The following is a 57,287-nucleotide window of genomic DNA, read 5'->3' as shown; positions in this document are numbered from 1 at the left end:
GGCGTTGAATCCCTGTTGCTTATAATCACCTTTATGATAATAGTAAACGTTTCCATTTTCTTTTTTATAAAAAGATTCATTTCCGTTCTTCAGCATGTCGTCTATCCACTCGGGAACGGTTTCTCCTTCTTCCTTCATCCGTTCCACGGACTTTTGTACCCCGATGGCATCCCACATCTCAAACGGACCGAGGTCCCAGCCGAATCCCCAGCGCATCGCTTCATCGATGGAGACGATATCATCCGCAATTTCTCCTGTAAGTTCTGCGGAGTAGAGGAGGACGGGTTTTACGATAGACCAGACAAAATCTCCCGCCTGATCTCCTTTAGCTTTGACGAGAGAGGCCAGTTTCCGTTTCGGTCCCTTTTCCTGTCCCGCAGCTTCGACAGCTTTCGTTTTCAGCTTCCCGCGTTTTTCATACTCCATCGTCTCCGGGTTCAGCTGAAGGATTTCGGAGCCTTCTTCACTCTTCTTCTTCAGAAAGAATCCCTGGCCGGCTTTTTGACCGATCCATCCCTTTTCATTCATGTCCTGCATAAATTCCGGTACTTTGAAAACCTCTTTCTCCTGACCCTTGACCTGATCGTGGACGTTATTTGCCACGTGGATGAATGTATCGAGCCCTACAACGTCAAGCGTCCGGAATGTAGCGCTTTTCGGCCGCCCGATCATCGGTCCGGTCACGGAATCCACTTCTCCGACGCTCAGGTTCTGCTCCAGCATCTCTCTTACCGTCACTAACAGGCCGTATGTTCCGATGCGGTTGGCGATAAAATTCGGAGTATCTTTCGCCTCTACGACCCCTTTTCCTAGTGTATCCTCCCCGAACTTCTTCATGAATTCAAGGACGTCCTTATCCGTGCTCGAAGTCGGAATCACCTCGAGCAGTTTCAGATAGCGGGGCGGATTGAAAAAGTGAGTGCCGAGGAAGTGTTTCTTCATATCCTCGCTGCAGTCTTCGGACATAGCTTCAATGGAGATTCCGGACGTATTGGAACTTACGATGGAACCTGCTTTTCTGTATTTATCCACTTCCCGGAATACGGATTTCTTTATATCGAGGTTCTCAACAACCACTTCGATGATCCAGTCCACTTCCGAGAGTTTGTCCATATCATCCGTCATGTTACCTGCTTCTATAAGGTGGAGATTCTCTTTTGATGTTAGTGGTGCGGGCTTCTGCTTTTTGAGCCCTTCCTTCCCGGACATCGCTACCCGGTTTCTTACCTGTCTGTCTTCCATAGTAAGACCCTGTTTCTTTTCTTTATCCGTTACATCTTTCGGTGCGATATCGAGCATAAGCACCGGTATACCGACGTTAGCCAAATGTGCGGCTATTCCCGCTCCCATCACTCCGGAACCGAGAACTGCGGCACGCCTGATTTTTCGAGTCATTACAAATCCCCCTTGCGTTCTTTGAATGAATACTCATTCATTTTTAGTTCAAAAAAATAGGATACGTTTTCTTCTTTTACTATAAATTACTTTCAGACTTTTCGCAATCATTATTTATCAATTTCCACAATTATCCGATTCCGTAGAGAAAAAGCAAAAGAAGAGCGGTTACGTCTCCTTCTGCTTATCTTTTTCTGCTTCCCGGCGGGATCTCTTATAGGAAATCACCTGTTCCAGTGACTGCCTGAACCGGACGCCTTCCGGGAGGGACCATTTGAAAATATTCGGCACGTGTCCGGGTTTAAGCCCGATGACGAAAAGTTCGACCCCCATATGACTGAGGGCTTTTAATACGGAAGCCAGGTAATTGAAACCTTCTCTTTCGATATTGCCGACTGCCGTGAAATCAAACAGAAGTTCCTCCGCTTCACTTTCACGCACGGCCTCGAGAAGATTATGTTCGACGCTCATTATTTTATCGTAACTCAAATCGCCGAATAACGGCACGAGAGCTGTTTCCTTATTTAATGAAATGAAGGGGGCTGAAAGTTTATTGTTCTGTTCAATCACCTGCTCCGCCCGCTCCTTTTCTTCAATCAGTTCTGTTTTCGTCTTTAACAGCTCACTCTGCAGCGTTTTGAGACTCGCAGCCACTTTGTCCACCTGCGAATCTTTCGGTATCAGAAGAAGTTCTGCTTTCTCTTCGTCCGTCCACGTAATATAAACATCCGCTAAAATTACGTCGCTGTTCTCTTTGATGACGTTCATTTCAATAACCGTTTTCCTGCGATGAAAATTAACCCACTCCCGTGCCTTATCATACGTTCCTTCATCGACTATTTTGGTGAGATTATCCGGCAGACCGAACAGCCCTTCCGCTTCCTGTGAATAAGCGATTATATTCCAGGCTGCGTCTATCTCATAATAAGGGAGCGGGAAAGTAGCTTCCACCCGTTTCATTGCCTGCGTCCCTCCTTCCCGTTCTGCAGCCATTCTCTTACGGCGGTCAGGGAACTCATTGTGTGCACGCGTTTCACATTCCATTCACTCATACCGTGATTCTTAACAATACGGCCACCGATAAGTATGACGGAATCGGGCATGCGCTTTTTCAGAATATCGATTATGTTGTGCATCTCGGGCACTCTATAGGAAAGAGCGGCAGAAATGCATATGACATCCGGGCGGAATTTTTCTATCTGCTGCAGAACGTGATCGTCAGGTACACCTGTCCCGAGGAACCTGGACTCCCAGCCTTCTTCGCGGAAGATGTCCGCTGCCATTTTCAGACCCAGATGGTGCTCTTCTTCTTCCACGTTGAAAAAAATAGCCTTCTTTCCGTTCGAGGCGCCTTTCCGCGGCGATATCAATGTCATAATGTAATCACAGGTCGCCGTGGCCAGATGCTCATCCGCTACCGAAATACGGTTCGTCTGCCACAGTTCTCCTACGTAGTACATCGCCGGTGTTATGATCTCCTCATGCACTTCCAGTAAAGAACGTTCGTCCACCCACTTCCGTACCAGCTGCAGTGCTTCCTGTTCTTCGCCTTCCAGCAGGTAGCCGGTCAATTGTTTGTAAACCTCTTCCATTCGTTATTCACCCCGTGTCCGTTATACGTTTCAAATGTGCTATCGACGATTCCAGCAGGCGGATGTAATAATCACGTTCGTCCCCGTACATTTCCACTTCCTGAAGATACTGCTCTATCATTTCATAATTCTCGATAATAAGCTTCGTACCGACACCCCGGGAGACGAGTACGTCATTGAGCCAGACGGTGTAATCGCTGAAAAATGACTCATCTTTCCTTTCATAGGCAAGCTCCAGGTGGTTCAGATGATGATCATTATCCTCTCTCGTGTGCTTCCTGCCTTTCTCTCCGTACTTCTCCTCGAGCCAGGGGTATCTGTTGTAAAATTCCTCGGTCACTTTATCCGTAATGTACTGTTTCGCTTTCTTTTTCATGTGGCAACAACCTCATATTTATAAACTTTCGGAACGTAGCCCTGAAGCTCCTGATCCGGATAGTTCTTTTCAAGTTCGTGGATCTTCCGGAACTGTTCACTGCGGGCCCAGGTCAGATACGACTGTTTATTTTCCCATTCCATATGTACTGTAAGCTCTCCAGGTCGATGTTCGTTCTGCAGAAGTTGAAACGAAAGAAATCCCGGTTGCTCATCGACCAGCCGGGAACGGGTCCGATAGATGGAAATCAGGTCGTCCGCCTTGTGATCAGGAACCGTCACTTTAGAATCGACAACATACATTCTTCCACTCTCCTCTATCATTACATTGCCCCTTATTTCACCACATACTCCTGCAAATTTCTTTCTCAAAACCTGCCGGGTGTCCACATAAAAAACCTGTGATCTTACGAAAAGATCACAGGATGACTTGTATTATTCTATTCTTCGTATACTACCTGGTCGATCACTTTCATCTCTTCATGATCTAGCAGATTCTTGTTCACAATCTTATCTACTTCTTTGTTCATGTTATCACGCAGGTCATCGACTTCTTCTTTGTCGCCTACCATGATGATCTGCTCCCAGCCGTGCTCTTTCGCCTGTTTGTCCAGTTTAGGAGCGATACTCTTATACCAGCGGTAACGGTTGGCTTCGAACCGTTCGTTGTACTGATCGGACTTGGACTGCTTCGCCCCGCCGCTTCCTGTGGAAGCACCGGCTGCGTGACCGCCCTGGTGAAGTCTCCAGTCTTCCGTATTCAGATCAAGCTCATAAACTTTCGTGTCTTTCAGCTGAGCAAGCTCTGCATCGATCAGTTTAATGTTTTCTTTCTGTGTAAGGATAATACCTGTTTTCGGGAATTGCTTGTACATTTCCTTCAGCTGATCAACGACCGGCTGTTCTTCCCAGTAAAACGCTGTTTCTACAGGCATCTGGAATCGCTCTGCGAACCACACTGTTTCATCGGCGGAAGCGATGATTACAACGCTTTTACCGAAGTACTGCTCGTTTTCATCGATATAGTTCTGAACTTTTTCTTTCACTGCCCAGTAGTTACGCTTCTCATCAGAATCTCCGTCTTCCTGAAGATAATGTTCGAAGTTATTCAGACCGTTTTTCAGGTGAATCTTCCATTCGCCGCCCTGCTGATCCGGGTCGGACGGGTCTGTATTTAAATACATAGTAAATACCTTCTCAGGTTTCATTAAATGTACGTTTTCCAGTTTATTTATTTCTTTTTTCAAATCCAAAGCACTTCACTCCTTAATTACTTGTTTAATTGCTATGTTTCCTAAATAAAAGAGCGTTAAACATATTATATAAAAAAGTGAAAACTTCTCTCCGGATGCGCTCAAATCGGGCTCAGGAAGGCAATGAATGAGAGGAAGCACTGCGTTCCCCCGCTTTTCCTTCCTTTCACGCACTGAATTTCAAGGTGAAAGTAACGATTATGCCTTAATCATTACCTTCATAGCTCCTGTTTCCTCCCTATGGTCAGGAAAACGGTTCTCTCGTTACCTTCAGCAGAGTCCCCGATCTCTGAAGGTAACGAAAACGGAATCATCGGGGCCGGAAAGCATAAAAACCGGACCTCAGGGGTCCGGTTTTCGGCGTGTGGCATTCAGTTATTCTCCGGAATCAGCCGGTTCATTCATCAGGATCGTCTGTAACTGCTCCTTTGGAAGCGGAAGACACGAGCCTCGAATATTTGGCGAGCACCCCGCGCCTGAATTTCGGCTCCGGACGCTTCCAGCGGCTCTTCCGTTTTTCCTGTTCCTCATCGCTGACTTTCATGTTGATTTCCTGCGTATCACTGTCAATATTCACAATGTCCCCGTTTTCGAGAAGACCGATGGGACCGCCGACGTAGGCTTCAGGAGAAATGTGCCCGATAACGAATCCGTGACTACCTCCTGAGAAACGGCCATCGGTGAGCAGTGCCACTTTACCGCCGAGCCCCTGGCCGACGAGCATTGCTGTAATGGAAAGCATTTCGGGCATGCCCGGTCCGCCTTTAGGACCGACATTTCTTATAACGACAACGTCCCCTTCCTTCACGTCCCCTCCGGAAATCGCTGATGTCGCTTCCGCTTCACTGTCATACACTTTGGCAGTGCCTTCGAAGTTCGTGACCTTCAGCCCTGACATCTTCGCCACCGCTCCGTCCGGGGCAAGATTTCCTTTCATCAGTACGAGGGAACCTTCGGCTTTGATCGGATTGTCGAGAGGACGGATCACCTTCTGCCCGTCCTTAAGAGGATCGACATTTTCCAGATTCTCGGCCAGTGTCTGTCCCGTAACCGTCAGACAGTCCCCGTGCAGGTAGCCGTTATCATGGAGAAGCTTCATTACGGCCGGAACCCCGCCGGCTTCGTAAAGGTCCTGCATTACGTAAGTACCGCTCGGCTTCATGTCAGCAAGAAAAGGTACGTTGCGGCGGATCCGTTCGAAATCATCAAGAGAGATGTCGACCTCCGCTGCGTGGGCCATCGCTGTCAGATGAAGGAACGCGTTGGTCGAACCGCCGAGTGCCATGACTACAGTTATCGCGTTCTCGAACGCCTTTTTCGTCATGATATCTTTAGGGTAAATGTCTTTTTTAAGCAGCTCTACGACGAGTTCCCCTGCCTGACGGCATTCTTCCTCTTTATAATCATTGATCGCAGGAGTGGAGGAAGAGCCCGGAATGCTCATACCGAGAGCTTCCACGGCTGCCGCCATCGTATTAGCCGTATACATGCCTCCGCACGCTCCTGCTCCCGGGCAGGCGTTACATTCCACGCGGTGCAGTTCCTCGGAATCGATTTCTCCACTCTGATATTTACCGACCGCTTCGAACGAAGAAACGAGATCGATGTCTTTCCCGTCAAGTTTCCCGGGCTGTATCGTGCCTCCGTATATGTAGACCGACGGAAGATTGAGGCGGCTGAGAGCAATCAGGCATCCGGGTGTCGTCTTGTCACACCCGCCGATGGCCACTACGCCGTCCAGACGCTCAGCGTTCGTCACCGTTTCAATGGAATCCGCGATAATTTCACGGCTCGGCAGGGAATAATGCATTCCCTCGTGTCCCATGGAGATACCGTCCGATACGGTGATCGTGTTGAAAATCATCGGCGCGCCTCCGTTACCGCCGGCGCCACTTTTCGCTTTCCGGGCCAGTTCATCGATATGTACGTTACACGGCGTGACTTCACTCCACGTACTGGCGATCCCGATCATCGGTTTTTTGAAATCTTCGTCTTCGAACCCTACGGCCCGAAGCATCGCCCGGTTTGCCACTCTATTCTCATCATCACTGATTACTTTACTTCTTATCCGCAAATCTTTGCTTTCATCCATCGTCCAGCACCCTTTCAGAAATAAGTTTATTATGATGATACTAGCAAACAGGTATTTTAGCAATGAATATTCTGAATAGAGGAAACTTTCCCATATACCTCTGGTTATCCCGTTCGACAAAATAAGGACTTTCTCTCTTTCCATAAAAGGCAGATTGTTATACACTTGCTTAAGACCAGACTATCGATGAGGAAGTGTACTTGTATGGAAAAGAACGAAATCTACAACGGACTGATAAATATCGTTAAATCCGAATATGTAAAAATGGACGAATCATTGAAAAATCACCTGTATACCCAGCTTGGCGGAAAGGCGGATTACCTCGTAATGCCGACGACCTTCGAAGAGGTTCAGAAAGTCGTCAGGTTCACTAATCGCGCCGGCATCAAACACACGCTGCTCGGAAACGGATCGAACCTGATCATCAAAGACGGCGGAATCCGCGGCTTAGTGATGAATCTGAAGTATCTGAACGATATCAGCAGTGAAGGAGAGACCGTCGTAGCCCAGAGCGGAGCAAGAATCATCGACGTCTCCCGTCACGCTCTGAACGAGAGCCTGTCGGGTCTCGAGTTCGCCTGCGGCATCCCGGGGACGGTCGGAGGTGCCCTGTATATGAACGCAGGTGCCTACGGCGGGGAAATCAAGGATGTGCTCGATTACGCCTACGTCGTGGATAAACACGGGGAACTGGTGAAACGGAATGCCAAAGAGCTCGGTTTCGACTACCGTACGAGCAATATTCCCGAGAACGGGGACATCGTTGTGGAAGCCACTTTCGATTTGACCCCGGCAAAATACGAAGATGTGAAAGCTACCGTGGATGACCTCACTTACAGGCGGGAATCCAAACAGCCGCTCGAATACCCGTCCTGCGGCAGCGTATTCAAACGTCCGCCGGGACATTTCGCCGGAAAACTCATCCAGGACAGCAAGCTTCAGGGTACGAACATCGGCGGTGCAGAAGTGTCCACGAAGCATGCCGGCTTCATCGTCAATAAAGACAATGCGACGACAGCCGATTATATCGCCGTGATCGAACACGTGCAGAAGACCGTCAAGGAGAATTTCGGCGTGGATCTCGAGCGGGAAGTAAGAGTCATCGGAGAAGATAAATAATAGTAATAAAGTAAAAGCCTGGAGGTTCCTTCCTCCAGGCTTTTTCGTATTCAGGGACGGGTGAGTATCTGGGAGTGATTCATTCCGATTCCCGCTTCTGTTGCCGATGTCCCGCATTTAAGTTTACATAATTATATTTCGGGTAACAAATAATATTTTTGCAATAAAAAACCACCAATAATATGTATTGGTGGAGACGGCGGGAGTCGAACCCGCGTCCGGAGATATCGGCACTCGGGCATCTACAAGCTTAGTCGATATATTCTGATTCGCGAACTGCTCAGCCTATCGACCGGCTTATCGCAGACGCTAATCTGATTAGTCTCTTCGTTTCTCCTCAGATGGTGGAGAAACGCGTAGCCTGCTTCAGTTTGAGACCCTTGCACCGGCACACAGGCGATGCCGGGAAGGATCGCTCAAGCCAGCTTACGCTGCTAGAGCTAGGTTGTCTTCAGATTCGCCAGTTATATTTAGGCAAATGACGTTGTCGAGTCGTCGCCTCGACCTGCAGCCCGAGTTCGAACTATCCCCGTCGAATCCGTAACGTCCCCGTTACAGTAATTGCTGCATTTACTTAAATTATTATACCATATTTCACTACTTTTGCAAACTGTCCTTGATCGCCCGGTCCATTTCCCGTTTCACCTGTTTCTGTTTCAGCGCTTCCCGCTTGTCGTACTTTTTCTTACCGCGGGCGAGACCGATGAGAACTTTGGCTACCCCGTTTTTAATGTAGACTTTCAAAGGTACAATCGAATACCCTTTCTGCTGTGTCTGCCCGATCAGTTTGTCGATCTCTTTCCGGTGCAGCAGCAGTTTACGTGCCCGTGTGGGGTCATGATTGTAAATATTTCCTTGTTCATAGGGAGAAATATGCATGTTGTGGATATACATTTCTCCGTGTCTGTTCACGCGGGCGAAGCTGTCTTTCAGGTTGATCCGGCCGTTACGGATCGATTTGATTTCCGTCCCCTGCAGGACGATGCCCGCTTCGAACGTTTCCTCTATAAAATAATCGTGCCTTGCTTTTTTGTTCTGGGCAATCGCCCGTCCATCTCCTCTTGGCATCCTGACCACTCCTTCTTTCTCTGGTATTCATTCTATCAAATTCCCTGTGCTAATGAAAAAGATATTTGATTAGACAGCACAAATAAGCATGTGAGATAGTATTAACTGATAAGGAGGAAGAGACAATGACTTCAACCCTGAAACTGCTGACCCAAAGCGATAAATCGATGTTTATGTCCATGGATAACGGAATAAAGGATGATTACATAGCCCGTATTTTTGACCGTCTCGTCACCTCTGATTCTCACACTTTATACGGTCTTTTCTATCAGGGAAAGCTCGTCTCGACGGCGGGCTATAGCCTGTTCGCGGAAGGGACTTATGCAATGCTCGGGCGTTTCCGCAGCGACCGGAGGTACCGGGACCGCGGGTTCGTAACCGAAATTCTCCATCACGTCGTCGCCGAACTTGAAAATAATCCGGCTATCCGCTGGATCGGAGCGAACACGGAAACGAAGAACCTGCGCGCCCGGCGCGTCCTTGAAAAAATAGGGATGACCCCTTCCGAACCCCTACAATATAACGTAGTGCCGAGAGCGGAACTGGAGAAGCTTCCAGAAGCCGCACACGGATGGTCGGAAATCAGCCCGGTTTCCGAAAAAATGCGGTGGGTCCGCGCTCTCCACCCATCCGACCGTTTATTTCCGTTTGAATGTTACTACCCTTTTCCGCTTTCCGGAAATCTGCTTCGGGAATTCCCGCTGCAGAAAGCCCGTATGTTTCTGTCACCCGATGAGCAGCGGTTTCTTCTTATGAAGGAGGATGTAAAAGGAGAAACATACACCAACGTTATATACCCCTTTGCTGATGCCGGAAGCGACCGGGGTGTGCTGAATCTCGTAAAGAAGGAGATACAGAACAATCCCGGACACTACGGTGCCTGGTTCAATCAGCAGTACAGCGACACTCCTCTCCCTTATCCCGTCGAATCAAAAGGTGAATGGGTGCTGTACAGAAAGTAGTCAGATACTCTTTTTGGCAATGCAGAAGAAAAACACGACGGTTCCTGCGGAAACAGCACGAGCCGGGGGGCCAATTGACCAGACCCCCGCCAGACCGTGCCCGCGGAAAACGGCGTGTTTTTTTCATGTGCCTACTTTTTCTTTTTAGGAACTCCTTTATTTCTGTAAAATGGCTTGTTCCCTTTTTGTTTCTTTTTCTTCTTGGCGCTGGCCTTGATCTGTTTCGGCTGTTCCCGGCGCTGCTTCTTATCACTTTTCGGCTTCATACCTACGATTTCGAAGTCGATGACTTTTTCATCGAGATTGACGTTGACGACTTTCACTTTCACTTCGTCCCCGATCCGGTACATATTCGCCGTACGTTCACCGATGAGGGCATACTGTTTCTCCATGAAGTTGTAGTAGTCATCCGTCAGCGTACTGACGTGTACCAGTCCTTCCACCGTATTAGGCAGTTCCACGAACATACCGAAGCTCGTGACGGAACTGATGATTCCTTCATACTCTTCATCGATTTTATCCTGCATATACTCCGCTTTCTTCAGATCATCCGTTTCACGTTCCGCGTCGACGGATGCACGTTCTTTCTCCGAAGAATGACGGGCAATCTCAGGCATGTGATCTTTCCAGTACTTCGTCGTTTCCTGGCTCAGATCTTTCTGAATGATATACGTACGAATCAGACGGTGCACGATCAGGTCCGGGTACCGGCGGATCGGTGATGTGAAGTGTGTGTAAAAGTTCGTCGCCAGCCCGAAGTGCCCGACGTTCGAAGGATCATACTTCGCCTGCTGCATCGAACGGAGCATCAGTTTCGAAATGATGAGGTCTTCCTGGGTCCCTTTCACTTCTTCAAGCACTTTCTGAAGCGCCTGCGGGTGTACATCATCGGACGTCCCTTTCACCGAATATCCGAGGTTTGCAACGAACTCGAAAAAGTTCTGCAGTTTAGCGGAATCCGGATCCTGGTGGATACGGTAAATCGCCGGAACATCAAGCCAGTGGAAATGCTCGGCTACCGTTTCGTTGGCCGCGAGCATAAACTCTTCGATGAGTTTCTCCCCGACCGATCTCTCGCGTAGCTGTACGTCTTTCGCTTTTCCTTCTTCGTCCACGATGACGCCCGCTTCTTTGAAATCAAAATCGATGGCACCGCGGTCGAAACGTTTTTCCCGAAGAATCTGCGCTAAGTCTTCCATATCTTTGAACATCGGTACTAATGGTTCATAACGCTTCTTCAGTTCTTCGTCGCCATCGGCGAGAATTCCGTTTACATCCTTATACGTCATCCGCTCGTCCGTTCTGATGACACTTTGGAAAATTTCATGGTTCACGACTTCCCCGTCCTCGTTTATCTCCATTTCACAGGAGAGCGTCAGGCGATCCACCTGAGGATTGAGGGAACAGATACCGTTCGACAGACGGTGCGGAATCATCGGAATGACGCGATCGACGAGGTAGACGGACGTAGCTCTCTCCGCTGCCTCCTTATCAATCGGCGATTCCTGATCGACATAGTAGGAAACGTCCGCAATGTAGACGCCGAGCTTATAGTTACCGTTATCGAGTTTCTTCACCTGGACGGCATCATCGAGGTCTTTCGCATCGGCACCGTCGATGGTCACAATCTGCTCGGAACGGAGGTCGCGACGATTTTCTATTTCTGATTCATTTATCTCATCCGGCGTATCTGTTGCCTGCTGAATCACTTCTTCCGGAAAATCTACCTGGATTCCGTGCTTATGGATAATGGAAATGATGTCGATTCCCGGATCGTTTTTATGTCCGAGAATCTCTGTGATTTCCCCTTCGGCGCTCATGCGGCCTTCAGGGAATTTCGTGATTTCGACAATCACTTTATGTCCATCAGCCGCTCCATTCTCTTTTCCTTTCGGGATGAAGATATCGTTCGGTACCCGTTTATCATCAGCGATGACGAAACCGAAGTTGCCGTTCGCATCATAGGTACCGACAAGTCTCGCCTGGGCGCGTTCAAGAATCCTTATGACGGTTCCTTCCGGGCGCTGCCCGTCGTCCCGCCGTTTTTCGACGCGTACGAGAACCTTATCATTATTCATCGCACTGTTCAGGTCGGAATGATGAAGATAGACGTCGTCCTTATCTTCCTCCTCCGGAAGCAAAAAGGCGAATCCTTTCGCATTCATCTGTATCCGGCCTTTAATAAGATTCATCTTCTCCGGAAGACCGAAGCGGTTCTTTCTCGTACGGACGAGATCTCCTTCTTCCTCAAGTGCATTCAGTTCATTCATTAATTCTTTCAGGTCTTCACTTCCGGTGAGACCTAATTCTTCTTCCAGTTCATTGACAGACAAAGGGCGTGAAGCCGATTCTCTGAAATGATCAAGTATTTTTTTTCTTTCTACAGACATAATAGTCCTCCTATTCATTATTCGGACATGTCTTCTATTCGCTTATGACCAGTCCAATGAATTAAGAAAATCCAGTACGTCCTGCTGAAGTTCGTCTTTTTCCTTATCCACTGTAATGAAGTGACCGGAGTTTTCGTACCATTTGATATCTTTGTGATCGGATTCCACCGTCTCATAGATATATGGAGCGCTCTCCGTGTTGATCATCTCATCCTTCGAAGCCTGGACCACAAAGAGGGGAGTATAAATCTCGTCCACATGGTCGTGTACTTCGTTGATGAACTGTCCTAATTGAGTGAACATGTCCTTTGATTGTTCTTCTAATTCATTCATTTCTTTCTTAATGGTTGCTTCGTCTTTTTCTTCGAGTTGTTTATATTGTTTCGCTTTGAACCTGAATCCCTGCTTAAGCTGTTCTTCGTTATCGAAAAACATCGGGGCACACATCGGTATAATACCCTGAATCTTCTCGCAGTATGCGAGTTTCAATCCTAAAACTCCACCGAGGGACAGACCCGCCACAGCTATCTTTTCATATCCCAGGTCCCGCAGGTGCTGAAGACCGTTCTGTACGTCTTCCCACCACTGGTCCGGAGTCGCATCGCTCAGTGCTTCCAGTTCCTTGCCGTGCCCCCGGTATATAGGGGCATGAGTCGTATATCCGTTCTTTTCGAGAAACCTTCCCATCATGCGTACATCTGTTGAATTACCTGTAAAGCCGTGCAGCAGCAGCACAGCACGATCTCCTCCACCTTCGAATGTAAATGGCTCAGGCGGTTTTATTTTCATAACTTCCTCTCTCCCTTTTTCTTTGCTGTTGATGTACTACCCATATTCAGCTGACAGAAACATTCATTTGCTGCCAGCAATCTGAAACGCTCCCCCCGCATCCCGGGGGAAACCGTGCCGCAATAAAAAACGAAAAAGCCACGCTCAAGGCGCGGCTTACGAACATTATCCTATAAGATACCCGGAAATAAATGCCAGCACGAAGAACAGGACACCAGTGACGATAGTGGCACGGTGTAGAACTTTATCTATTCCTCTTGCCTTCTGCTTACCGAAAACCTGCTCGGCTCCGCCGGAAATCGCTCCCGACAGACCGGCACTCTTACCGGACTGCAACAGCACAAGTGTAATTAAAGCAATTGTATCAATAATAAGTAATGAAACCGTAAGTGTTTGCATAGTTTATTGTTGCACCTCCTGGAACGGACAAATGACTAGAACAAATATAGCATACATCTTTTTTCCCTACAAGGTGTAATTACCGGTGCCGTTTTTTGAATGATATTTGAACATTTTTGAATGAAAATGCGCAAAAACGATTGTTTTTGATTGAATGTTGCAAACGCTTCCCTTATAATGAAGTCATTCACTAAAGGAGGAACGCTTATGCTTACTATGGAGAGGCATCAGCTCATCCTGTCCCTGCTGGCGGAGAAGAAAACCGTCCGTCTCCAGGAACTGAGCGACCGGACAAACGCCTCCGACTCCACGATACGACGAGATCTGGACGCCCTGGAGCAACAGGGCGCTTTAAAGCGGGTGCATGGAGGCGCATCTTCTCTTTCAGCTTCCAGGGAAGAAGCGCCGATGAGTGAAAAAACCGGCCAGTATCACGAACAGAAAAAAATAATAGCTTCCCTTGCTGCGGGAACAATAAGCAAAAAAGAAACTATTTTTCTGGACGCCGGATCGACGACGACCCTGATGATCCCTTATCTGGACTCTTCTGTCACCGTCGTCACGAATGGTCCGGAGCACCTGCCCCATCTGGCGGAACGCGGCATAACCACCTACGTCATAGGAGGATTCGTCAAGCCGGGAACCAGGGCCATCGTCGGCGCCAATGCTGTAGAAAACCTGAAACAGTACCGGTTCGACCGCTGCTTTCTCGGAGTCAACGGGATTACGGAAGAAGACGGGCTCACGACACCCGATCCGGAAGAAGCAGCCATTAAGAAAAAAGTGCTCTATCAGTCTATGAACAGATACGTCCTTGCTGATCATTCCAAGTTCGGAGAAAGGACTTTCATAACTTTCGCCGGAGCGGAAGACGCCATACTGGTGACCGACTCTTCCGGACCTGTCGTGACGGCAATGCAGAATAACAAAGACATAGAGGTGATGCTTCCATGATTTACACACTGACACTCAACCCTTCCATCGACTACATTATGCACGTGGACAAATTACAGCCGGGCGGACTGACGCGTTCTACAGCAACGGCTTATTACCCCGGCGGAAAAGGAATCAACGTTTCCCGGGTGCTCTCGAATCTGTCCGTCCCCTCGACGGCGCTCGGCTTCATCGGAGGGTTCACCGGGGAGTTCATCAGAACCTCCCTCAAAGAAAAGGGAGTAAAAGAAGCTTTTATAGAAACAGACGAACCGACGAGAATCAACGTGAAACTGAAAGACGGAAGGGAATCGGAAATAAACGGCCCGGGACCTGAACTTTCGGACTCGCTCAAAGGGCGGCTGCTGGAACAGCTCCATACGCTCACCCCGGAGGACGTTCTGCTAATTGCAGGCAGCGTCCCCTCTTCTCTCCCCGAGGATTTCTACCGGGAAATAGCGGAGAACCTGAAAGATAAAGGGGTACCGATGGCCGTGGATACCTCGGGACGCGCACTGAAAGACCTTTTATCCTATCATCCCTACCTTATCAAGCCGAACAGGCAGGAGCTTGAGGAACTGTTCGGGGAAACGATGGAAGATAATCGGACCGTCGCCCGCTACGCGGAAAAACTGGTGGAAGAAGGCTGCCGGAACGTCCTCATCTCCCTCGGCGGTGACGGAGCCGTATATGCGAATCATGAAGGTATCTGGTTCGCAGAAGCACCAGAAGGCCCGGTCGTCAACACGGTGGGAGCGGGTGATTCCATGGTTGCCGGATTCCTGGCTGCGAAAGAAGTTTATCTCACCGACGAAGAGGCTTTCAAAAAGAGCATAGCCTGCGGAAGTGCCACAGCGTTCGGAGAAGATTTGTGTACGAAAGAAGAAGCAGAAGCCCTGTACGATTCCATTCACATATATAAGGAAGGAGAGAGACGATGAAAATTACAGACCTTTTGAAAAAGGATACGATGCTGCTCTCAACAGACGCCTCCGATAAAAAAGGAATTCTGGACGAACTGACGGCGAAGCTTGAGACCGCCGAACGTCTGAAAGACCGGGACAGATTCCGCGAAGCTATTCAGGCGAGAGAAGACCAGAGTACAACAGGAGTGGGAGACGGGATCGCCATCCCCCACGCAAAATCAGAAGCCGTAAAGACACCGGCCATCGCTTTCGCCCGTTCCCGCGAAGGAATCGAATACGAATCACTCGACAGGCAGCCGGCTCACCTGTTCTTTATGATAGCAGCGACGGACAGTGCCGATAACACTCACCTGAATGCTCTATCACGTCTTTCTTCCTTTCTGATGGATACAAATTTCCGGGAAAACCTTATGAAAGCCGAATCCGAAGAGGAAGTCATGGAAATTATCAATACGAAGGAACGGGAAGAAGACGAAGAAGATGAAGAAGCGACGGAGACCTCCGGGAACCTGATTCTTGCCGTAACCGCCTGTCCGACAGGAATTGCCCATACGTACATGGCGGCAGATAAGCTGAAGGATACAGCCGGGCAGAGAAATATTCCGATCAAGGTACAGACGAACGGCTCAAGCGGAGTGAAGAACCGTCTTACTCCGGATGATATTGAACGTGCTGATGCCATTATCGTCGCGGCAGATACAAAAGTTGATATGAGCGGTTTTGACGGGAAACATGTCATCGAAGTACCGGTGGCAAAAGCTATCCACGAACCGGACAAACTGCTGGACCGGGCTCTTCAGAAGGATGCTCCTGTTCATCACTCCGACGGCAAAAAAGAAGACGGAGAAGATTCCAAAGGACGATCCGGCATTTACAAACATCTGATGAACGGTGTGTCCAACATGCTTCCTTTCGTCGTAGGCGGAGGTATTCTCATAGCTTTCTCCTTTTTCTTCGGTATCAACGCCGCAGACCCGGAAAGTGATCAGTACAATAGGCTTGCAGAAATGCTCAATACTGTCGGCGGTAACGCCTTCTTCTTCCTCGTCCCGATTCTCGCCGGCTTCATCGCATCAAGCATCGCCGACCGTCCCGGTTTCGCACCAGGGGTTGTCGGGGGCTATATAGCAGTATCGTCCGGTGCTGCGGATGGCGGTTCCGGCTTCCTCGGCGGTCTGATCGCCGGTTTCCTGGCAGGTTACCTTACGCTCGGCATTAAAAAAAGCCTGGAAGGTCTTCCTGCCTGGCTGGACGGATTGAAGACGGTTCTGTTCTACCCGGTACTTGCCATTTTCGGTACAGGAATGATCATGCTTCTGATCAACCCGCCACTCACCAGTGTGTACACCGGTCTCTTAAGCTGGCTTGAGGGACTGAGCGGTGCCAACGTCGCCATACTCGGCATCATTGTAGGCGGTATGATGTCCGTTGATATGGGCGGACCCGTTAACAAAGCAGCGTATACGTTCGGCCTTGCCACTCTTGATGCCGGCAACTATTCGATTATTGCAGCAGCGATGGCCGGGGGTATGGTGCCTCCGCTCAGCCTGGCGCTTGCCAGCACATTTTTCAAAAATAAATTTACGAAAGAAGAGCGGGAGGCCGGCAAAACGGCCTACGCTCTCGGGGCCTGCTTCATCACGGAAGGCGCCATTCCTTTCGCAGCTGCGGACCCGGCCCGGGTGATTCCTTCGGCGGTCGTCGGATCAGCAGCGGCCGGAGCGCTCACCATGCTCTTCGGTATCGGTCTCACCGCTCCCCACGGAGGTATTTTCGTCATCGGTCTCGTCGAAGGAGGGTTCACCGGAGCAGCCCTTTACATCCTTGCCATCGCGGCCGGTTCGATAATTTCGGCAATTATGCTCGGATTCTTGAAAAAGGATGTACGAAAGGCTTAAAATAGTGTAGTTAGAACAAGTATATATTTTCACTTTTGAGGAGGAAACTATCATGGTAGAAAAAACATTCAAAGTCACATCCGCTGACGGTGTGCATGCACGTCCGGCGACAGTACTTGTACAGAACGCAGGGAAATACGAATCAGACATCAATCTTCACTATAAAGAGAAATCAGTGAACCTGAAGTCCATCATGGGAATCATGAGTCTCGGTATCCCGGCCGGAGCAGAAATCAAAATTACAGCAGAAGGTGACGATGAGCAGGAAGCAGTCGATCATCTGACGCAGACTATGCAAAATGAAGGCTTGGGGGAGTAACGAAATGACACAACTTCAGGGTATAGCAGCTTCCGGCGGTATTGCGATTGCAAAAGCATACCGTCTGGAGGCGCCTGACCTATCCTATGACAAAACGACGGTGGATGAGCCTGCCGAAGAAATCACACGTCTCCACGACGCTCTGGAGGTTTCCAAGTCGGAACTGGAAAAAATTAAAGAACACACGAGGAAGTCCCTCGGAGATGAACACGCAGAAATCTTCTCCGCTCACCTTCTCGTACTCAGCGACCCTGAAATGATCCAGCCCATGGAAGATAAAATCAGAACGGAAAGCGTCAATGCGGAAGCGGCTCTCGATGAAACGGCCAATATGTTCATCGACATGTTCAAAAACATGGACAACGAATACATGAAAGAACGTGCTGCAGACATCCATGACGTTACTAAGCGCGTGCTCGCCCACCTTCTGGACGCCGAGTTTCCGGACCCTGCTCTTATCGATGAGCAGGTCGTCATTGTGGCAGAAGATCTGACGCCTTCCGATACCGCTCAACTGAACAAAGAGTTCGTCCAGGGCTTCACTACCGATATCGGGGGCCGCACGTCCCACTCGGCCATTATGGCGAGATCTCTCGAAATTCCGGCAGTCGTCGGTACGAAAGAGATTACAAAACAGGCGGACAAAGGTGTGACTGTCATTGTAGATGGCCTGAGCGGTGACGTAATCGTCGACCCTACTGATGAGCAGATCGAATCGTACAAACAGAAGCGTTCGGAATTTGAAGAGAAAAAACAGGAGTGGGCAAAACTGAAAGATGAGACCACCGTCTCAAGCGATAACGAGCACGTGGAACTGGCTGCCAATATCGGTACGCCGGATGATGTTTCGGGTGTCCTTGAAAACGGAGGCGAAGGAATCGGACTGTACCGGACCGAGTTCCTCTACATGGGCAAAAATCAGCTTCCGACAGAAGATGAGCAGTTTGATGCTTACAGTTCCGTACTGAAGCAGATGGAAGACAAGCCTGTCGTAGTGCGTACACTCGACATCGGGGGAGATAAAGAGCTCGACTACCTCGACCTTCCTGATGAAATGAACCCGTTCCTCGGCTTCCGTGCTATCCGGCTCTGCCTTGAGCGTGACGACATTTTCCGTACTCAGCTCCGGGCACTGCTGCGGGCGAGCGTACACGGAAACCTGAAGATCATGTTCCCGATGATTGCAACGCTCGACGAATTCCGCGAGGCGAAAGCTATTCTGACCGAAGAGAAAGAAAACCTCATCCGGGAAGGGAAAGAAGTTGCGGACAACATTGAGGTCGGTATCATGGTGGAAATCCCTGCGACAGCCGTAATGGCCAAGCAGTTCGCCAAAGAGGTCGACTTTTTCAGTATCGGTACGAATGACCTTATTCAGTACACGATGGCTGCCGACCGGATGAATGAGCGCGTTTCCTACCTGTATCAGCCTTATAACCCGGCTATCCTCAATCTCGTAAACAACGTCATTGAAGCTGCCCACGCAGAAGGAAAATGGGCCGGCATGTGCGGTGAGATGGCAGGGGATGAAATCGCCATTCCGATTCTTCTCGGTCTTGGACTTGATGAATTCAGCATGAGTTCCTCTTCCATCCTTCCGGCAAGAACTCAAATCCTCGGGCTTTCCAAAGCGGAAATGAGTTCTTTCAAAGACGAACTTCTATCCATGAATACGTCTGAAGACGTGGTCGCTTTCGTGAAAGAGAAAGCAGGTCTTGAATAGGCTGTTTTCGGAAGAAGAAGTAAAGGAGGACTGTTGATGACCTTCACAATCGTAATGCTGGTATCAATTGCTATCATCGTCGGTGTGGCCGCAGCGTTCGGCACGGTCATTTCCAAAGGATATGACTACAAACACACGATTGATGCTCATCCGGAACAGGATGGAGATTCTTCTTCACAAAAAAACTGAACCCTTACAGGTTCAGCTGAAGCTGCCGGGAATTCCGGCAGCTTTATTTTATTGTCTCCGGCTCATGCAGGGGTCACCCAGCTGCCGACTTCATACCACATATAGTGGAGCCATTCCTCGAAAAAGAATGGAAGCTTCGTCTCCAGTGATTGATACGCGGAATATTCCGTCGGCACCCCCTCAGCGTCGATTCCCATATCCGTTGCCATAGCCGTAGCTCGTTTTAAGTGGAACCGGTCACTGACTAGATAAAAGCTGCCAATCGATTTCTCTTCAAGAAGTTTCTTTGATTCAGAGAGATTCTCTTTCGTCTCAAGTGAACTTTCTTCCAGTAATATATCTTCCTCCGGAACTCCTGCTTCCATAGCACTCCCTTTGCCTACTTCCGCTTCGGAAAATTCCGCTTTTTCGCTCTTACCCCCGGTAAAAATCAGATAATCTACCTTCCCTTCCTCGTACAGCTCGATTGCTTCACGGATCCTTCCTTCAAACACCGGACTCGGTTTTCCGCCCCACTGCGCCGCTCCAAGGACGATGGCTGCATCTACCTTTTTCTCTCCTTCTACACCGTATGTCCACACCTGCCAGGCGCTGACAGCTGCAAACACGAGGGCTATCATTATTAACAATTGGATGATTCTTTTCATAGTTTTTCTCCTTCGCTGTACGTTCGTCCTCTCATAATACTACGTGGGGAGGTAATTGCAAAAGATAAAGATACTTCCGCAGAAGAAAGCTAAAAATAAAACCTCCGGGGTGCACACCCCGAAGGCCTTCAGACTCCCAAAAACCGGGAGCCGGTCATTCCGTATTATTTATTCAGGTTGTAGAAAGCTGTCTTTCCTGCATATTTGGCTGTATCAAGCAGCTGATCCTCGATGCGCAGAAGCTGGTTGTACTTCGCAACGCGGTCCGTACGGGACGGTGCCCCTGTTTTAATCTGACCGGCGTTTGTGGCAACTGCGATATCAGCGATCGTTGCATCTTCCGTCTCTCCGGAACGGTGGGAGATGACTGCAGTATAGCCGGCACGTTTCGCCATTTCAATAGCGTCGAACGTTTCCGTCATCGTACCGATCTGGTTCACTTTGATAAGGATGGAGTTTCCTACACCCTGCTCGATGGCACGGGAGAGTTTTTCTGTGTTGGTAACGAACAGATCATCCCCGACCAGCTGTACTTTGTCACCGATACGGTCCGTAAGCAGCTTCGTTCCTTCCCAATCGTTTTCGTCCAGGCCGTCTTCAATGGAAACGATCGGATATTTGCCGATCAGTTCTTCATACCAGTCGACCATTTCTTCAGAAGTCCGCGTTACGCCTTCCCCTTTCAGGCTGTACGTACCGTCTTCATAAATTTCGGAAGCCGCCACGTCCATAGCAAGCTGCACTTCTTCGTCCGGCTTATATCCTGCCTCTTCGATCGCTTCGATGATCGTGGAGAGGGCTTCTTCGTTGGATTTCAGGTTCGGAGCGAATCCGCCTTCGTCCCCGACGCCAGTATTATACCCTTTGTTCTTAAGAACTTTCTTAAGCGCGTGGAAAATTTCAGCACCCATGCGGAGACCTTCCTTGAATGTAGGAGCACCTACAGGCATGATCATGAATTCCTGGATGTCTACGTTGTTGTCCGCATGCTCTCCACCGTTAAGAATGTTCATCATCGGTGTCGGAAGCGTGTGAGCGAAGAATCCGCCGAGATACTTGTACAACGGCAGTTCGGAATACTCTGCGCCTGCCCGGGCGACTGCCATGGAAACACCTAGGATGGCGTTTGCACCCAGATTCCCTTTGTTGTCGGATCCGTCGAATTCTCTCATAAGGTTATCGATGATAACCTGCTGGGTTACGTCGATGCCGAGCAGCTTCGGAGCTATCTTTTCGTTTACGTTTTCAACGGCGTTCTGAACGCCTTTGCCGAGGTAACGGTTTTTATCGCCGTCACGTAGTTCTACTGCTTCATATTCTCCGGTGGAAGCGCCACTTGGAACAAGAGCTGTGCCGAACGCTCCGGATTCCGTGTACACTTCCACTTCCACTGTCGGGTTCCCGCGGGAATCCAGTACTTCGCGTGCATAAACATCAGTAATATATGGCATGAAAATCTCTCCTTCAGTCATTGTAGTTTAGTTATTTCTTAATGATCGAGTTTCCGGTCATATCTTCCGGTTTTTCGACATTCAGCAGATCGAGAAGAGTCGGGGCAAGGTCGCCGAGAATTCCGTCTTCTGTAAGCTCTGCTCCTTCTTTCGTTACGATGACCGGTACCGGGTTTTTCGTATGGGCGGTCATCGGGTCCCCTTCGGTCGTCGTCACTTCATCAGAGTTCCCGTGATCGGCAGTGATGATGGCCGATCCGCCTTTATCGATGATTTTATCGACAATTTTACCGAGACACTCGTCCACCGCTTCTATCGCTTTCACCGTCGGTTCGAGCTTACCGGAGTGACCGACCATGTCCGGGTTGGCGAAGTTAAGAATGATTGCATTGTGTTTCTCTTCATCCAGGTCCTTAAGCAACGCGTCCGTCACTTCATAGGCGCTCATTTCCGGTTTCATGTCGTACGTCGCTACGTCCGGGGAATTGATGAGAATACGGTCTTCCCCTTCGAATTCCTCTTCACGGCCGCCGCTCATAAAGAACGTGACGTGGGGGTATTTTTCCGTTTCGGCGATGCGCAGCTGAGTCATATTATTGTTCGCCAGAACCTCACCGATTGTATTTTTCAACTCATTAGGCGGAAAGATGACTTTATCCGTATCCACCGTTTCGCTGTACTCCGTCATCGAGACGAAATAGATATCTTTCGGTGCATCCCCGCGGTCGAAGTATTCGAAATCATCGTTCGCAAAAGCCTGGGACAGCTGGATCGCACGGTCCGGACGGAAGTTCGCATATACAATGGAATCTTCGCTTTCCACTTGAGCAATCGGCGTACCGTTCTCATCCGTCATTACGATTGGCAGCACGAATTCATCGTGTATATCCTCTTCGTAGGACTTTTCCACTGCTTCGAGGGTATCTGCAGCCTGTTTTCCTTCACCGTGTGCTATTGCGTCATAAGCTTTTTTCACACGGTCCCAGCGTTTATCCCGGTCCATTGCATAATAACGACCTGAAACTGTAGCTATCTTTCCTGTTCCAAGCTCTTTCAGCTTATCTTCCGTGTCCTTCAGATACTGTTTAGCGGATTGCGGACCTACATCGCGGCCGTCCAGAAAAGCGTGCAAATATACATCCTCGAGCCCTTCTTTTGCTGCAAGTTCGATAATAGCTAAAATGTGGCTGTTGTGGCTGTGGATTCCCCCGTCCGAGAGGAGTCCGAAAACGTGCAGCGATTTACCGTTGTCCTTGGCATGACGGACAGCTCCGAGAAGTGTTTCATTCTCAAAAAAGTCTCCTTCCCGTATAGCCATGTTTATACGGGTCAGACTTTGATAGACCACCCGGCCCGCGCCGATGTTCAAGTGTCCCACTTCCGAGTTACCCATCTGTCCTTCCGGAAGACCGACCGCTTCTCCGCAGGCAGTCAGCTGAGAATGAGGGAAGCGGCTCCAGTAACGGTCGAAATTCGGTGTATTCGCCGCCTTTACGGCATTTCCGTATTCTTCATCACGCAGTCCGTAACCATCCAGAATGATCAGTGCTGCTAAAGGCTGTTTACTCATGTTTACCTGCCTCCACAAGTTTCAGGAAGGAGTCGGCTTCAAGACTTGCGCCTCCTACAAGAGCTCCGTCAATATCCGACTGAGAAAGCAGTTCATCCACGTTTGCAGGCTTTACACTTCCTCCGTACTGGATGCGGACTGCTTCTGCAGCTTCGTCACCGGAGAGCTTCCCGACTACTTTACGGATATGGGTGCAAACTTCATTCGCCTGCTCACTCGATGCAGTACGTCCGGTTCCGATGGCCCAGATCGGTTCGTAAGCAATGATCAGCTGTTTCACCTGATCGTCTGTAAGCCCTTCGACAGCTTTAGTAATCTGACTCTCGATATGATTCATCGTCTCATCCGACTCGCGCTGCTCGAGAGACTCCCCTACACATACGATCGGAGTGAGGTCATGGTCGAAAGCCGCATGGACTTTTTTGTTCACCGTTTCATCTGTTTCACCGAAAACGTCACGACGTTCAGAGTGGCCGAGCACGACGTACGTGACACCGAGTTCTTTCAGCATTACCGGACTGACTTCGCCTGTGAATGCACCATTTTCCTCAAAGTACATGTTCTGTGCCCCTATTTCGACATCCGAGTCTTTCGTTTCTTCCACAAGTTTCTGAAGAAAAGGGAACGGGGCACAAACGACGGACTCCACACTCTCCTTCGAAGGTACTTTCCCTTTGACTTCGTTAATGAAAGATTCCGCTTCTGTGTGCGTTTTATTCATTTTCCAGTTTCCTGCGATTACCTGCTTACGCATATTCATCACCTCTTCAGATTATTTATCGTTCAGAACCGTTACTCCCGGAAGTTCTTTCCCTTCCATGAATTCAAGAGAAGCGCCTCCGCCTGTGGACACGTGATCCATATCACTGGCATAGCCGAACGTTTCGACTGCCGCTGCGGAATCTCCGCCGCCGATCACTGTATATCCTTCTGTGCCGGCAAGGGCTTCTGCAACAGCTTTTGTACCGCCGGCGAACGTATCCATTTCAAAAACGCCCATCGGCCCGTTCCAGATAATGAGTTTCGAATCCTTGACGAGACCTGCATAGTTTTCCCGGGTTTTCGGCCCGATATCGAGAGCTTCCCAATCTTCCGGAATTTCTTCGATACTTACTTCTTTCGTATTCGCATCCTCACTGAAATCATCCGCAACGATGACGTCTTCAGGCATAACGAAATTCACATTATTCTCTTTCGCTTTCTCCATGTACTGTTTGGCAAGATCGATTTTATCTTCCTCGAGAAGCGACTTGCCGACTTCATACCCCTGTGCCTTCACGAACGTGTAGGCGAGTCCGCCTCCGATGATTAGGTTATCGACTTTGTCGAGAAGATTATCGATGACACCGATCTTATCTTTAACTTTAGCACCACCGATAATAGCTGTAAACGGACGTTCCGGGTCAGCGAGGGCATTCCCGAGCACTTCCAGTTCCTTCTGCATGAGGAAACCGGCTACTGCCGGGATGTACTCGGCCACCCCTGCTGTCGACGCATGGGCACGGTGAGCCGCTCCGAAAGCATCATTGACGTAAAGGTCAGCCATGTCGGCGAAATGCCTGGCAAGTTCCGGGTCGTTCTTCTCCTCCCCGGGGTCAAACCGCACGTTCTCAAGCAGAAGGACTTTTCCACGCTCCATTTCGGAAATCGCTTTTGTCACTTCCTGACCGTACACTTCATCCGACTTCAGTACTTCCGCACCAAGCAGATCACTGAGACGCTCCGCTACCGGATCCAGCCTCAACTCATCATGGGCTTCTCCTTTTGGACGCCCCAGATGGCTTGCCAGAATAACTTTCGCACCGTTGCCCGTGAGATGCTGGATTGTCGGCAGGGCCGCTTTGATTCTCGTATCATCCGTCACTTCTTTGTCCTTCATGGGCACGTTGAAGTCCACACGGCAGAAAACCGTCTTACCATCCACTTCTATATCGCTGATCGTCTGTTTATTCATCTTCCGAGAACCTCCTTTGATCTGTCTGGTATGTATATTTCCACTAAAGATATCAGTGGAAACACATTAATTTTTTCTTCAGCAAATGAAGAAAAGGAGGAGGATACAGGACCTCCTCCTTTTAGTGATTCAAGCTTAGATTCCTTGTTTTTTAAGGTAAGCAGCAAGGTCCACACAACGGCTGGAATAACCGAACTCGTTGTCGTACCAGGATACGACTTTCACCATATTACCTTCAAGGCTCAATGTGGAAAGGGCATCGATTACAGAAGAGTTCGTGTTACCGTTATAGTCGGAAGATACAAGCGGCTCTTCACTGTAACCCATAATTCCTTTAAGTTCGCCTTCAGCAGCTTCTTTCAGTGCACTGTTCACTTCGTCTACAGTAACGTCTTTGTCAAGTTCCGCCACGAAGTCAACGATGGATACGTTTTGTGTCGGAACGCGCATAGCCATACCGCTCAGCTTGCCTTCAAGTTCAGGAAGAACTTTTGTAACAGCCTGAGCTGCACCTGTAGTTGTAGGAATGATATTCTGAGCTGCGGCACGGGCACGACGATAGTCTTTGTGCGGCAGGTCAAGGATCTGCTGATCGTTCGTGTAAGAGTGAACTGTAGTCATCATACCGCGCTTAACTCCGAATTTGTCATGGAGTACTTTCGCATATGGGGCCAGGCAGTTCGTAGTGCAGGATGCATTGGAAATAACATGGTGGCTGTCCTGATCATAGTCACCTTCGTTGACACCCATAACTACTGTAAGGTCTTCACCTTTGGCAGGTGCGGAGATGATTACTTTTTTAGCTCCTGCATCGATGTGTTTCTTGGCATCATCACGTTGTGTGAAGCGACCTGTCGATTCGATGACCACTTCTACGCCGAGGTCGTCCCAACCGAGCTGAGCCGGATCTTTTTCGGATTTTACGATGATTTCTTTACCGCCTACTACGAGGTTCTCACCGTTGACTTCAACTTCTTCTTCAAGCGTACCGTGAACGGTATCATACTGAAGAAGGTGAGCCAGCATATTCGCATCTGTAAGGTCGTTTACAGCTACTACTTCCACTTCATCGTTTTTCAGTGCAGCACGGAATACGTTACGTCCGATACGTCCAAAACCGTTAATACCAACTTTTACTGTCATGCTGAATTCCTCCTTAGAATATTACATTTGATTATTTAAAGGGATGTATCCCTCATCAACTCTTTCGCGGCGCCTTCGTCGGTGATGAGAACGCTGCTCTTGCCGGGCTGGAAGTAAGAAGAGATGGCATCCGCTTTGGAACTGCCGCCTGCGACGGCAATCACCTCTCTGTCTCCTTCCAGGTCCTCGAGCTGAAGACCCACCGTTCTCACCTTATGCACTACTTCACCCGACTGGCTGAAGTAGTACCCGAACGCTTCCCCTACCGCCTGCCTTTCTTTAATTACGGCAAGCTGGTCATCGGGTGTCTTTCTCCGATTAGCCATCGTAAGTGCATCTCCGAGACCGTGGATGACGATGTCGGAAGAGCGGATGATACCGAGGACATCCTTGACGGAAGGTTCCTCGATAATGTTCTGATACGATTCTTCACTGATCGGATCCGGCACATAAAGCAGACGGTAGTTCCCCATCGCTTTTTTGGCCATTTCCACACAAATCGTATTCGCCTGATGTTCCACCCGTTCTCCGAGGCCTCCCCGCGCCGGAACGAAGAGCCAGTCTTCCATCCCGGCCGAAGGGGTCATTCTCGAAGCCACGGAGGCCATCGTCGTCCCCCCGGTCACTGCAAGCGTCTGACCGGGTCCCGAAATAGACTGCAGGTACGTGACGCACGCTTTTCCCATTTCCTCTTTCACCCACTCGGACTCGTCGCTGTCGCCGGGTACGACGATGACAGACTCCAGTTTTAGCTTTTCCCTTAAACGGTCTTCTAAAACCTTCACCCCTGAAACTTCCCTCATGTAAGGGGCCATGTTCTCAAGCAGGGACTTACCTTCCCCGGTAAGCAACAGCCCCCGCGTCGTCACCTCCACCATTCCGCCGTTTTGCAGAAAGGTGACTTCGGAGCGTATGCTGCGCTCCTTGAGATTCAGGTTATCCGCAAGCGTCCTGCGTCCGATCGGTTCCATAAGTGAAACGTAATGGAGAAGCCGATATCTGTTCTGAATAATCTCCAGAACATCCGGATAAAGTTTCTTCTGTAATTCTATCCATTCTTTCATAAACATTGCTCCTTCAGTTTAAAAAGAAGATCGGGGCAATAACGTCCCACTACATCATTTTGTGTCCCGCTAGGAGCAAAAAATATTTCCTTCACAAACTATACTACCAACTGCTGTTGAAAAGTGCAAGTTTAATACTTCTGCAAGCGCTCTCTTACAGCATTTTCGCTCAACTGCGGAAAAATGAGTTCCTCGCCATTCACATGTACGACCGGAATCTGGAGGGCGTACTTTTCATGAAGATCATCGTCCTCCTCTATATCCTTTTCCCGAAATTCAAAAGAATAATCATAAGCGAGCAGATCTATCCAGACTTTCACTTCTTCGCAAAGCGGACAGTTATTTCTTGAAAACAGAGTGATTTCGTTCATCTCCATCCCACCTTCACTTCCTCTTCATTTTACCACTGATGGAAAAGTTTTTCACTTAAAAAGAAGCAGCTAGGAAGCATGCTTCTTTCCATCGTAATAACCGCTGTCTATTTTTCTTTCTTTCGATTGAAGGAACGTGATCAGTTCTTTTTCCACCGTCCATCTGGGAGCCCGTTCTATCAGTTCATGATTAAAAGAAATTCTGCTCTGTGTCTTCATATCGAACAGATGAATTCTCCGGCTCTCCATCAACTGTTCCGTCCATAAAATCGTAAAGCGGATAACTTTTGCCATAGCAGTACCTCCCTGGTCCAAAGCGATTCAGCCGGATGCCTGCACGACTTTTAAGTCGAACAGTTCCGGCTGTCTGACCTTTTCTGAATGAAGAACACCAATGATTTCACTGCTTATATTGTAACAAAAAAGCCCTCCAAATGATATTGGAGAGCTTTCCGGTATATACAAGTGCGCCCGAGAGGACTTGAACCCCCGACCTATAGAACCGGAATCTATCGCTCTATCCAGCTGAGCTACGGGCGCATATCGACACAAAAACCATTATAAAGGGTATGTCTTCAGAACGCAAGTCCCCTTTAAATGTTTATTTCATCCGGATTAGGGAAACAATATTCGTGGATATGAAAGTAAATTGTTTGACCTTCATTGACCATAAAGGTATGATGAACATACAAAATCATTCATTGAGAATGTAATGAGGAGGAATACATTATGAATCTAGTACCAACAGTAATTGAACAGACGAACCGCGGGGAACGGGCTTATGATATTTATTCCCGGCTGTTAAAAGACCGGATTATCATGCTCGGCAGTCCGATCGATGATAACGTATCGAACTCGATCGTAGCCCAGCTTCTATTCCTGGCTGCGGACGATCCCGATAAAGACATCTCCCTGTACATCAACTCTCCGGGCGGTTCCATCACTGCCGGTATGGCTATCTTTGATACGATGCAGTTCATTAAACCGGACGTTTCCACTATCTGCACAGGTATGGCAGCTTCCATGGGTGCTTTCCTGCTTAACGCCGGTACGGAAGGCAAGCGCTACGCACTTCCGAACAGTGAAGTGATGATCCACCAGCCACTCGGCGGTACTCAGGGTCAGGCTTCCGACATCGAAATCCATGCCAACAGAATCATCAGAATGAGAGAGAAACTGAACAAGATTCTCTCCGAGCGTACCGGTCAGCCTTATGAAGTTATTCAGCGCGACACGGACCGTGACAACTTCATGGATGCTCACGAAGCAGTGGACTATGGTCTGATCGACAAAGTAATGGAGAACTAATTTCACTATTACGACTCTATATTGAAAAACACTTTAAAAGCGGGCAGTATGGATCTTTTCCATACTGCCCGCTTTTTTTATTTGGTGCACCTCTTTCCTTCCCTCCACGTGCTCCCGAGGGAGGTGAAGGGAAGGATTATCACGTAATCGTGACGTTCAGCACGATTTTTCCCCTCCGAAGGTCACGAAAACCGCTTTTTCCTTCCTTTCGGAGAGAAGGAAGCGGGCTGAAGGGCAGGATAACGAAACTCCCGGTGCCTGAAATCATGACCGGGCAGTACAGACTCTCTTCTCTGAATGCAAAAAACCGGACGTCACGGACCGTCCGGTTTCATGTATGCTATTCAGTTTTGATACAGACTTCTTTTACCTCTGCTCCGGAGACTTTTCTCTGTATGTATATTTTTCAACTGAGCATTTATGCCTCTTTTACAAATTCCTCGAGCTTCGTCATGGCTTCTTCTTCATCATGCCCGTCCGTAACAAGCACTACTTCTTCGTCACCTGCGACAGCCAGACTCATCAGTCCCATTATACTTTTGGCATTTACCCGCTTTTCGTTCTTTTCAATGAAGACGTCCGAGCTGAAACGATTCGCCAGCTGGACGAACTGGGCGGCAGGTCTCGCCTGCAGTCCCGTGGATAATTCGACTTTCACCTTTTTTTCTATCACCGGTCATCCTCCTTCTTATAATCTATTTTGAAAGCGCATACAGTCTGTTCGAAAAAAACGTCCCCGGGGAAAGGGTGACGTTTCCAGTGGTTCTCATTATAGCATGAAAACCGTTTTAATACATCAGGTCCTCCCCGAAGTCCCGGAGACTTCCCCTCGTCTTACTTTTTCAGCGAATTCATCGATTTTTTTCAGACGGTGATTGATTCCGGATTTACTGATCTTGCCGCCCGGAACCAGTTCACCGAGTTCCTTCAGCGAGACGTCCTGATGCTCGAGACGCACCCGGGCCAGATCTCTCAGCTTCGGCGGCATCGCGTCGAGACCTACTGTTTTATTGATGAAACGGATGTTTTCCACCTGACGGAAGGCAGCTCCGATCGTTTTGTTGAGGTTGGCCGTTTCACAATTGACGAGACGGTTCACCGAGTTTCTCATATCACGGACAATTCTTACGTCTTCAAACTTGAAAAGCGCCTGGTGAGCGCCAATATTACTGATAAATTCGGTGATTTTCTCCGCTTCCTTCAAATAAGTGATGAAACCGTTTCTCCTCTCGAGCGTACGGGCGTGAAGGTCGAACGTGTTCATCATTTTGCACAGTTCTTCGTTGTGATACTCATCCGAAGAATTCATTTCCAGATGATAGGAAGACGTTTCAGGGTTATTGACGGACCCTCCGGCAAGGAAAGCCCCGCGCAGATAAGCCCTTTTTCCTTTCGTCGTACCGGAATACTTAGCGGGAATCTTTTTATTGACGGAAAGAGGTCCCTCCAGTATTTCCAGTTCCTTCAGTATTACTTCGGCATTCTCTTTCATCCGGACGATGTAGACGTTGTTTTTCTTCAGACGCATCTTCTTACGTACGAGCAGTTCGGCCGGGTAAGGAAACAGCTGCTTCATGAGCGTATAAATACGGCGGGCGATTGCTGCGTTTTCCGTCTGTACGTCCAGCAGATACTGTTTGTTTCTGAGCGAAAAAGTGCCGTTCATCCTTACAAGGGCTGCGAGTTCCGCTTCATTGGCTTCGAGGTCTTCTTTCATATTCGTAAGTTCTTTCTTTATTTCAGAGGCGAAGGACATCGTCATCCCTCCTTTCTAAACGCTGCGGTCGTTTATCATGTTGTACAGCAATTTGGACAGCTTCTCAGGGTCGTGACGGATCACCTGTTTTGTTCTGTCAATGATGTCTTCTTCGATAATCCTTATATTCATCGATCGCAGGCGGTCGAGGTCGTAGCTGACCGGCTGTGCGTTCTCTTTTGCGTAAAGTTCACGCATCTCGGAGCGGATAGGCTTATTGTGCACAATGATGGAATCCACCACGTCATCCCCGATGTGATCATGGATCGCCTGCAGATGATCGGCGGCTGTGTAGTGGGAAGTCTCCCCTTCCTGGGTCATTACGTTACACACATACGTTACAGTCGCTTTTGTTTCGCGGAGCGCCTCTTTCACTTCGGGGATGATCAGATTCGGGAGTATACTTGTGTAAAGGCTTCCCGGCGAAATGACGATCAGTTCGGAATCCATGATAGCATCAATGGCTTCCGGCAGAGGTTCGGCCGGCGTCGGGCTCAGGAACAGATGTTTGATCCGCTTGTTCGCCTCCGGTATCTTCGATTCACCGGAAACGATCGTCCCATCATCCATCTCGGCATGGAGATTCATCGAGTATTTGGATACAGGATAAATATCCCCTTTTACGTTAAGGACGCGGGAGAGCTGCTTGATCCCATCATAAAAATCACCCGTCATATTTGTCAGTGCAACGAGAAGAAGGTTCCCCATCGAATGGCCGGACAGGCCGTTCCCATCCGGAAACCTGTGTTGGAAAAGATCGAGCAGAATCGGCTCCGCTTCCGATAAAGCGGCAATTACGTTCCTGATGTCCCCCGGAGCAGGGATTTCCATCTCCGAGCGTATCTTTCCGGAGCTTCCACCATCATCAGCGATTGTCACCAGAGCAGACAGAGAAATAGGCTGCTTTTTCAGGCCTCTGAGAAGAACGGGCATCCCCGTTCCTCCCCCGACGACGAGCACTTTGTTCTCCGGCTGTCCCATCAGGAAAGTTCCCTTCTCTTTTCGATGTCCCTGTGCGTCACTTTCGTGAGGAAATCCTCCGCGAAATGCTGAGCCAGAAATTCGGCAATCGCTACAGAACGGTGCTGACCTCCCGTACATCCGATCGCCACTACAATCTGGGACTTCCCTTCTTTACGATAGCGGGGAAGCATGAAAGCCAGCAGATCCTTCAGTTTATCGAGGAACTGTTTCGTTTCGGCCCATTTAAAAACGTACTGGACCACTTCGTCGTCAAGGCCGGTCTTCGGCCGCATCGTCTCCATATAATGGGGGTTGGGAAGGAAACGCACGTCGAACATAAGATCCGCATCAATCGGCACACCGTGTTTAAAACCGAAAGACACCATCTGCACAGAGAATACCTGCTGCTCTTTCTCTTTAAATGTCTGAAGTATATCTTCGCGCAGCGCCTTCGGTTTCAGATCCGTGGTATTGAATATAGTCTGCGCTCTTCCCCTCAGCTCATCAAGCATTTCCCTTTCTTTCTTTATGCCTTCGAGCGGCAGCCCCTTCGGTTCGAGCGGATGGCTTCTTCTCGTTTCTTTATAACGGGACACCAGTTCCTGATCTTCGGCATCAAGGAAAAGTATATGATCCTCGACCCACTCTTCCTGGCTCAGAGCATCAAGCGACTCGATCAGTGAGTCGAAAAATTCCCTTCCGCGAAGATCCATTACGAGAGCGACGTTCTGGATATTGTTGCTCGGGTCCTTCATCAGTTCCAGAAATTTCGGAAGAAGCGTCGGAGGCAGATTGTCTACGCAGAAGTAGCCGAGATCTTCAAAACTCTGAACAGCCACCGTCTTACCGGCGCCTGACATACCGGTGATAATGACAAGTTTCGCTTTATATGCTTGCGGATCCATACTTTTCCCCCTTATCGGTACGTTGCTTTTTATTCTTCCTCATTATACTACGTTTTCGCAGCCTTATACAAAAAAGCGCAGGTGATAAACACCTGCACCTTAAAGATATACCTTAAAAAAGGGGCGACAGCCCGACGGGAGAACCATTACTCCCGTCCGTACGTTTCTCAGGAACCTACTTTTTCAAGTTCTTCCATCAGGTTCTCGATATAGTTTTGCGCAGACTGGGCGGCAATACTGCCATCTCCTGTAGCCGTCACAATCTGACGGAGCTCTTTATCACGGATATCCCCGGCAGCAAAAACACCCGGTACCTTCGTCTCCATTCTTTCATCCGTCTCGACGTACCCTTCCTCATTCGTAACACCGAGGTCAAGGAAAGGAGTATTGAGCGGGATGAGACCGATATAGACGAATGTTCCGTCTGTTTTCAGATCGTACTCTCTCTCTTCATTCTTATCATAGAGAGTGACACTGCCTACTTTACCGTTCACTTCGTTGATGGAACTGACAGTTGTGTCCCAGATAAAGTCGATTTTATCGTTCTCGAAAGCACGGTCCTGAAGAATCTTCTGGGCCCGAAGTTCGTCACGACGGTGAATGATGGTAACTTTGCTGGCGAAGCGTGTAAGATAAACACCCTCCTCCACAGCAGAGTCGCCGCCGCCGACAACAACGATTTCCTTATCGCGGAAAAAGGCGCCGTCACATACGGCACAATAGGATACGCCGCGGCCTCCGAGCTCTTTTTCTCCGGAAACGCCGAGTTCTTTGTATTCGGCACCGGTAGCGAGAATGATAGAGCGCGCTTTATATTCTTTCTTTCCGGCTACTATCGTCTTGTACTCCTTGCCATCGATGATTTCTTTGATATCTCCGTAGGCGTATTCGGCACCGAATTTCTTCGCGTGGCCGAACATTTTATTGGATAGGTCCGGCCCGAGAATGCTTTCGTAGCCCGGATAGTTTTCTATATCTTCCGTATTCGCCATCTGACCGCCCGGAATTCCGCGTTCAATGATCAGTGTGCTCATGTTTGCCCGTGAAGTATAAACAGCCGATGTCAGTCCCGCCGGCCCTGCACCGATAATAATAACGTCATAAATGTTCTCCTCATTCATGGTTATTCACTCCTTTGTCTTTCAATCTTTCATCATCATAGTAAATTTGTCACAGTCCGTCTATTTATTTGCTTATCCGATGATCCACGGACCTTCCGTTTCCGTCAGGACAGGGAATCGGGCTCGTCCCTTCTTCCACAGTTCTTCCGCTTTATGAGGATCTCCGGTATGGAAAGAGGCGATGCTGTACCATTTCATGTACTGATACCGGTTTTTCACAGCTTTTTTACCGAGCTTCCGGAACCGTTCCGCCGCTTCCATATATTCCCCAGCTCTCGTAAGAGCCGTCGCTACGGCCAGCTGCTGTTCCTCATGCATCGGGAAGACGTTTTTCAACTGGTGAATGTGGTGTTTCACGAGTTCGAACTGATTCATCTCCACGTAAAACGTTACCAGGTTGATATGACAATGGATATCCTCCGGCGACTCTTCGGCCCAGTCCCGTTCCATCTCCACCGCGGCTTCCTGTTTCCCGGTATGGAAAAGCGCGTAAGCATACTGATGCTTCGTCAGCGGAAAGGAAGGGAACAGTTCCATCATTTCATCGAGAAGCGCAAGGGCTTCCTGCCACTCGTGATGTTCAAGGTGGTAATGGACCGTTTCCTGGTAGACAAGAAGCTCGTCCTCTTCATCAAATTGAAATTCCTCGCGTTCTTCCGGTTCAAGGGAATCGATCATTTCCTTAAGCTGTTCCGCGGCTTCGCGGAACTCCCCGTCCTCGTCTTTCTTCATATACGTGTCGATATGCCTGCTGGCGTCCTGAAAAAGTCCGAGATGAGCGTAGTTGTTCGCCATAAGATAATAACAGTCCGGATAGGCGTCCCCTTTATCGCGGAGGACGTCTGTCAACAGCTGGTTCGCTGCATGATAAGAACCAACTTCCGTATAGACGACGGAAAGTTGGCATTTATACAATGGTTCGTTTTCATTTATTTCTATCGCTTTCCGCAACCAGCGCACCGCCCGGTCGAAATACCGGTTCTGAAAAGCCTGTACCCCGTGGCTGAAATAAAAACTGCTGGTCGGGACAAAGGGAATGACTTTGCTCTCTTCCTCTACCATCGTCGTCATAAATTGCCTCCTGTTTTTCGTTCCGTATCAAAAATACTACCAATTATGCAGTATATCATAAAACGGAGCGAGTGGTGAGAGGTTTTTTCATTTAAGACAAAAGGACGCGTGAATCAGTTACTGTGGCGCTCCTCGAGGACAGCAAGAACGTCATCCAGAGGGACGTTTCTGTCTGTCAGAAGCATCAATAGGTGGAAGAGCAGATCGGCCGATTCAAGAGCCAGTTCTTCGCGGTCATCATTCTTCGCGGCGATTATGACTTCCCCGGCTTCTTCCCCGATCTTTTTCGCAATCCGGTCGACTCCTTCCTGGAACAGTTTCGACGTATACGACCCTTCCGGAAGTTCCGCTTTTCTTTTAGCGAGAAGTTCTCCGAGTTCTGTCAGCATCCGGTAACGGTCCGATTCCTCCGTATGCAGAGCGTCCTTGAAGCAGCTGTAACTGCCGGTATGACAGGCCGGTCCTGCCGGTGTGACCTGCACGAGCACAGCGTCCTGGTCACAGTCATAAGTAATAGCTTCCACCTTCTGGGTATTCCCGGACGTTTCCCCTTTGTGCCACAGCTCCTGCCGCGACCGGCTGTAAAAAACCGTCTCTTTTCTCTGCAGCGTCTGTTTCAGTGCCTCTTCGTTCATATAGGCGAGTGTCAGCACTGTTTTGGAACGGGCATCCTGGACAATGGCCGGGACTAGCCCTTTTTCATCGAATACGACATCTTCTATTTTCACCGTACTTCCACTCCTTTATTTCTCAGATAGTCTTTCACATTTTCAATCGACGTTTCTTTGTAATGGAAAATAGAGGCTGCAAGGGCGGCATCAGCGTCCACTTCCGTGAACACTTCATGGAAATGTTCTTTGTTTCCGGCGCCTCCGGAGGCTATAACAGGAATCGTCACTATGTCCTGAACGGCTTTCAGCATTGCAAGATCGAAGCCCGTCTTTTCACCGTCCTGGTCCATGGAGGTGAGAAGAATCTCTCCCGCTCCGAGACGCTCCGCTTCCTCGGCCCATGCCGTGACCGTCCGTTCAGTCCGGTGACGGCCGCCCGCAGTGTAGACGAACCATTCACGCTTTTCTTCATCCCAGTTTCCGTCAATGGCGACGACGATACACTGGGACCCGAAATAATCCGCACCTTCTCTTATGAGAGCCGGCCTTTTTACGGCCGCCGAGTTGACAGCTACTTTATCCGCCCCGTTCCGCAATGTTTCCCGCATATCTGCGATAGTCCGGATTCCGCCGCCGACGGTGAACGGAATGAGAAGTTCGGAGGCTACTTCCCTCACCACATTGATCATCGTTTTCTGTCCTTCGTGCGTTGCTGAAATATCGAGAAAAACGAGCTCGTCCGCGCCGGCTTCGTCATACATCTTCGCCAGTTCCACCGGATCACCCGCATCACGGATGTCGACGAACTGTATACCTTTTACGACTCTTCCCTCTTTGACATCGAGACAGGGGATGATGCGCTTTGCGAGCATTACACTTCCTCCTTCAGCGCTTCCGTAAGCGTGAAGCGTCCGGTATAAAGAGCCTTACCGATAATCGTACCGCTGATATTTTTGTGATGCTTCAGCTTCCGTATATCCGCAAGCCCCTGAATGCCGCCCGAGGCGATTACTTCGGCGCCCGTCTCTTTAGCGAGTGCCGCGATTTCCTCCGTATTCGGGCCGGAGAGCATGCCGTCACGCGCAATGTCTGTATAGATGAAAGTCGCAGCGCCCGCTTCCTGTAACTCCCGGCCAATGTCCGCCGCCCTGATCTCCGAGGTTTCAAGCCAGCCTTCCGTCGCGACGTACCCGTCTTTTGCATCAAGTCCGATGACGATGCGGGAGCCGTACGTACGGAGAAGTTCTTTCGTCAGCTCCGGATTCTTCACGGCAAGCGAGCCGATGATGACCCGGTCCACGCCGGCATCAAGATAAAAGGCTGCGTCTTCCATGGAACGGATACCGCCGCCGACCTGAATCCGGCTGTCCAGCTCTTCTGCTGCACGGATGACGTCGCGGGCGTTTTTTCTGGATCCTTCTTTCGCCCCGTCCAGATCCACCATATGTATCCACGACGCCCCTTTTTCCGAAAAGTCGCGGGCCACGTCGAACGGGCTGTCGCCATATATCGTTTCCCTGCTGAAATCTCCCTGCTCGAGACGTACGCATTTGCCGTTGCGCATATCAATCGCAGGATAAATGGTAAAACTCATATTTCCACCTGCTCTCCCTGTATAATTACTGCTTACCTGCGGGTGATGTCCCGTTTCTCCACTTTGCTGCAGAAGTTATCAAGCAGCTGAATTCCGGCCCTGCCGCTTTTCTCCGGATGAAACTGACTTGCCACGACATTCCCGCGCCCGATGATGGCCGGGACCTCCCGGTGGTAATCGGCGGTTGCCAGCAGAACGTCTTCGTCCTCCGTCTCCACTACGTAGGAGTGAACGAAATAGACGTATTCCTCCCCGACGTTTTCAAGTACAAAGTGGCCGGGATGATGAAGTGTCAGCCGGTTCCACCCCATATGAGGAACCTTATACTTCATCCCTGCATCCGTTACACCCCGGAAACGCTTGATCGTTCCTTCGAAAACTCCCAGTCCTTCCGTAAAGCCGCCTTCTTCACTGCTTTCGAACAGCAGCTGCATACCGAGACAGATCCCGTAAAACGGTACGCCCCGATCGATCTTTTCTAAGATGAACTGGCGGAAGCCGTGCTCTCCGAGAGCTTTCATCGCATCCGGAAAAGCACCGACACCCGGCAGTATAAGACCGTCGGCATGCTCCAGCTGCTCCGGCCTGTCTCCTATGCAGTATTCCACATCCAGGCGTTCCAATGCTTTTGATACGCTGAAAAGGTTTCCCATTCCGTAATCGATGATTCCGATCATGACAGACTTCCTTTCGTACTCGGCACTCCTTTGACCCGTGGGTCGACCCGGGTCGCTTCGTCGAGGGCCCGGCCGAGCGCCTTGAACATAGCCTCGACGATGTGGTGGGAATTATGACCGTGGTGGACGATGATGTGTAAGTTCATTCTCGCTTCCAGAGCCAGTTTCCAGAAAAATTCGTGAACATTTTCCGTATCGAACGTCCCGATTTTCTGAGAAGGGATGTCCGCATGCCACTCGAGATGAGGCCGGTCCGACATATCGACGGCTACCGTGACGAGTGCTTCGTCCATCGGAAGCATCATCGATCCGTACCGCTTCATACCGTACTTATCACCGATAGCCTGATGCAGTGCCTGGCCGAGGCAGATGCCTATATCTTCCGTAAGGTGATGATCATCCACTTCCACATCCCCCTTACCGGTGAGTGTCATATTGAACAGTCCGTGTTTCGTGAACAGCTCCAGCATATGGGAAAGAAAAGGTACCTGCACGTTCAGGTCCGCTTCGCCCTCTCCGTCCACCTCAAGCTTCAGGTCGATCTCCGTCTCTCTCGTCTTTCTCGTTACGCTCCCCGATCTAGTCATCAAACCGCTCCTTTCTTTTCTCCACCGCCCGGGCGTGCCCTTCGAGATCCTCGAGCCGGGCAAAACTTGCAATTTTATCGACATTCCTGTGCCACGCAGCTGCGCTGTAGGAGATGACACTCGATTTCTTCATGAAGTCATGTACGTTCAAGGGACTTGAGAACCGGGCCGTGCCGCTCGTCGGCAGGACATGGTTGGGGCCTGCAAAATAGTCGCCGACAGGTTCCGAACTGTACGGACCGAGGAAAATAGCCCCGGCATGCCTGATGGCGCCGAGCTGTTCGTAAGGGTTCTCCGTCATCACTTCCAGATGCTCGGGAGCGAACTCATTCACCGTGTCCACGGCCTCTGTCATCGTGTCCACGACGACTGTGCCGCCAAAAAAGTTGATGCTCGCTTCTGCGATATTCTTTCTCGGGAGCTGTTTCAGCTGCTCTTTCACTTCTCTGTCCAGGTCATCCGCCAGCTGACGCGACGTAGTGATGCATACCGCAGAAGATCTTTCATCATGCTCCGCCTGCGACAGCAGATCCGCCGCGACTTCTCCTGCACGGGCCGTGTGATCACAGAGCACAGCTATTTCGCTCGGTCCGGCGATCATATCGATGTCCACATCTCCGAACACCTGCTTTTTGGCAAGGGCGACGAACATATTACCTGGTCCGGTTATTTTATCCACGGCAGGGATGGTTTCTGTACCATAGGCAAGAGCGGCAATCGCCTGTGCTCCCCCTATTTTGTATATTTCTGTTACCCCGAGAATCTGGGCCGTCGCAAGTACTCCGATCGGCACCCGGCCGTTCGTCCCCGGCGGAGTAACCATGGCTATGCGTTCCACGCCGGCTACCTGCGCCGGAATGATGTTCATCATGACCGAAGACGGGTAAGCTGCGGTTCCTCCCGGCACGTAGACACCGGCTTTGTCGATTGGGGTGTATTTCTGACCAAGCATCGAACCGTCTTGGGATGTATCAAACCACGAAGAAGGCAGCTGTTTCTCATGAAAACGGCGAATGTTCCCGGCCGCTTCCTGAATAATGTCCAGGTATTTACCGCTCAACGATTCGTAAGCGTCACTTATCTCCTCGCGCGTCACCCGGAAATCGGATAAGGAAATACCGTCGAATTTCTCCGTGTATTCCTTTACAGCCGCATCCCCCCGTCTGCGTACGCCACTCACGATGTCATTGACTTTCCCCTGGATGTCCGACGTGTCCTCCTGGCGCGACGTCTTCCATTTTTTGATGTCTTCTCTCGTCAGTCTTCTCATGAATTCACTCCTACCTGTTCGCCCATCTTCTCAATCAGCGGGTCGATCCGCTCACTTTTCGTCCGGTAGCTCACCGGATTCACGATAAGACGGGAAGTGATTTCGGTGATTTTTTCATATTCCACGAGCCCATTTTCCTTCAGGGTGCGGCCGGTGGAAACGATGTCGACGATCCGGTCGCTGAGACCGATCAGGGGTGCGAGTTCGATCGATCCGTTCAGAGGGATGATTTCGATCTGCTCCCCCTGCTCCCGGTAATAGTCGGATGCGACTTTCGGATATTTCGTGGCGATTTTCGGCGCAATCCGGCTGAGCGGCTGGTCCGGCAGCCCGGCCACCGCAATGTAGCAGGGACTTATTTTAAGATCAAGCACTTCGTAGACGTCCCGGTCCTGTTCAAGAAGAACGTCTTTGCCGGCGATTCCGATATCGGCCGCTCCGTACTCCACGTAAGTTACGACGTCCATCGGTTTAGCCATCATTACGTTGATATTCTGCTCCGGAAATTCAAGAATCAGTTTCCTTGATTCTTCCGCCCCGGCGCCTATATCATACCCTGCCTGCTGCATCAGCCCGGCTGCCTCTTCGAATATGCGGCCTTTCGGCATAGCGATTGTCAACGGTTTCGTCATCACCTGTCGCCCCCTTCCTTATACATTTCTCTCACTGTTTTGAATTTCAGAGAAAATTTCTCCACATCCGCGACCTGGTCGATATGCTGGATAACCACCTGGTCTCCCTGTTGCCGCAGACGTGCCGCTTCCTGAAGTCCTGCTTTGAATGTAGCATCATCGACAAGCAGGCATAGCGGGCCTTTCTTCGTATCCGATGCCCCGTCCAGCGCTTCGACAAGTCGTTCCACGTGTACGGCGAAACCGGTCGCGGAAGCATTCAGTTCAAACGACGGCAGCAGAGTATCGTATCTTCCGCCGTTGCAGAGAAGAGCGCCGACGTTCGGAGCGTACCCTTCGAACAGAATACCCGTGTAGTAATCCATGTGACTGATCAGATTCAGGTCGAACTGTACGAATGATGCCACGTCATACTCCTGAAGCGTCCGGTAGAGCTGTTTAAGGTCGTTCATCGCCTTCAGACCCGCCTGGCCTTTAGACAGGGCTCTGGCCTCTTCGAACACTCCCTCTCCGCCGCGGAGTCGAAGCAGAGCGTTCAGATTATCTTTCGCTTCCTGCGATACTCCGAGCGACCGGACATATTTTTCGTATCCGACGTAGTTTTTACGATGCAGATAGGAAAGCAGCGCAGCTACCGCGTCCTGATCCCCGGGAAGCAGTTCTTCAAAAAGAGAACGGACGTAACCAATGTGACCGACAGTGATCACGAATTCCTCGAGCCCCGTCTGTTTCAGGGAATCGATTAAAAGAGCAATCACCTCGGCATCCCCGTACGAAGAATGATCGCCGATCAGTTCTGTCCCGACCTGTTCAAACTGAGCGGGTTTGCCCGCTTCCGACTGCTGGGCACGGAATACGGAACCGTCGTAGGCGAGTCTGAGCGGAAACCCTTCTTTTTTCAGTTGTGATGCGGCTACCCGTGCAATCGGCGCCGTCATATCCGGACGCAGTACGAGCGTATGTCCCTGCTGATCCAGAAGCTTGAACAGGTGCGTATCATGAGTCGCGCTCATCTTCCCGACAGTTTCGTGATACTCCACGAGAGGTGTATCCATGAACTGATAACCGTGCGATTCGATGACCTGTGCCATATTTTTTCTGACGTGTTCTTTTTTATTGTGGAAAAAAGGAAGCGTATCGCGCATTCCCAGGGGTTTTTCAAACATGAGTTTCTTCGTCATCGTGCCCGTCCTCCCGTTCATCCTTTAGCATGCTAACATGCTAACAAAATAAAGATATAGCGTCAATCCATAGTTACTGTTCCGTGTGCGACAGGAAAAAAATGAATAAGAGCAGCGTATAAGGAATGTTTTCCGTCGTCTCCCATTCGATCACAGAACCGTTCATCCGCTGCAGTTTATCCGGAGCACCTACAGGTATCGCCCCGTTTTTCAGCGTAAGAAGCGTACGGCCCCGGCTGTCTTTTACGTAATATTTTCCGATATAAGGATCTCCCGAGGTGTAGTAGAGTGTTTCATCTTTCTTCTGATAGGAGAACACCATCTGTTTACTCTCTTTATCTTTCTTTGCTTTCATCAATCCGACGTATGTATCTTCGTGTCCCTTAACGTAAGCTTTCGAACGAAGGGAAAACCCTTTCTTTTCCAGTTCGTACAGGACTTCCCCTTCTTCTTTCACCTGGTACACCCGTGGTAAAGGAAAATTGGCCGATGCCGGGGACAGCAACAGCAGTTCAGCCACCCGGCCCATCGATGTCTTTTTGTCCGTAATGTCCCCCATGGCGTTTCCATCCATATCAAAAAAACGGGCGTCTCTGCCTGCCCCGGTTCCGAGGTACATCGTTCTCGGAACTTCAGGGAATGCTACGGGGTCGCGCGTCATCTTCAGTTCAGCCGCCCCGTCGACTTTTGTGAGATCCTTCCATCCGGCCTGAAAGAAATAAAGACCGACACCGAGAGCGGGAATTCCGTAGATCAACATCAACCCTGTCCCTCCTTTACCGATGAGAAAAAACATGAGTATACCGGCTCCGGCCAGCATGAGAGCGATTCCGCTCAGACACTGATTTCTTCCATCTTTTTTAATAAGACTTTCCACCGAATCCATTCCCTCATCCCCTTTCTTCTCTCATTATAGAGAAAATTCCGGCAAAAAGCTAAGACTCTTCCGGCATAAAAAAACCTGCAGAAGATACAATATCCCTGCAGGTTCATTCCTGTTATCGTGCATATTCCACCGGCGTCACCGCTTCTATAAGCAGCTGTTCCAGTTCTTCTTTATATTCGTTCGTCTGTTCCTCTGTCCATTCAAGTTCTTTCGCCATGTAGCGGATTACGTTATCTTTGTGCTCGCGCACGAAGTTGATGTTGAAGAATAGGGCGCCGGTACGGCGGATGAAGAAATCCACCGGTTTGTACGTCTGCTCTTCTTTCAGAGCGTAGATAAGCTGAGTGAATACGACCGGATCGATCTCCTCTTCTCCTGCTTTCACTTTGTTCTCTTCATATAGAGCGTAAAGTTTGTCCACGTTGGCACCGTAGAAACTTACAAGTCTCTCCGCTTCTTCTTTTTCAAGGCCGTGTTTCACACCCTCGATCACTTTTTCGTATTGGAATTTCTCGAAACCTTCAGAACCTCCGACTTCCCCGCCGGAAACCGGAATGTGGACAGTATCGGTATCTCCGAAGTAGACACCGTAGTCTTTCGCCAGCTGATCACGGATAAGATCTACGGCATCTTCCGCCATCTTACGGTATCCGGTCAATTTACCGCCGGCCATGGAAATAAGTCCGGAATCGGAAACGAAAATTTCGTCTTTTCTTGAAATCTCGGAAGGGTCTTTCCCTTCTTCATAAATCAGTGGACGAAGACCGGCCCAGCTGGATTCCACATCGTCTTTTGTTACGTTTACGTGAGGGAACATGCTCTTCAGCGCCCGCAGAAGATAATCCCGGTCCTCAATCGTCATCGTCGGATGGGCGATATCCCCTTCGTATACTGTATCGGTCGTTCCGATATAGGCTTTGCCGTCCCGCGGTATAGCGAAAATCATCCGGCCGTCCGGGCTGTCGAAATAAATCGCCTGGTGGAGCGGGAACGTGCTCTGATCGAAAACGAGGTGGATCCCTTTCGTCAGTCTCAGCGATTTCCCTTTCTTCGATCCGTCTTTTTCACGCAGCGTATCGACCCACGGGCCTCCGGCGTTGATGATTTTCTTCGCTTTTACCTGATACGTATCACCGGTGATCGTATCTTCCACGACGGCTCCGGTCACTTTGCCGTTTTCGTAGATGAAATCGGTCACTTTCGCATAGTTCGCAGCCGTAGCTCCGAATTCTTCCGCTTTTTTCATAACGTCCAGCGTCAGACGGGCATCGTCCGTCTTATATTCGACGTAGAAACCTGCACCTTTCAGGTTCTCGCCGTTTACAAGCGGTTCTCTCTCCATCGCTTCTTCAGGGGAGAACATGCGGCGGCGCTCCGCCTTTTTCACGCCTGCAAGAAAATCATAGACCATCAGTCCAAGGTTCGTGGAATACGGACCGAAGTTACCTTCTTTGTAAAATGGAAGCATCATCCACTCGGGAGTTGTCACGTGAGGGCCGTTTTCATAAACGATTTCACGTTCTTTCCCTACTTCCGCCACCATTTTCACTTCGAACTGCTTCAGGTAACGCAGTCCCCCGTGGACAAGTTTCGTTGAACGGGAAGATGTACCCGCTGCATAATCCTGCATTTCAACCAGAGCCGTGTTCATACCGCGGCTCGAAGCATCAAGAGCGATACCGGCTCCGGTGATACCTCCTCCGATCACTAATACATCCCACTGTTCTTCTGTAAGTTTACGGAACTGTTCTTTACGTTCATAACTGGAAAAACTCATGTAATTATACCCCTTTCCTTCGCTATCATTGTCTGATACGTGTATTCCCTAATAAACCGGAAGTTATGCAGAGGAGCAGAAAAGGAATTTTTTCTCCCCACAAAAAAAGAGACCACAGACAACTTTACGCCGGGCGTAAAGTTCTGCGGTCTCTCCTGCACTCCGACCATTTATTAACTTACGTCCATTGTAGCAGATGTTTCTCCGAAAAAGCAACCGTTATGCAAAACGCCAGAGTTCAGGCTGGGAGGTTGAGACCGAGACGGCTCCTGCGCTCAGTGCTTCATCCACTTCCCCCGCCGTACGTATAAGTCCCCCTGCAATGATGGGAATCTCAAGCTCCTGCTTTATTTCGGCGATCATCCCCGGGAGGATGCCCGGGAGGAGCTCGATGTAGTCAGGGTCCGTCTTCAGCACCTGTCTTTTATTCTGGACGAGGGCCTGGCTGTCAATCAGAAACAGCCGCTGCACCGACGTAATCCCATACCGTTTCGCCTGCTGGATGACACCGGATCTTGTGGAAATGATTCCGTCCGGGCGGATTTCCCGGCCCAGGTACTCCATTCCGTATTCGTCCGTCTTCAGTCCCTGAACGAGATCGGCATGGATAAATACGGTTTTACCCTTTTTCTTCGCTTCCCGGACCATACTTTTCAACAGCCCGATTCTCGTCTCCAGAAATACCATGTATTCCGTATCCGATTCGAGCAGAGTTTCAAAATCCTTCATGCGGCGTACTGCCGGCAGTACCTGTTGTTCAATCATGAACTTCTCCTTTCCCGAGCGGTCTCAGAGGATTTCCGCCCATGACGCTTCCGGGCGCCACATCTTTATGAACGAGCGACCCGGCGCCGATTACGGCTCCGTCACCGATGGCCACTCCCGGGAGTATCGTACAGTTGGCCCCGATCATGACATCCGAACCGATGACCACTTCCCCGAGCCGGTACTCCTTCGTCAAATACTCATGCGTAAGGATCGTCGTATTATAGCCGACGATTGAGTTTGCGCCGAGAGTTATTTTTTCCGGAAACATCACATCCGGCATAGCCTTCAGTGCAAACGCCGTCCTGTTCCCCACTTCCATCCCGAGAAAACGGCGGTACATCCAGTTTTTCCAGGGGATGAAAGGAGTGTAGCGGGCCATTTGCAGTACGATGAAATTTCGCGCAACTTTCGAAAAAGGCACGGTCTGATAAAGCTGCCACAGCGAATTCGCTCCGGTTACCACATATCTGTCTGTACGGCGCATAGCTTACCCTCCCTGATAGGAATGACGTGTGGCCTCTTTCTTATCCAGTTTCCAGTTCCACACCAGTCCGACAGCCGCCGTAAGTATGATGGCTGTCGCCAGACGTATAGCCAGCAGCGGCCATACGGGAATGCCGAGCGGAATGAATACAAGGGTATCTTCCACTACAGCGTGACAGGAGACGAGAAAGATCATTGTGAGGTACATGTCTTTTTTGGAAACTCCGTCTTCTTTCACCGCCTGGATCATCACGCCCGCTCCATACGCAAGACCGATCGTAAGTCCTGCCGTAACCGTTGTGGACGTGTTCGGTTTCATACCGAGCACTTTCATGAATGGGGCCATCCAGGAGGAGAACGTGCCGATCCAGCCGAGTTCGCGCAAGTACTGCATCACGATCATCAGCGGCAGAACGATCAGCGCCAGCTGAACGATCCCCATTATTGCAGTCGTCACTCCGTGCCAGGCGATCTCAAGAGCCCCGGACGGGTCCGTCCCTCCGGAAGTTGCGAATCCGTAAGAAGCCAGTTGCGCTCCCCCCTGCCAGAAAACGTTTATAATCCAGGCGGAGAACAGAGCAAGCCCGACCCGCAGGCCGACTACGAACCACCAGCTCACTCCCACTTTTTTGGCGACGGCCGACTCCAGAATCAGATTATGCGAAAACGACAGCATAATCGCCATGATGAATACTTCTTTCACCGTAAATTCGAAAGAAATGATCGCTGCTATCCCCGCGTATAAATTCAGGAAATTACCGATGACAAGTGGCACGGCAGCTTCCGCCGAAAGCCCGATCGCGCTGAGGAGCGGTGCTATTTTATCCATGAGCCACGGGAACACGGACGTATACTGCACAATAGTCATGAGGAGGGTAATCGGGAAGATGATCTTCCCGAGGGCCCACGTCAGAACGAGGCCCTGTTTCAGCCCCCTTTTAAAAATTTCCTGCATCATTATCGCCTCACTGTTTCACTTTTTTTCCATTATAATGCCGGTCCGCCTGTTTCGTTCTGCGTCTGTACCAGATTAAAAGTAACGAACTGATAATCAGGACGATGGAGATGACCTGGGCCGTGCGCAGCTGGCCGACGATATACAGACTGTCCGTCCGCATCGCTTCAATGAAGAAGCGGCCGAACGAATACCAGATGACGTAACTTAAGAATACTTCTCCGCGGCGGGGGTTCACTTTCCTTGCGAGAAGGAGAAGCAGTACGAAGCCCGTAATATTCCATAAGGATTCATACAAAAATGTCGGGTGGTACAATGTGCCGTCGATACACATCTGCTGGTTGATGAAACCGGGAAGATATTGCATCACGTTCTGATAAAAACTTTCGGAAACCGGGCCGCCGTGCGCTTCCTGGTTCATGAAGTTCCCCCACCGGCCGATGGCCTGACCGAGTATCAGACTCGGTGCGGCGATATCCGCCATCATCCAGAACGATAATTTACGCACTTTCGTATACACGATGGCCGTCAGCACCGATCCGATCAGCGCTCCGTGAATGGCGATGCCGCCTTCCCAGACGGCAAAGACTTTCCAGAACGGCTGGCCGGCATATCGGTCCCATTCAAAAATAACGTAATAAATACGGGCGGAGAGAATCGCAATCGGAATCGCATAAATCAAAAGATCCACCATGTAATCTTTTTTCAGACCGAGCCGTTCCGATTCATAAGTCGCAAGCCACAGTCCAAGCAGGGCCCCGGTCGCTATAATCAGCCCGTACCAGTAAATGTTGAGAACTCCCAGCTCCAGAAATATGGGGTCGAGAGGGTCTGTCGTACAAGTCATACTTCTTCCTCCTTAATCTTCGGAACGGTCTTCGGGGGAAGGCGGCTGATCTTCCCCGGTTTCTATAACGTTCGTCAGCCGCTCGGAAAATTCCTCCGCCGCGTTGATCCCCATCCGCTTCAGACGGAGATTCATGGCGGCCACTTCGATGATGACGGCCAAATTACGTCCCGGGCGGACAGGAATCGTCGACTTCGGAAGTTCCACATCCATGATGCGCATCGTTTCCTCATCGAGCCCGACGCGGTCATACTGTTTCTCTTCATTCCACAGTTCCAGGTTGATGACCATCGTAATACGCTTGTGACTCCGTACCGAACCCGCCCCGAACAGAGTCATCACGTTGATGATTCCAAGGCCGCGTATTTCAAGCAGATGTTCGATGAGAGGCGGACTGTTCCCGATCAACGTATCGTAATCTTCCTGTCTGATCTCCACGCTGTCGTCCGCTACAAGCCGGTGGCCGCGCTTGACGAGTTCAAGAGCGGTTTCACTCTTCCCGACTCCGCTGTTCCCTGTAATCATCACGCCGATTCCGTACAGATCGACGAGCACGCCGTGGATAGCCGTAAACGGAGCGAATTTCGTCTCCAGAAAATTAGTCAGCCTGCTTATGACCCGCGTCGTTTTATAAGGAGAGCTCATCAAGGGCACTCCGCCTGCTTCGGCAGCATCCACGAGTTCCTGCGGGACGTCGAGTCCGCGCGTAACGACGATGCCCGGTGTCACATCGGTACAAAGATTATCCATCCGTTCCCGCAGCTGTTCCTGCGTGAGCTCGTTCAAATAGGAAACTTCCGTTTTTCCGAGTACCTGCAGACGTTCTTTAGGATAAAATTTAAAATATCCTGTCATCTCCACGCCCGGTCTTGAAATATCGCTCGTATGTATTTCCCTGTGTACTCCCGAGTCCCCGGTCAGTAACTCTAATTCAAATCTGTCCAGCAGCTCCTGGGTTATTACTTTCGCCACGCTATCGCCCCCTAAATCAATTATCGCTGCTTTTCATTGTAGCATGACTGGGCAGAAAAGCGGAAGATGATGTTCATCGGCCGGTTTGTACTTTTCGTGAACGGGTCCGCCTCCTTTTCGTTACCTTCACCGCTCTGTATTCCGGTTGAATGTAACCTTTCCGGCGTTATCGTTCCCTTCGGCCGTGCATTTTCCTGCTGAAGGGCACGATTTCCGCTTTTTCGTTACCTTCAGACACGGACTGTCAGCCTGAACGTCACGAAACTCTCTCCGCACTAAAAAAACCTCCTCCGCTGCGCGCGGAGAAGGCTTATCATTACAGATCCTGTATCAATTTATTAAGCACCAGGTTCACAATGGAGATAAGGACGGCTGCCAGAATGGCGACGCCGAAACTTCCGATCTCGAACAGTCCTCCGAGAAGGGCGTCTGTGAGCAGGAGCGTAATAGCGTTGATGACGAACAGGAAGAGACCGAGAGAAAGCACGGTAATCGGCAGCGTCAGCACGACGAGTATCGGCCGGATGATGGCGTTCAGAATCGAAAGGATAAGAGCCGCGAACAGGGCTCCCGTAAATCCATCGACCTGAATCGAATCAAACAGCACACTCACAACGAGCAGAGCGACTGCGTTAACGATTACGTGCAGCAGCGCATTCTTCATCATCTGTCCCCCTCTCTTTCTAGTATACGGTTACGGAGCCGGACTTGGCGTCGGCGTCCACGTAGTACACCGTTTCATAATCTTCCCTGGCCGTGAATTTAAGTTCTTTCGTCAGCCAGTCGTTCTTATCGGAAAGCAGTTTGTAGTTGTCCAGTTTGCAGCTCAGTTTCCCGAAAGCCGAAGCAAGATTTCCTTCGATACGTTTCTCTTCCGGAAGCTGAACGTTGATGGAGCCGGTGGACGTTTTGAAAAATCCGCGTTCGGCACGGTGGTCCTGCCCGGATACATTGATTCCTCCGGAGACCGTCGACAGATCGAGTTTGACGAAAGAACCGCTCGCGGCTACTTTGCCGTTGATTGTTCTGGCATCACACCGGGAGAAGGAACAGTTCTGAAAGTCAACGCTTCCGTTGCCTGTCTCCACGTTGGCTTTCTCTCCGTGGACTTCCGACAGCGTAACAGCTCCGTTGGTCGTTTTCGTCTCCACCTGTTCCGCACGCAGAGCCGAAAGATCGACCCGGCCATTGAATACCTTCGTCTTCACGAAAGCGTAAGCACGGTCCGGGACATACAACGTCGCGGATACTTTGATCTTGTTCGAAGGGCTCGACAGTCTGAGCAGATCGGCGGACGTGTCCAGACGCACTTCCTCCCGGAAACGCTGCTTCGCCTCTTCTTCGGAAGAACTCTGATACATCTTCACTTCATATTCCGCTTTCACTGTATCTTTTTCGTGCGTGAGGATCCGGACGGAACCGTTGTTGATATGAATGTCCATATCCTCAAACGAGGTGGCGTCCACTTCCGTCGCTTCCCCGAAATCGATCGTATTGCCGAAGCTTAAATCGAAATCGCCCTTTTTGACACGGTCCACGGCATCGCCGAGAAAACTTTTCCACGTGTAGGTTTTATCAGGCTCGTTCACGGATTCCAGAAGTCTGGCTCCTTCCTCCGCACTGATGTCTCCCTGTTCGATCATCTTAAGTATTTTCATCCGTTCTTCTGACATCTCTACTCCTCCTTTTCGGCACCAGGTATCACCGGAGCTGATCTCCCGTGTAAAAACGTTCTGTTTTCATCCGTTCGAGCTGGTCTTCCCTGTTCAACAGATCGACCATACCGTCCGCCTGGGAAAGGTGCGTACGGATCGCTTTCCATTTCGTGTCCCAGTAGTTGCTGATGTCCCGGGCGATAGCCGGTTCCCCGAGGTCTTTCTCCGAATCGTTCGAGATGGCGTGCAGCCAGAGCTCCGGCGGCTCTTCCATTTCTTTCACCGCTTCCACCGCCGCCCGTCCGAGAGCATCGTGATCCGGATGGACCGCATATCCCGGATAATGGGTCAGAACGAGGTCCGGCTTCTCTTCTTCAAGTTTCGTCCGGAGGTGTGTCACCATTTCTTCCAGCGGTTCAAATTCGATCGTTTTATCTCTGTAGCCGAGATGGACGACGTCAATGCCAAGCACCGATACCGCTTCCTCGAGCTCCCTCTTCCTGTGGATGGACAACGTTTCACGATTGGCGAACACCGGGTTCCCCATGTTACGTCCCATCTCCCCGAGCGTTCCGCACCAGTAAGTGACGTGCGCCCCTTCTTCCACAAGAGAGGCTATCGTCCCACCGGCACCGAACGTTTCATCATCAGGGTGGGGAAAAATGACGATGACCCGTTTACTCATGATAATCGGCCTCGTGGGCAAACGGCGTTTCGCTGATTTCAAGGGCTACCATGAGCCGCCCCTGTTCGTCATGTCCGGCCATCAGCAGACGGTTCTGTTCATCTACCTCGTAATCCGTGAGTCCTTCGGCATATACCCAGCCGAGTTCAAGCTTCAGACCGACGCGGTAGCCGCCGCCGGTGCTGATTATTTTTCCGTGTTCATACGTAACGTTCGCATTGCGGATGAAGGCACCGACGTTGTGTGCCTGGGCATTGAAGTGACTCGCATACGCCCCGTTCGTCGTTTCCAGATGTACATACACCGGCGTACCGGCGAATTTGTCAATTTCTTTCTGTGCTTCTTCTTTTACAATCGGTTCCATGTCGTCAGCCTCCCTCTTGCATACGTTCTTCCATGCGTTTACGATCTCTTTCAAGGATCGGTTTCAAAAACTTACCGGTGTAGGATGCGGATTCTTCCGCCACCGCTTCCGGCGTACCGGTGGCGATGATTTTCCCGCCTCCGTCTCCGCCTTCCGGGCCAAGATCGATGATGTGATCCGCTTCCTTGATCACATCGAGATTATGCTCGATGATCACTACCGAATCACCATTGTCTACGAGCCGCTGGATCACCTGCAGAAGTCTTGAAATGTCATCGACGTGCAGACCGGTCGTCGGCTCGTCCAGAATGTAGAACGACTTCCCGGTGGAACGGCGGTGCAGTTCACTCGCCAGCTTCACGCGCTGGGCTTCCCCACCGGAGAGAGTAGTTGCAGGCTGCCCGAGCCTTACGTACCCGAGTCCCACGTCTTCCACTGTCTGCAGTTTCCGCTTGATTTTCGGAAGATTGGAGAAAAAGTCGAGCGCTTCACTGATCGTCATCTCCAACACATCCGCTATATTTTTACCCTTGTATTTCACTTCCAGTGTCTCTCTATTATAACGTTTTCCGTCGCACACTTCACACGGGACGTATACATCCGGAAGGAAATGCATTTCGATTTTGATGATACCATCTCCGCGACAGGCTTCACAGCGGCCACCTTTTACGTTGAAACTGAACCTTCCTTTTTTATAGCCGCGGATTTTCGCTTCGTTCGTATCTGCGAAAATATCACGGATATTATCGAAGACTCCCGTATAAGTCGCAGGGTTGGATCTCGGCGTCCGGCCGATCGGCGCCTGATTGATCTCGATCACTTTCTCCAGCTGATCGATTCCTTCTATCGCTCCGTGCGCCCCGGGCTTCTGTTTTCCGTTATGAAGCTTCATGGACAGCGACTTGTACAGTATTTCATTGATGAGCGTACTTTTTCCGGAACCGGATACGCCCGTCACTGCGGTGAAAACCCCGAGCGGCACTTCGGCGTCTACTTTTTTCAGGTTGTTTTCCTCCGCCTCTTTCACTTTGAGGGTCCGGCCGTCCGGTTTTCTCCGTTTCAGCGGGAGAGGGATGAACCGATTCCCGGCAAGGTACTGCCCGGTCAGCGACTTCTTGCTCTTCATCACCTGTTTCGGAGTACCCATGGCGACAATCTGGCCGCCGTTCTCTCCGGCTCCGGGCCCGATGTCGACGATGTAGTCTGCTTCGAGCATCGTGTCTTCGTCGTGCTCGACCACTATGAGCGTGTTATCGAGGTCACGCATACGCTTCAGCGTCTGGATCAGACGGTTGTTGTCCCGCTGATGCAGACCGATGGACGGTTCATCGAGAACGTACAGTACGCCCGTCAGTGCCGATCCAATCTGGGTGGCAAGTCGTATCCGCTGAGCTTCTCCGCCCGAAAGCGTACCGGCAGAGCGGGACAGTGTCAGGTAATCGAGACCTACGTTTGCGAGGAAGCTCAACCGTTCACTGATCTCTTTCAAAATCATATTAGCGATTGTTCTTTCCTTCTCGGTCAGGGGTACGTCTTCGAAGAAATTATTCGCTTCCGTTACGGAAAAGTCCGTCACCTGACCGATATGCTTCCCGTTCACTTTAACGGAAAGGGCCTCTCTGCCGAGGCGGTAGCCGTTACATTTCGGGCACGGTTTCTGCGCCATATACTCTTCCATCTGTTCGCGGATGAAGTCGGAAGAAGTCTCGCGGTAGCGGCGCGAAACGTTCGGAATGACACCTTCAAAATAAATATCGTTGTCCCGGACTTTTCCGAAGTCATTCTCGTAGCGGAAATGGATTGTTTCTTCTCCGCTTCCGTACAGCACGCGCTCCAGCTGCTGCTTCGGAATATCTTTTACCGGTAGATCCATATCGATTCCATAGTGGGCGCTTACGCTTTTCAGCAGCTGCGGGTAGTACTGGGAGCTCGTCGGCTGCCACGCTGCAATCGCACCCTCATTCAGGGAAAGGTCCCAGTTCGGGATGACGAGGTCTATGTCCACTTCAAGCTGCACGCCGAGACCGTCACATCGGTCACAGGCCCCGAACGGGCTGTTGAAAGAAAATTTACGGGGTTCCAGTTCACTGACGGAGAATCCGCAAATCGGGCAGGCATGGTGTTCACTGAAACTCACTTCTTCCTGACCGACTACGTCGACAGTTACGTGTCCGCCGCCAAGTTCAAGGGCCGTTTCCAGAGAGTCGGCGATCCGTCCTTCCGCCCCTTCTTTTACGACTACCCGGTCCACTACAACATCGATAGAATGCTTTTTGTTCTTTTCCAGTTCAATATCTTCGGAGACTTCCCTCATTTCCCCGTCAATCCGGAGACGTACGTAACCTTCCTTACGAAGACGCTCGAGCGTCTTCTTATGCTCTCCCTTGCGTCCCGATACGATCGGCGCGAGCAGCTGCATCTTCGTCCGCTCCTCGTAGGAGGTGAGCTGATCGACCATCTGCTGGATCGTCTGGGAATCGATTTCTATGCCGTGGTTCGGACACACCGGTCGGCCGATACGGGCGTAAAGCAGGCGGAGATAGTCATAAATCTCCGTCACTGTTCCGACCGTGGACCGCGGGTTTTTACTCGTCGTTTTCTGGTCGATGGAAATCGCCGGGGACAGTCCTTCGATCGAGTCCACATCCGGCTTGTCCATCTGACCGAGGAACTGCCTTGCGTAGGCGCTCAGTGATTCTACGTAGCGCCGCTGCCCTTCCGCATAAATCGTTTCGAAAGCGAGAGACGATTTACCGGAGCCTGAGAGTCCGGTCATCACTACCATTTTATTCTTCGGAATGTCGATATCCACGCCTTTTAAGTTGTGGGCTCTTGCTCCTTTGATGCTTATATATTTGCTTGGCATGTACAAGTCATCCTCCCGCTTTTAGTTCAAGCAGTATATCCCGCAGCTCGGCGGCCCGTTCGAAATCGAGGTCCCTTGCTGCCTGCTTCATTTCTGTTTCCATATTATCGATGAATTCCTGACGCTCCTGCTTCGTCATTTCAGACGGTTTCTTATCGAACAGAGGGCTCTCTTCTTCTTCCTCTGCTTCGCTCGTAGCCTGAATGACATCACGGATCGCTTTGTTGATTGTCGTCGGCGTGATGCCGTGTTCTTCGTTGTAAGCGATCTGTCTTTCACGTCGCCGCTCTGTTTCATCCATGGCAATCTGCATGGAATCGGTGATTTTGTCGGCATACATAATAACGGTACCGTCGTCGTTCCTTGCAGCACGCCCTATCGTCTGGATAAGTGAGCGCTGGGAACGGAGGAACCCTTCCTTATCGGCATCAAGGATAGTTACAAGTGAAACTTCAGGTATATCGATCCCTTCCCGCAGCAGGTTGATACCTACGAGAACGTCGTATTTCCCGAGCCGCAGATCACGGATGATTTCGATACGCTCAAGCGTCTTGATCTCCGAGTGCAGATAAGCCACTTTAATGCCGAGTTCTTTAAGATAGGCAGTCAGATCCTCTGACATTTTCTTCGTAAGCGTCGTGACGAGCACCCGCTCGTTTTTATCCTGCCGTTTGTATACTTCTCCGATCAGGTCGTCAATTTGTCCGTGAATCGGCCGCACTTCGATTTTCGGATCGAGCAGACCGGTAGGACGGATAATCTGTTCAGTTACTTTATCCGTATGTTCCAGTTCATAAGGCCCCGGCGTAGCCGAAAGATAAGTGATTTCGTTCACGTGTTTTTCGAACTCCTCGAACATGAGCGGACGGTTATCAAGCGCAGACGGCAGACGGAACCCGTGATCGACGAGTACCTGCTTTCTCGCTTTATCTCCGTTGAACATGCCGCGGATCTGCGGGATAGTCACGTGGGACTCATCCACCATAATGAGGGAATCCTCCGGAAAATAGTCGAGCAGTGTATAAGGAGTAGCCCCTTTTTCCCGGAACGTCAGGTGTCTCGAGTAGTTCTCGATACCCGAACAGAAACCCATCTCCCGCATCATCTCCAGGTCATAATTCGTCCGCTGCTCCAGGCGCTGGGCCTCGAGAAGCTTATCTTCTTCCCGGAAAATCTTCAGCTGCTCTTCCAGCTCTTTTTCTATATTTTCAATAGCTTTCTTCATCTTCTCTTCTCTCGTTACGAAGTGGGATGCCGGGAAAATAGCGACGTGTTCCCGGTCACCGATTACGTCACCGGTGAGTACGTCAACCTCCCGGATACGGTCGATTTCGTCTCCGAAAAACTCTACCCGGATCGCGTGTTCCTCTCTTGAGGCCGGAATGATTTCGACAGAATCCCCGCGCACACGAAAAGTACCGCGCTGAAAATCTATATCATTGCGGGCATACTGGATGTCGACGAGATTCCGCAGCAGCTCGTCCCGGTCTTTTTCCATCCCCATACGCAGGGAGAGTACCATGCTTTTGTACTCTTCCGGAGAACCGAGACCATAGATACAGGAGACACTGGATACGATGATGACATCGTCCCGTTCGAATAGGGCAGATGTCGCCGAGTGCCTCAGTTTATCTATTTCATCATTGATGTTCGCGTCTTTTTCGATAAAGGTGTCGGTCTGGGGGACGTAAGCTTCCGGCTGGTAATAGTCGTAGTAACTGACGAAGTACTCGACAGCATTGTTCGGAAAAAATTCCTTGAACTCACTGTAGAGCTGCCCGGCCAACGTCTTGTTGTGGGCGATGATGAGAGTCGGTTTCTTCACTTCCTGAATGACGTTTGACATAGTGAACGTCTTCCCGGTACCCGTGGCACCGAGGAGCGTGTGGTGTTTTTTATTACTGTTGATTCTTTCCACCAGTTCCTGGATCGCCTTTGGCTGATCACCTTCCGGGGAAAAATCCGAATGCAGTTCAAATGTATGTTCCACGAAGAAAAACCTCCGTTCTTATCTTTTCCTCTATAGTTTACCACAATAGTTTATCATTCTAACCTCCTGCGAACAAACATTCGTTACCGGAGGGCGGGAAGAAGAAGATGCGCCCTGTTTATGAAGGGATTTACGCCGAATCGTTACCTTCGGAAGCGGAAATCCCCTCCCATCGTAAGGAAAACCCGCCTGCCGTATTCCCGGCACAAAAAAACAGACGACCCTTAGGGCCGTCTATTCGTTCGTCTGCGTATACTGATTGACTTCAAACAGGTCGATAAGATCCATGTCCGGGTGCTTATCTACGAACCAGCGCAGCGAGAAGTCGTTTTTGAACAGGGCGACTTTGTTGCCTTCCCGGTCCTCGACGAGCATATTCCTGTCGTCGAAGAGAGAAGTGTCCACCTGGTCTTCCTTCAGCCAGCGCGGTATCCGCTCCCCGTAAGGAGTGAGTTCAATATCGACGTTGTACTCATGCTTCATCCGGTATTCAAAAACTTCAAACTGAAGTTCCCCGACCGCTCCAATGATATAGTCTTCGAAGTACGGACGTTTGAATAGCTGAATGGCACCTTCCTGTACGAGCTGCTCGATTCCTTTGTAGAACTGTTTCGACTTCATGACGTTTTTGGCCGTTACTTTTTTGAACTGCTCCGGCGGGAACTGAGGAAGTTCGTCGTATTCGAACGTCTCTTTCCCGGTAAGCAGTGTATCCCCGATCCGGTATACGTTCGGGTCGTAGATGCCGATGATGTCCCCGGCGTATCCTTCTTCCACCGTATTACTGGAGGAAGCGACGAACTGCTGGGACTGGGCCAGTTTGAATGCTTTCCCGGTCCGCCCGAGAGTGACGCTCATGCCCCGCTCGAACTTGCCGGAACAGACCCGGACGAAAGCGACGCGGTCGCGGTGTTTCGGGTTCATATTGGCCTGGATTTTGAAAATGAATCCGGAGAATTCTTCATTCTCAGGAGAAACCAGCCCCTTCGTCGACTTCCGCGGCGTCGGAGCCGGTGCCATATCGATGAAAGTGTCGAAGAAGGTTTCCACGCCGAACGGTGCAAGAGCGCTCCCGAAGAATACGGGGGTCTGTTCTCCTCTCAGAACTTTCTCGATTTCAAACGTATCCCCTGCTTCATCAACGAGAGACAGCTCATCTTCCGCTTCCTTATACGTCGGATTTTCCGTAAGTTCCGGGTGCTGATCGAGCTCGCTGTACGGGATGTACTCTTCCCGCTCGTCTCCCGAAAAGCGGACGAACTGCTCGTTGTGACGGTCGAACACCCCTTCGAATCTCTTACCCATCCCGACGGGCCACGTCATCGGATAAGTTTCGATTTCCAGTTCCGTCTCGATTTCCTCCAGAAGGTCGAACGGCTCCCGTCCTTCGCGATCCAGTTTGTTCATGAATGTAAAAATCGGAATACCTCTCATCCGGCATACTTTGAACAGCTTCAGCGTCTGAGCTTCGATTCCCTTCGTCGCATCGATGATCATAACGACAGCGTCCACCGCCGTCAGCGTCCGGTAGGTGTCTTCACTGAAATCTTCGTGGCCGGGAGTGTCGAGAATGTTTACCTGGTAACCCCGGTACGGGAAATTCATGACACTCGAGGTCACGGAGATTCCACGCTGTTTCTCTATTTCCATCCAGTCGGATGTCGCAAATTTTCCTGATTTCTTCCCTTTTACAGTACCTGCGGAACGGATCATGTTTCCGAACAGCAGCATTTTCTCGGTC

58 protein-coding genes, 1 tRNA gene and 1 other RNA gene (2 of these 60 only partly in view) are annotated in these 57,287 nt (G+C 50.3%); 9 read left to right on the top strand and 51 right to left on the bottom strand.

Annotated features, from left to right (window positions below):
* The 7 genes from BW931_RS06460 to ilvD all read right to left on the bottom strand — a co-directional run.
* Positions 1-1,395, bottom strand: partial view of a 3-hydroxyacyl-CoA dehydrogenase/enoyl-CoA hydratase family protein gene (locus BW931_RS06460; protein ID WP_076570948.1) — the 5' portion only. The gene continues 1,005 nt to the left of window position 1, outside the view; the window shows 1,395 of its 2,400 coding nt (coding positions 1-1,395); the start codon lies at positions 1,393-1,395; its stop codon lies off the left edge, out of view.
* 168 nt (positions 1,396-1,563) lie between these two features.
* Complete coding sequence (locus BW931_RS06455; protein ID WP_159435675.1) at positions 1,564-2,388, bottom strand: STAS domain-containing protein; 825 nt, start codon at positions 2,386-2,388, stop codon at positions 1,564-1,566.
* The gene (locus BW931_RS06450) at positions 2,352-2,987 is read right to left on the bottom strand and encodes a cobalamin B12-binding domain-containing protein (RefSeq protein WP_076570944.1); all 636 of its coding nucleotides are present in this window, start codon (positions 2,985-2,987) and stop codon (positions 2,352-2,354) included. The genes BW931_RS06455 and BW931_RS06450 overlap by 37 nt, the downstream gene beginning before the upstream one ends.
* 7 nt (positions 2,988-2,994) lie before the next feature.
* Positions 2,995-3,363 carry a hypothetical protein gene (locus BW931_RS06445; RefSeq protein ID WP_076570942.1) on the bottom strand — a complete coding sequence of 123 codons (369 nt, stop codon included), beginning with the start codon at positions 3,361-3,363 and terminating at the stop codon, positions 2,995-2,997.
* The gene (locus tag BW931_RS06440; protein ID WP_076570940.1) at positions 3,360-3,665 is read right to left on the bottom strand and encodes an antibiotic biosynthesis monooxygenase family protein; all 306 of its coding nucleotides are present in this window, start codon (positions 3,663-3,665) and stop codon (positions 3,360-3,362) included. The genes BW931_RS06445 and BW931_RS06440 overlap by 4 nt, the downstream gene beginning before the upstream one ends.
* 137 nt (positions 3,666-3,802) lie before the next feature.
* Entirely contained in the window at positions 3,803-4,615 is an 813-nt protein-coding gene (locus BW931_RS06435; protein ID WP_076570938.1) for a VLRF1 family aeRF1-type release factor, read from the bottom strand.
* Between the two features lie 397 nt (positions 4,616-5,012).
* The gene (gene ilvD, locus BW931_RS06430; RefSeq protein WP_076570936.1) at positions 5,013-6,707 is read right to left on the bottom strand and encodes a dihydroxy-acid dehydratase; all 1,695 of its coding nucleotides are present in this window, start codon (positions 6,705-6,707) and stop codon (positions 5,013-5,015) included.
* 204 nt (positions 6,708-6,911) lie between these two features.
* Here ilvD and murB point away from each other — a divergent pair, with 204 nt between their 5' ends.
* Complete coding sequence (gene murB / locus BW931_RS06425; RefSeq protein ID WP_076570935.1) at positions 6,912-7,826, top strand: UDP-N-acetylmuramate dehydrogenase; 915 nt, start codon at positions 6,912-6,914, stop codon at positions 7,824-7,826.
* 188 nt (positions 7,827-8,014) lie between these two features.
* On the opposite strand, the gene ssrA is transcribed toward murB, so the two are convergent.
* Positions 8,015-8,377: a transfer-messenger RNA gene (ssrA, locus tag BW931_RS06420) on the bottom strand.
* A 46-nt stretch (positions 8,378-8,423) separates the two neighbouring features.
* Positions 8,424-8,894, bottom strand: a complete 471-nt coding sequence (gene smpB / locus BW931_RS06415; protein ID WP_008587166.1) for an SsrA-binding protein SmpB — start codon at positions 8,892-8,894, stop codon at positions 8,424-8,426.
* A 125-nt stretch (positions 8,895-9,019) separates the two neighbouring features.
* Between smpB and BW931_RS06410 the strand changes: the two genes are divergently transcribed.
* Positions 9,020-9,856, top strand: coding sequence for a GNAT family N-acetyltransferase (locus BW931_RS06410; protein ID WP_008587164.1), 837 nt, complete (start codon positions 9,020-9,022; stop codon positions 9,854-9,856).
* Positions 9,857-9,987: 131 nt separating this feature from the next.
* Here BW931_RS06410 and rnr read toward each other — a convergent pair whose 3' ends face one another.
* From rnr to secG, 3 genes are all read right to left on the bottom strand, one after another.
* Positions 9,988-12,246 carry a ribonuclease R gene (gene rnr / locus BW931_RS06405; protein WP_008587162.1) on the bottom strand — a complete coding sequence of 753 codons (2,259 nt, stop codon included), beginning with the start codon at positions 12,244-12,246 and terminating at the stop codon, positions 9,988-9,990.
* 42 nt (positions 12,247-12,288) lie between these two features.
* Complete coding sequence (locus BW931_RS06400) at positions 12,289-13,035, bottom strand: alpha/beta hydrolase (RefSeq protein ID WP_076570933.1); 747 nt, start codon at positions 13,033-13,035, stop codon at positions 12,289-12,291.
* 165 nt (positions 13,036-13,200) lie between these two features.
* A complete protein-coding gene (secG, locus tag BW931_RS06395) occupies positions 13,201-13,434 on the bottom strand; it encodes a preprotein translocase subunit SecG (RefSeq protein ID WP_008587158.1) in 234 nt (77 codons plus the stop codon).
* Between the two features lie 207 nt (positions 13,435-13,641).
* Between secG and BW931_RS06390 the strand changes: the two genes are divergently transcribed.
* Genes BW931_RS06390 through ytzI form a run of 6 tightly spaced genes read left to right on the top strand, consistent with a single transcriptional unit; the run spans position 13,642 to position 19,422 of the window.
* Positions 13,642-14,388, top strand: coding sequence for a DeoR/GlpR family DNA-binding transcription regulator (locus tag BW931_RS06390; protein WP_076570931.1), 747 nt, complete (start codon positions 13,642-13,644; stop codon positions 14,386-14,388).
* Positions 14,385-15,308 (top strand): 1-phosphofructokinase, encoded by a 924-nt coding sequence (gene pfkB, locus BW931_RS06385; RefSeq protein ID WP_076570929.1) that lies wholly within the window; start codon positions 14,385-14,387, stop codon positions 15,306-15,308. Before BW931_RS06390 ends, pfkB begins: the two co-directional genes overlap by 4 nt.
* Complete coding sequence (locus BW931_RS06380) at positions 15,305-17,191, top strand: PTS fructose transporter subunit IIABC (protein WP_076570927.1); 1,887 nt, start codon at positions 15,305-15,307, stop codon at positions 17,189-17,191. Before pfkB ends, BW931_RS06380 begins: the two co-directional genes overlap by 4 nt.
* Positions 17,192-17,243: 52 nt before the next feature.
* Positions 17,244-17,510 (top strand): phosphocarrier protein HPr, encoded by a 267-nt coding sequence (locus tag BW931_RS06375; RefSeq protein WP_076570925.1) that lies wholly within the window; start codon positions 17,244-17,246, stop codon positions 17,508-17,510.
* Positions 17,511-17,514: 4 nt separating this feature from the next.
* Positions 17,515-19,233: a phosphoenolpyruvate--protein phosphotransferase gene (gene ptsP, locus BW931_RS06370; protein ID WP_008587148.1), complete on the top strand. Its 1,719-nt coding sequence runs from the start codon at positions 17,515-17,517 to the stop codon at positions 19,231-19,233.
* A 36-nt stretch (positions 19,234-19,269) separates the two neighbouring features.
* Positions 19,270-19,422: a YtzI protein gene (gene ytzI / locus BW931_RS06365; RefSeq protein WP_008587145.1), complete on the top strand. Its 153-nt coding sequence runs from the start codon at positions 19,270-19,272 to the stop codon at positions 19,420-19,422.
* A gap of 62 nt (positions 19,423-19,484) precedes the next feature.
* On the opposite strand, the gene BW931_RS06360 is transcribed toward ytzI, so the two are convergent.
* From BW931_RS06360 to BW931_RS06315, 10 genes are all read right to left on the bottom strand, one after another.
* Positions 19,485-20,069, bottom strand: coding sequence for a YdcF family protein (locus tag BW931_RS06360; protein ID WP_076570923.1), 585 nt, complete (start codon positions 20,067-20,069; stop codon positions 19,485-19,487).
* A 164-nt stretch (positions 20,070-20,233) separates the two neighbouring features.
* A complete protein-coding gene (gene eno / locus BW931_RS06355) occupies positions 20,234-21,520 on the bottom strand; it encodes a phosphopyruvate hydratase (protein WP_076570921.1) in 1,287 nt (428 codons plus the stop codon).
* 31 nt (positions 21,521-21,551) lie between these two features.
* Entirely contained in the window at positions 21,552-23,090 is a 1,539-nt protein-coding gene (gene gpmI, locus BW931_RS06350) for a 2,3-bisphosphoglycerate-independent phosphoglycerate mutase (RefSeq protein WP_076570919.1), read from the bottom strand.
* Positions 23,083-23,844, bottom strand: coding sequence for a triose-phosphate isomerase (tpiA, locus tag BW931_RS06345; protein ID WP_076570917.1), 762 nt, complete (start codon positions 23,842-23,844; stop codon positions 23,083-23,085). Before tpiA ends, gpmI begins: the two co-directional genes overlap by 8 nt.
* Positions 23,845-23,862: 18 nt before the next feature.
* Complete coding sequence (locus BW931_RS06340; RefSeq protein WP_076570915.1) at positions 23,863-25,044, bottom strand: phosphoglycerate kinase; 1,182 nt, start codon at positions 25,042-25,044, stop codon at positions 23,863-23,865.
* A 135-nt stretch (positions 25,045-25,179) separates the two neighbouring features.
* Entirely contained in the window at positions 25,180-26,187 is a 1,008-nt protein-coding gene (gap, locus tag BW931_RS06335; protein WP_008587131.1) for a type I glyceraldehyde-3-phosphate dehydrogenase, read from the bottom strand.
* A gap of 35 nt (positions 26,188-26,222) precedes the next feature.
* Complete coding sequence (locus tag BW931_RS06330) at positions 26,223-27,251, bottom strand: sugar-binding transcriptional regulator (RefSeq protein ID WP_076570913.1); 1,029 nt, start codon at positions 27,249-27,251, stop codon at positions 26,223-26,225.
* Positions 27,252-27,382: 131 nt separating this feature from the next.
* Entirely contained in the window at positions 27,383-27,622 is a 240-nt protein-coding gene (locus BW931_RS06325) for a glutaredoxin family protein (protein WP_159435674.1), read from the bottom strand.
* 69 nt (positions 27,623-27,691) lie between these two features.
* Positions 27,692-27,916, bottom strand: a complete 225-nt coding sequence (locus BW931_RS06320) for a hypothetical protein (protein ID WP_008587124.1) — start codon at positions 27,914-27,916, stop codon at positions 27,692-27,694.
* 172 nt (positions 27,917-28,088) lie between these two features.
* Positions 28,089-28,162, bottom strand: a tRNA-Arg gene (locus BW931_RS06315).
* 189 nt (positions 28,163-28,351) lie between these two features.
* Between BW931_RS06315 and clpP the strand changes: the two genes are divergently transcribed.
* The gene (gene clpP / locus BW931_RS06310; RefSeq protein WP_008587122.1) at positions 28,352-28,930 is read left to right on the top strand and encodes an ATP-dependent Clp endopeptidase proteolytic subunit ClpP; all 579 of its coding nucleotides are present in this window, start codon (positions 28,352-28,354) and stop codon (positions 28,928-28,930) included.
* 418 nt (positions 28,931-29,348) lie between these two features.
* Here clpP and BW931_RS06305 read toward each other — a convergent pair whose 3' ends face one another.
* The 29 genes from BW931_RS06305 to BW931_RS06170 all read right to left on the bottom strand — a co-directional run.
* Positions 29,349-29,603, bottom strand: coding sequence for an HPr family phosphocarrier protein (locus tag BW931_RS06305; RefSeq protein ID WP_008587120.1), 255 nt, complete (start codon positions 29,601-29,603; stop codon positions 29,349-29,351).
* 123 nt (positions 29,604-29,726) lie between these two features.
* The gene (whiA, locus tag BW931_RS06300) at positions 29,727-30,686 is read right to left on the bottom strand and encodes a DNA-binding protein WhiA (protein WP_008587118.1); all 960 of its coding nucleotides are present in this window, start codon (positions 30,684-30,686) and stop codon (positions 29,727-29,729) included.
* 15 nt (positions 30,687-30,701) lie between these two features.
* Positions 30,702-31,667, bottom strand: coding sequence for a gluconeogenesis factor YvcK family protein (locus BW931_RS06295; protein ID WP_008587115.1), 966 nt, complete (start codon positions 31,665-31,667; stop codon positions 30,702-30,704).
* Positions 31,667-32,554, bottom strand: coding sequence for an RNase adapter RapZ (gene rapZ, locus BW931_RS06290; protein ID WP_076570909.1), 888 nt, complete (start codon positions 32,552-32,554; stop codon positions 31,667-31,669). Before rapZ ends, BW931_RS06295 begins: the two co-directional genes overlap by 1 nt.
* Positions 32,555-32,721: 167 nt before the next feature.
* Positions 32,722-33,675 carry a thioredoxin-disulfide reductase gene (gene trxB, locus BW931_RS06285; RefSeq protein ID WP_076570907.1) on the bottom strand — a complete coding sequence of 318 codons (954 nt, stop codon included), beginning with the start codon at positions 33,673-33,675 and terminating at the stop codon, positions 32,722-32,724.
* Between the two features lie 72 nt (positions 33,676-33,747).
* A complete protein-coding gene (locus BW931_RS06280; RefSeq protein ID WP_076570905.1) occupies positions 33,748-34,746 on the bottom strand; it encodes a tetratricopeptide repeat protein in 999 nt (332 codons plus the stop codon).
* A 113-nt stretch (positions 34,747-34,859) separates the two neighbouring features.
* Positions 34,860-35,474, bottom strand: coding sequence for a bifunctional phosphoribosyl-AMP cyclohydrolase/phosphoribosyl-ATP diphosphatase HisIE (gene hisIE, locus BW931_RS06275; RefSeq protein WP_076570903.1), 615 nt, complete (start codon positions 35,472-35,474; stop codon positions 34,860-34,862).
* Positions 35,471-36,229: an imidazole glycerol phosphate synthase subunit HisF gene (hisF, locus tag BW931_RS06270; protein ID WP_076570901.1), complete on the bottom strand. Its 759-nt coding sequence runs from the start codon at positions 36,227-36,229 to the stop codon at positions 35,471-35,473. The genes hisIE and hisF overlap by 4 nt, the downstream gene beginning before the upstream one ends.
* Positions 36,229-36,951 (bottom strand): 1-(5-phosphoribosyl)-5-[(5-phosphoribosylamino)methylideneamino]imidazole-4-carboxamide isomerase, encoded by a 723-nt coding sequence (gene hisA, locus BW931_RS06265; protein ID WP_076570899.1) that lies wholly within the window; start codon positions 36,949-36,951, stop codon positions 36,229-36,231. Before hisA ends, hisF begins: the two co-directional genes overlap by 1 nt.
* Before the next feature lie 32 nt (positions 36,952-36,983).
* Positions 36,984-37,628 carry an imidazole glycerol phosphate synthase subunit HisH gene (hisH, locus tag BW931_RS06260; protein ID WP_076570897.1) on the bottom strand — a complete coding sequence of 215 codons (645 nt, stop codon included), beginning with the start codon at positions 37,626-37,628 and terminating at the stop codon, positions 36,984-36,986.
* The gene (gene hisB / locus BW931_RS06255; RefSeq protein ID WP_076570895.1) at positions 37,625-38,215 is read right to left on the bottom strand and encodes an imidazoleglycerol-phosphate dehydratase HisB; all 591 of its coding nucleotides are present in this window, start codon (positions 38,213-38,215) and stop codon (positions 37,625-37,627) included. Before hisB ends, hisH begins: the two co-directional genes overlap by 4 nt.
* Positions 38,208-39,485 (bottom strand): histidinol dehydrogenase, encoded by a 1,278-nt coding sequence (hisD, locus tag BW931_RS06250; RefSeq protein ID WP_008587097.1) that lies wholly within the window; start codon positions 39,483-39,485, stop codon positions 38,208-38,210. Before hisD ends, hisB begins: the two co-directional genes overlap by 8 nt.
* Positions 39,482-40,117, bottom strand: a complete 636-nt coding sequence (gene hisG, locus BW931_RS06245; protein WP_008587095.1) for an ATP phosphoribosyltransferase — start codon at positions 40,115-40,117, stop codon at positions 39,482-39,484. Before hisG ends, hisD begins: the two co-directional genes overlap by 4 nt.
* A complete protein-coding gene (locus BW931_RS06240; protein ID WP_076570893.1) occupies positions 40,117-41,298 on the bottom strand; it encodes an ATP phosphoribosyltransferase regulatory subunit in 1,182 nt (393 codons plus the stop codon). The genes hisG and BW931_RS06240 overlap by 1 nt, the downstream gene beginning before the upstream one ends.
* Before the next feature lie 73 nt (positions 41,299-41,371).
* Positions 41,372-42,184, bottom strand: coding sequence for a hypothetical protein (locus BW931_RS06235; RefSeq protein WP_076570891.1), 813 nt, complete (start codon positions 42,182-42,184; stop codon positions 41,372-41,374).
* Positions 42,185-42,296: 112 nt separating this feature from the next.
* Positions 42,297-43,961 (bottom strand): glycerol-3-phosphate dehydrogenase/oxidase, encoded by a 1,665-nt coding sequence (locus BW931_RS06230; RefSeq protein ID WP_076570889.1) that lies wholly within the window; start codon positions 43,959-43,961, stop codon positions 42,297-42,299.
* A gap of 219 nt (positions 43,962-44,180) precedes the next feature.
* A complete protein-coding gene (locus tag BW931_RS06225) occupies positions 44,181-44,726 on the bottom strand; it encodes a glycerol-3-phosphate responsive antiterminator (RefSeq protein ID WP_008587087.1) in 546 nt (181 codons plus the stop codon).
* Positions 44,719-45,213 (bottom strand): acyltransferase, encoded by a 495-nt coding sequence (locus BW931_RS06220; protein WP_076570887.1) that lies wholly within the window; start codon positions 45,211-45,213, stop codon positions 44,719-44,721. The genes BW931_RS06225 and BW931_RS06220 overlap by 8 nt, the downstream gene beginning before the upstream one ends.
* A 3-nt stretch (positions 45,214-45,216) precedes the next feature.
* Positions 45,217-46,167 carry a nucleoside recognition domain-containing protein gene (locus BW931_RS06215; protein ID WP_076570885.1) on the bottom strand — a complete coding sequence of 317 codons (951 nt, stop codon included), beginning with the start codon at positions 46,165-46,167 and terminating at the stop codon, positions 45,217-45,219.
* Positions 46,168-46,177: 10 nt separating this feature from the next.
* Positions 46,178-47,014 carry a prolipoprotein diacylglyceryl transferase gene (gene lgt, locus BW931_RS06210; protein WP_076570883.1) on the bottom strand — a complete coding sequence of 279 codons (837 nt, stop codon included), beginning with the start codon at positions 47,012-47,014 and terminating at the stop codon, positions 46,178-46,180.
* Positions 47,015-47,026: 12 nt separating this feature from the next.
* On the bottom strand, positions 47,027-47,986 hold the full coding sequence (hprK, locus tag BW931_RS06205; RefSeq protein WP_008587079.1) for an HPr(Ser) kinase/phosphatase: 960 nt from the start codon (positions 47,984-47,986) through the stop codon (positions 47,027-47,029).
* 126 nt (positions 47,987-48,112) lie between these two features.
* Positions 48,113-48,262 (bottom strand): hypothetical protein, encoded by a 150-nt coding sequence (locus BW931_RS13505; RefSeq protein WP_159435673.1) that lies wholly within the window; start codon positions 48,260-48,262, stop codon positions 48,113-48,115.
* A 40-nt stretch (positions 48,263-48,302) separates the two neighbouring features.
* Positions 48,303-48,650, bottom strand: coding sequence for a phage holin family protein (locus tag BW931_RS06200; RefSeq protein WP_008587077.1), 348 nt, complete (start codon positions 48,648-48,650; stop codon positions 48,303-48,305).
* Positions 48,651-48,669: 19 nt separating this feature from the next.
* Positions 48,670-49,659 carry a DUF4097 family beta strand repeat-containing protein gene (locus tag BW931_RS06195; RefSeq protein ID WP_076570882.1) on the bottom strand — a complete coding sequence of 330 codons (990 nt, stop codon included), beginning with the start codon at positions 49,657-49,659 and terminating at the stop codon, positions 48,670-48,672.
* Positions 49,660-49,687: 28 nt separating this feature from the next.
* Positions 49,688-50,326 carry a bacillithiol biosynthesis deacetylase BshB2 gene (gene bshB2, locus BW931_RS06190; protein ID WP_008587073.1) on the bottom strand — a complete coding sequence of 213 codons (639 nt, stop codon included), beginning with the start codon at positions 50,324-50,326 and terminating at the stop codon, positions 49,688-49,690.
* Positions 50,319-50,690, bottom strand: coding sequence for a YojF family protein (locus BW931_RS06185; RefSeq protein ID WP_076570880.1), 372 nt, complete (start codon positions 50,688-50,690; stop codon positions 50,319-50,321). The genes bshB2 and BW931_RS06185 overlap by 8 nt, the downstream gene beginning before the upstream one ends.
* A 4-nt stretch (positions 50,691-50,694) precedes the next feature.
* The gene (uvrA, locus tag BW931_RS06180) at positions 50,695-53,556 is read right to left on the bottom strand and encodes an excinuclease ABC subunit UvrA (RefSeq protein WP_076570879.1); all 2,862 of its coding nucleotides are present in this window, start codon (positions 53,554-53,556) and stop codon (positions 50,695-50,697) included.
* Between the two features lie 7 nt (positions 53,557-53,563).
* Complete coding sequence (gene uvrB, locus BW931_RS06175) at positions 53,564-55,546, bottom strand: excinuclease ABC subunit UvrB (RefSeq protein ID WP_076570877.1); 1,983 nt, start codon at positions 55,544-55,546, stop codon at positions 53,564-53,566.
* A gap of 234 nt (positions 55,547-55,780) precedes the next feature.
* Positions 55,781-57,287: the 3' portion of a peptide chain release factor 3 gene (locus BW931_RS06170; protein WP_076570874.1), read on the bottom strand. Its footprint extends 77 nt past the window's final position; the window shows 1,507 of its 1,584 coding nt (coding positions 78-1,584); the start codon falls outside the window, past its right edge; it ends in the stop codon at positions 55,781-55,783.

Source organism: Salimicrobium salexigens (assembly GCF_900156705.1).
GTDB classification, from domain to species: domain Bacteria; phylum Bacillota; class Bacilli; order Bacillales; family Halobacillaceae; genus Salimicrobium; species Salimicrobium album.
This window is presented reverse-complemented; position numbering and strand designations above follow the sequence as displayed.

What these genes read in the sequence shown, in the direction of transcription:
- ptsP (WP_008587148.1), top strand. Translation starts at nt 17,515, where the DNA reads ATGACACAACTTCAGGGTATAGCAGCTTCCGGCGGTATTGCGATTGCA.
- gap (WP_008587131.1), bottom strand. Translation starts at nt 26,187, where the DNA reads ATGACAGTAAAAGTTGGTATTAACGGTTTTGGACGTATCGGACGTAAC.
- eno (WP_076570921.1), bottom strand. Translation starts at nt 21,520, where the DNA reads ATGCCATATATTACTGATGTTTATGCACGCGAAGTACTGGATTCCCGC.
- tpiA (WP_076570917.1), bottom strand. Translation starts at nt 23,844, where the DNA reads ATGCGTAAGCAGGTAATCGCAGGAAACTGGAAAATGAATAAAACGCAC.
- secG (WP_008587158.1), bottom strand. Translation starts at nt 13,434, where the DNA reads ATGCAAACACTTACGGTTTCATTACTTATTATTGATACAATTGCTTTA.
- BW931_RS06360 (WP_076570923.1), bottom strand. Translation starts at nt 20,069, where the DNA reads ATGAAAAGAATCATCCAATTGTTAATAATGATAGCCCTCGTGTTTGCA.
- BW931_RS06240 (WP_076570893.1), bottom strand. Translation starts at nt 41,298, where the DNA reads ATGACGAAGAAACTCATGTTTGAAAAACCCCTGGGAATGCGCGATACG.
- rapZ (WP_076570909.1), bottom strand. Translation starts at nt 32,554, where the DNA reads ATGGATCCGCAAGCATATAAAGCGAAACTTGTCATTATCACCGGTATG.
- BW931_RS06410 (WP_008587164.1), top strand. Translation starts at nt 9,020, where the DNA reads ATGACTTCAACCCTGAAACTGCTGACCCAAAGCGATAAATCGATGTTT.
- hisD (WP_008587097.1), bottom strand. Translation starts at nt 39,485, where the DNA reads ATGAGAAGACTGACGAGAGAAGACATCAAAAAATGGAAGACGTCGCGC.
- BW931_RS06220 (WP_076570887.1), bottom strand. Translation starts at nt 45,213, where the DNA reads ATGCGCCGTACAGACAGATATGTGGTAACCGGAGCGAATTCGCTGTGG.
- BW931_RS06440 (WP_076570940.1), bottom strand. Translation starts at nt 3,665, where the DNA reads ATGTATGTTGTCGATTCTAAAGTGACGGTTCCTGATCACAAGGCGGAC.
- pfkB (WP_076570929.1), top strand. Translation starts at nt 14,385, where the DNA reads ATGATTTACACACTGACACTCAACCCTTCCATCGACTACATTATGCAC.
- BW931_RS06295 (WP_008587115.1), bottom strand. Translation starts at nt 31,667, where the DNA reads ATGGGACAGCCGGAGAACAAAGTGCTCGTCGTCGGGGGAGGAACGGGG.
- BW931_RS06200 (WP_008587077.1), bottom strand. Translation starts at nt 48,650, where the DNA reads ATGAAGAATGCGCTGCTGCACGTAATCGTTAACGCAGTCGCTCTGCTC.
- hisB (WP_076570895.1), bottom strand. Translation starts at nt 38,215, where the DNA reads ATGACTAGATCGGGGAGCGTAACGAGAAAGACGAGAGAGACGGAGATC.
- BW931_RS06380 (WP_076570927.1), top strand. Translation starts at nt 15,305, where the DNA reads ATGAAAATTACAGACCTTTTGAAAAAGGATACGATGCTGCTCTCAACA.
- trxB (WP_076570907.1), bottom strand. Translation starts at nt 33,675, where the DNA reads ATGAATGAGGAGAACATTTATGACGTTATTATTATCGGTGCAGGGCCG.
- murB (WP_076570935.1), top strand. Translation starts at nt 6,912, where the DNA reads ATGGAAAAGAACGAAATCTACAACGGACTGATAAATATCGTTAAATCC.
- BW931_RS06445 (WP_076570942.1), bottom strand. Translation starts at nt 3,363, where the DNA reads ATGAAAAAGAAAGCGAAACAGTACATTACGGATAAAGTGACCGAGGAA.
- BW931_RS06400 (WP_076570933.1), bottom strand. Translation starts at nt 13,035, where the DNA reads ATGAAAATAAAACCGCCTGAGCCATTTACATTCGAAGGTGGAGGAGAT.
- hisA (WP_076570899.1), bottom strand. Translation starts at nt 36,951, where the DNA reads ATGAGTTTTACCATTTATCCTGCGATTGATATGCGCAACGGCAAATGC.
- rnr (WP_008587162.1), bottom strand. Translation starts at nt 12,246, where the DNA reads ATGTCTGTAGAAAGAAAAAAAATACTTGATCATTTCAGAGAATCGGCT.
- BW931_RS06215 (WP_076570885.1), bottom strand. Translation starts at nt 46,167, where the DNA reads ATGCAGGAAATTTTTAAAAGGGGGCTGAAACAGGGCCTCGTTCTGACG.
- BW931_RS06340 (WP_076570915.1), bottom strand. Translation starts at nt 25,044, where the DNA reads ATGAATAAACAGACGATCAGCGATATAGAAGTGGATGGTAAGACGGTT.
- lgt (WP_076570883.1), bottom strand. Translation starts at nt 47,014, where the DNA reads ATGACTTGTACGACAGACCCTCTCGACCCCATATTTCTGGAGCTGGGA.
- uvrA (WP_076570879.1), bottom strand. Translation starts at nt 53,556, where the DNA reads ATGCCAAGCAAATATATAAGCATCAAAGGAGCAAGAGCCCACAACTTA.
- BW931_RS06320 (WP_008587124.1), bottom strand. Translation starts at nt 27,916, where the DNA reads ATGGCAAAAGTTATCCGCTTTACGATTTTATGGACGGAACAGTTGATG.
- BW931_RS06185 (WP_076570880.1), bottom strand. Translation starts at nt 50,690, where the DNA reads ATGGAACCGATTGTAAAAGAAGAAGCACAGAAAGAAATTGACAAATTC.
- BW931_RS06230 (WP_076570889.1), bottom strand. Translation starts at nt 43,961, where the DNA reads ATGAGTTTTTCCAGTTATGAACGTAAAGAACAGTTCCGTAAACTTACA.
- BW931_RS06450 (WP_076570944.1), bottom strand. Translation starts at nt 2,987, where the DNA reads ATGGAAGAGGTTTACAAACAATTGACCGGCTACCTGCTGGAAGGCGAA.
- hisG (WP_008587095.1), bottom strand. Translation starts at nt 40,117, where the DNA reads ATGACGAAACCGTTGACAATCGCTATGCCGAAAGGCCGCATATTCGAA.
- BW931_RS06280 (WP_076570905.1), bottom strand. Translation starts at nt 34,746, where the DNA reads ATGACGACGATGGTAGAGGAAGAGAGCAAAGTCATTCCCTTTGTCCCG.
- BW931_RS06330 (WP_076570913.1), bottom strand. Translation starts at nt 27,251, where the DNA reads ATGAAAGAATGGATAGAATTACAGAAGAAACTTTATCCGGATGTTCTG.
- clpP (WP_008587122.1), top strand. Translation starts at nt 28,352, where the DNA reads ATGAATCTAGTACCAACAGTAATTGAACAGACGAACCGCGGGGAACGG.
- hisH (WP_076570897.1), bottom strand. Translation starts at nt 37,628, where the DNA reads ATGATCGGAATCATCGATTACGGAATGGGAAACCTTTTCAGCGTATCA.
- BW931_RS06225 (WP_008587087.1), bottom strand. Translation starts at nt 44,726, where the DNA reads ATGATTGAACAACAGGTACTGCCGGCAGTACGCCGCATGAAGGATTTT.
- whiA (WP_008587118.1), bottom strand. Translation starts at nt 30,686, where the DNA reads ATGTCCTTCGCCTCTGAAATAAAGAAAGAACTTACGAATATGAAAGAA.
- bshB2 (WP_008587073.1), bottom strand. Translation starts at nt 50,326, where the DNA reads ATGAGTAAACGGGTCATCGTCATTTTTCCCCACCCTGATGATGAAACG.
- BW931_RS06195 (WP_076570882.1), bottom strand. Translation starts at nt 49,659, where the DNA reads ATGTCAGAAGAACGGATGAAAATACTTAAGATGATCGAACAGGGAGAC.
- BW931_RS06455 (WP_159435675.1), bottom strand. Translation starts at nt 2,388, where the DNA reads ATGGCTGCAGAACGGGAAGGAGGGACGCAGGCAATGAAACGGGTGGAA.
- BW931_RS06375 (WP_076570925.1), top strand. Translation starts at nt 17,244, where the DNA reads ATGGTAGAAAAAACATTCAAAGTCACATCCGCTGACGGTGTGCATGCA.
- BW931_RS06235 (WP_076570891.1), bottom strand. Translation starts at nt 42,184, where the DNA reads ATGGATTCGGTGGAAAGTCTTATTAAAAAAGATGGAAGAAATCAGTGT.
- ytzI (WP_008587145.1), top strand. Translation starts at nt 19,270, where the DNA reads ATGACCTTCACAATCGTAATGCTGGTATCAATTGCTATCATCGTCGGT.
- ilvD (WP_076570936.1), bottom strand. Translation starts at nt 6,707, where the DNA reads ATGGATGAAAGCAAAGATTTGCGGATAAGAAGTAAAGTAATCAGTGAT.
- BW931_RS06390 (WP_076570931.1), top strand. Translation starts at nt 13,642, where the DNA reads ATGCTTACTATGGAGAGGCATCAGCTCATCCTGTCCCTGCTGGCGGAG.
- smpB (WP_008587166.1), bottom strand. Translation starts at nt 8,894, where the DNA reads ATGCCAAGAGGAGATGGACGGGCGATTGCCCAGAACAAAAAAGCAAGG.
- hisF (WP_076570901.1), bottom strand. Translation starts at nt 36,229, where the DNA reads ATGCTCGCAAAGCGCATCATCCCCTGTCTCGATGTCAAAGAGGGAAGA.
- gpmI (WP_076570919.1), bottom strand. Translation starts at nt 23,090, where the DNA reads ATGAGTAAACAGCCTTTAGCAGCACTGATCATTCTGGATGGTTACGGA.
- BW931_RS06325 (WP_159435674.1), bottom strand. Translation starts at nt 27,622, where the DNA reads ATGAACGAAATCACTCTGTTTTCAAGAAATAACTGTCCGCTTTGCGAA.